The 55,253-nt window shown below is 69.2% G+C and carries 54 protein-coding genes and 3 pseudogenes (1 of these 57 running past the window's edge); 22 read left to right on the top strand and 35 right to left on the bottom strand.

Features of this window, described 5'->3' with window-relative positions; translation table 11 throughout:
* Together addA and trxA are read left to right on the top strand one after the other, a co-directional pair.
* A protein-coding gene (gene addA / locus AC1RNC_RS25380; protein ID WP_492888761.1) for a double-strand break repair helicase AddA crosses the window boundary here: on the top strand, positions 1-1,466 show its final stretch. 2,002 nt of this gene lie to the left of the window's left edge; the window shows 1,466 of its 3,468 coding nt (coding positions 2,003-3,468); its start codon lies beyond the left edge, outside the window; the stop codon is at positions 1,464-1,466.
* A 120-nt stretch (positions 1,467-1,586) separates the two neighbouring features.
* On the top strand, positions 1,587-1,919 hold the full coding sequence (trxA, locus tag AC1RNC_RS25375; RefSeq protein ID WP_477070554.1) for a thioredoxin: 333 nt from the start codon (positions 1,587-1,589) through the stop codon (positions 1,917-1,919).
* A gap of 65 nt (positions 1,920-1,984) precedes the next feature.
* Here trxA and AC1RNC_RS25370 read toward each other — a convergent pair whose 3' ends face one another.
* The 8 genes and pseudogenes from AC1RNC_RS25370 to AC1RNC_RS25335 all read right to left on the bottom strand — a co-directional run bounded on the left by AC1RNC_RS25370 (position 1,985) and on the right by AC1RNC_RS25335 (position 10,376).
* Positions 1,985-2,092 carry a hypothetical protein gene (locus AC1RNC_RS25370; protein ID WP_082009057.1) on the bottom strand — a complete coding sequence of 36 codons (108 nt, stop codon included), beginning with the start codon at positions 2,090-2,092 and terminating at the stop codon, positions 1,985-1,987.
* Between the two features lie 86 nt (positions 2,093-2,178).
* The gene (locus AC1RNC_RS25365; RefSeq protein WP_492888760.1) at positions 2,179-3,495 is read right to left on the bottom strand and encodes a bifunctional folylpolyglutamate synthase/dihydrofolate synthase; all 1,317 of its coding nucleotides are present in this window, start codon (positions 3,493-3,495) and stop codon (positions 2,179-2,181) included.
* 62 nt (positions 3,496-3,557) lie between these two features.
* Positions 3,558-4,481, bottom strand: coding sequence for an acetyl-CoA carboxylase carboxyltransferase subunit beta (locus tag AC1RNC_RS25360; protein WP_125159535.1), 924 nt, complete (start codon positions 4,479-4,481; stop codon positions 3,558-3,560).
* Between the two features lie 12 nt (positions 4,482-4,493).
* Complete coding sequence (gene trpA, locus AC1RNC_RS25355; RefSeq protein WP_492888759.1) at positions 4,494-5,321, bottom strand: tryptophan synthase subunit alpha; 828 nt, start codon at positions 5,319-5,321, stop codon at positions 4,494-4,496.
* A 12-nt stretch (positions 5,322-5,333) separates the two neighbouring features.
* Complete coding sequence (trpB, locus tag AC1RNC_RS25350) at positions 5,334-6,554, bottom strand: tryptophan synthase subunit beta (RefSeq protein WP_492841207.1); 1,221 nt, start codon at positions 6,552-6,554, stop codon at positions 5,334-5,336.
* Between the two features lie 14 nt (positions 6,555-6,568).
* Entirely contained in the window at positions 6,569-7,237 is a 669-nt protein-coding gene (locus AC1RNC_RS25345) for a phosphoribosylanthranilate isomerase (protein WP_492888758.1), read from the bottom strand.
* Between the two features lie 408 nt (positions 7,238-7,645).
* A pseudogene (locus tag AC1RNC_RS25340) lies at positions 7,646-7,795 on the bottom strand (hypothetical protein); the annotation flags it as partial.
* A gap of 295 nt (positions 7,796-8,090) precedes the next feature.
* On the bottom strand, positions 8,091-10,376 hold the full coding sequence (locus tag AC1RNC_RS25335) for an NADP-dependent malic enzyme (RefSeq protein ID WP_492888757.1): 2,286 nt from the start codon (positions 10,374-10,376) through the stop codon (positions 8,091-8,093).
* A gap of 253 nt (positions 10,377-10,629) precedes the next feature.
* Between AC1RNC_RS25335 and dapB the strand changes: the two genes are divergently transcribed.
* The 5 genes from dapB (at position 10,630) to AC1RNC_RS25310 (ending at position 16,225) form a co-directional block, all read left to right on the top strand.
* A complete protein-coding gene (dapB, locus tag AC1RNC_RS25330) occupies positions 10,630-11,403 on the top strand; it encodes a 4-hydroxy-tetrahydrodipicolinate reductase (RefSeq protein ID WP_492888756.1) in 774 nt (257 codons plus the stop codon).
* Positions 11,404-11,457: 54 nt separating this feature from the next.
* Positions 11,458-14,685 (top strand): intermembrane phospholipid transport protein YdbH family protein, encoded by a 3,228-nt coding sequence (locus AC1RNC_RS25325; protein ID WP_492888755.1) that lies wholly within the window; start codon positions 11,458-11,460, stop codon positions 14,683-14,685.
* Between the two features lie 35 nt (positions 14,686-14,720).
* Complete coding sequence (locus tag AC1RNC_RS25320; protein WP_492841216.1) at positions 14,721-14,906, top strand: YnbE family lipoprotein; 186 nt, start codon at positions 14,721-14,723, stop codon at positions 14,904-14,906.
* A gap of 14 nt (positions 14,907-14,920) precedes the next feature.
* A complete protein-coding gene (locus AC1RNC_RS25315) occupies positions 14,921-15,277 on the top strand; it encodes a YdbL family probable chaperone protein (protein ID WP_492888754.1) in 357 nt (118 codons plus the stop codon).
* A gap of 75 nt (positions 15,278-15,352) precedes the next feature.
* Entirely contained in the window at positions 15,353-16,225 is an 873-nt protein-coding gene (locus AC1RNC_RS25310; protein ID WP_492888753.1) for an EamA family transporter, read from the top strand.
* On the opposite strand, the gene cysQ is transcribed toward AC1RNC_RS25310, so the two are convergent.
* Both cysQ and AC1RNC_RS25300 read right to left on the bottom strand, forming a co-directional pair.
* The gene (cysQ, locus tag AC1RNC_RS25305; protein WP_492888752.1) at positions 16,222-17,007 is read right to left on the bottom strand and encodes a 3'(2'),5'-bisphosphate nucleotidase CysQ; all 786 of its coding nucleotides are present in this window, start codon (positions 17,005-17,007) and stop codon (positions 16,222-16,224) included. The genes AC1RNC_RS25310 and cysQ overlap by 4 nt on opposite strands.
* Before the next feature lie 10 nt (positions 17,008-17,017).
* Positions 17,018-17,209, bottom strand: coding sequence for a DUF3553 domain-containing protein (locus AC1RNC_RS25300; RefSeq protein WP_492841224.1), 192 nt, complete (start codon positions 17,207-17,209; stop codon positions 17,018-17,020).
* 64 nt (positions 17,210-17,273) lie between these two features.
* On the opposite strand from AC1RNC_RS25300, the gene chpT reads away from it, so the two are divergent.
* From chpT to AC1RNC_RS25285, 3 genes are all read left to right on the top strand, one after another.
* Positions 17,274-17,963, top strand: coding sequence for a histidine phosphotransferase ChpT (gene chpT, locus AC1RNC_RS25295; RefSeq protein ID WP_492888751.1), 690 nt, complete (start codon positions 17,274-17,276; stop codon positions 17,961-17,963).
* Between the two features lie 108 nt (positions 17,964-18,071).
* Entirely contained in the window at positions 18,072-18,449 is a 378-nt protein-coding gene (locus AC1RNC_RS25290; protein WP_492841228.1) for a response regulator, read from the top strand.
* Positions 18,446-19,279, top strand: a complete 834-nt coding sequence (locus AC1RNC_RS25285) for a CheR family methyltransferase (protein WP_492888750.1) — start codon at positions 18,446-18,448, stop codon at positions 19,277-19,279. The genes AC1RNC_RS25290 and AC1RNC_RS25285 overlap by 4 nt, the downstream gene beginning before the upstream one ends.
* Here the strand turns inward: AC1RNC_RS25285 and AC1RNC_RS25280 are convergent.
* The 5 genes from AC1RNC_RS25280 to nepR all read right to left on the bottom strand — a co-directional run bounded on the left by AC1RNC_RS25280 (position 19,237) and on the right by nepR (position 23,248).
* Positions 19,237-20,370, bottom strand: coding sequence for a hypothetical protein (locus AC1RNC_RS25280; protein ID WP_492888749.1), 1,134 nt, complete (start codon positions 20,368-20,370; stop codon positions 19,237-19,239). The genes AC1RNC_RS25285 and AC1RNC_RS25280 overlap by 43 nt on opposite strands.
* A 165-nt stretch (positions 20,371-20,535) precedes the next feature.
* On the bottom strand, positions 20,536-20,670 hold the full coding sequence (locus AC1RNC_RS25275; RefSeq protein WP_125159551.1) for an entericidin A/B family lipoprotein: 135 nt from the start codon (positions 20,668-20,670) through the stop codon (positions 20,536-20,538).
* A gap of 93 nt (positions 20,671-20,763) precedes the next feature.
* The gene (gene phyK, locus AC1RNC_RS25270) at positions 20,764-22,458 is read right to left on the bottom strand and encodes a sensor histidine kinase PhyK (protein WP_492888748.1); all 1,695 of its coding nucleotides are present in this window, start codon (positions 22,456-22,458) and stop codon (positions 20,764-20,766) included.
* On the bottom strand, positions 22,455-23,060 hold the full coding sequence (locus AC1RNC_RS25265; protein ID WP_492841236.1) for a sigma-70 family RNA polymerase sigma factor: 606 nt from the start codon (positions 23,058-23,060) through the stop codon (positions 22,455-22,457). The genes phyK and AC1RNC_RS25265 overlap by 4 nt, the downstream gene beginning before the upstream one ends.
* A gap of 2 nt (positions 23,061-23,062) precedes the next feature.
* Positions 23,063-23,248 (bottom strand): anti-sigma T factor NepR, encoded by a 186-nt coding sequence (gene nepR / locus AC1RNC_RS25260; RefSeq protein WP_199743613.1) that lies wholly within the window; start codon positions 23,246-23,248, stop codon positions 23,063-23,065.
* Positions 23,249-23,481: 233 nt separating this feature from the next.
* Here nepR and phyR point away from each other — a divergent pair, with 233 nt between their 5' ends.
* Positions 23,482-24,282, top strand: a complete 801-nt coding sequence (gene phyR, locus AC1RNC_RS25255; protein WP_492888747.1) for an anti-anti sigma factor/receiver protein PhyR — start codon at positions 23,482-23,484, stop codon at positions 24,280-24,282.
* Between the two features lie 209 nt (positions 24,283-24,491).
* On the opposite strand, the gene AC1RNC_RS25250 is transcribed toward phyR, so the two are convergent.
* The 4 genes from AC1RNC_RS25250 to AC1RNC_RS25235 all read right to left on the bottom strand — a co-directional run bounded on the left by AC1RNC_RS25250 (position 24,492) and on the right by AC1RNC_RS25235 (position 26,184).
* Positions 24,492-24,755 (bottom strand): hypothetical protein, encoded by a 264-nt coding sequence (locus tag AC1RNC_RS25250; RefSeq protein WP_492888746.1) that lies wholly within the window; start codon positions 24,753-24,755, stop codon positions 24,492-24,494.
* A gap of 14 nt (positions 24,756-24,769) precedes the next feature.
* Positions 24,770-24,958 carry a hypothetical protein gene (locus AC1RNC_RS25245; RefSeq protein ID WP_492841242.1) on the bottom strand — a complete coding sequence of 63 codons (189 nt, stop codon included), beginning with the start codon at positions 24,956-24,958 and terminating at the stop codon, positions 24,770-24,772.
* A 314-nt stretch (positions 24,959-25,272) separates the two neighbouring features.
* Positions 25,273-25,749, bottom strand: coding sequence for an OmpA family protein (locus AC1RNC_RS25240; protein WP_492841244.1), 477 nt, complete (start codon positions 25,747-25,749; stop codon positions 25,273-25,275).
* Positions 25,750-25,839: 90 nt separating this feature from the next.
* Positions 25,840-26,184: a YMGG-like glycine zipper-containing protein gene (locus AC1RNC_RS25235; RefSeq protein ID WP_492888745.1), complete on the bottom strand. Its 345-nt coding sequence runs from the start codon at positions 26,182-26,184 to the stop codon at positions 25,840-25,842.
* Positions 26,185-26,318: 134 nt separating this feature from the next.
* On the opposite strand from AC1RNC_RS25235, the gene AC1RNC_RS25230 reads away from it, so the two are divergent.
* Positions 26,319-27,197: a diacylglycerol/lipid kinase family protein gene (locus AC1RNC_RS25230; protein WP_492888744.1), complete on the top strand. Its 879-nt coding sequence runs from the start codon at positions 26,319-26,321 to the stop codon at positions 27,195-27,197.
* Positions 27,198-27,207: 10 nt separating this feature from the next.
* Positions 27,208-28,017, top strand: coding sequence for a metallophosphoesterase family protein (locus AC1RNC_RS25225; RefSeq protein WP_492888743.1), 810 nt, complete (start codon positions 27,208-27,210; stop codon positions 28,015-28,017).
* 34 nt (positions 28,018-28,051) lie between these two features.
* Here the strand turns inward: AC1RNC_RS25225 and AC1RNC_RS25220 are convergent, their stop codons facing one another.
* From AC1RNC_RS25220 to AC1RNC_RS25205, 4 genes are all read right to left on the bottom strand, one after another.
* On the bottom strand, positions 28,052-28,231 hold the full coding sequence (locus AC1RNC_RS25220) for a DUF1328 domain-containing protein (protein WP_125159561.1): 180 nt from the start codon (positions 28,229-28,231) through the stop codon (positions 28,052-28,054).
* 124 nt (positions 28,232-28,355) lie between these two features.
* Entirely contained in the window at positions 28,356-28,976 is a 621-nt protein-coding gene (locus AC1RNC_RS25215; protein WP_492888742.1) for a superoxide dismutase, read from the bottom strand.
* A gap of 232 nt (positions 28,977-29,208) precedes the next feature.
* Entirely contained in the window at positions 29,209-29,607 is a 399-nt protein-coding gene (locus tag AC1RNC_RS25210) for a DUF883 domain-containing protein (RefSeq protein WP_492841254.1), read from the bottom strand.
* Complete coding sequence (locus AC1RNC_RS25205; protein ID WP_492841256.1) at positions 29,604-29,948, bottom strand: hypothetical protein; 345 nt, start codon at positions 29,946-29,948, stop codon at positions 29,604-29,606. Before AC1RNC_RS25205 ends, AC1RNC_RS25210 begins: the two co-directional genes overlap by 4 nt.
* Positions 29,949-30,148: 200 nt before the next feature.
* Here AC1RNC_RS25205 and AC1RNC_RS25200 point away from each other — a divergent pair, with 200 nt between their 5' ends.
* On the top strand, positions 30,149-31,987 hold the full coding sequence (locus AC1RNC_RS25200) for an HWE histidine kinase domain-containing protein (protein ID WP_492888741.1): 1,839 nt from the start codon (positions 30,149-30,151) through the stop codon (positions 31,985-31,987).
* Here AC1RNC_RS25200 and AC1RNC_RS25195 read toward each other — a convergent pair.
* Positions 31,971-32,086 (bottom strand): annotated as a pseudogene (locus AC1RNC_RS25195) (hypothetical protein); the annotation flags it as partial. The gene AC1RNC_RS25200 and the pseudogene AC1RNC_RS25195 overlap by 17 nt on opposite strands.
* Before the next feature lie 13 nt (positions 32,087-32,099).
* The gene (locus AC1RNC_RS25190) at positions 32,100-33,296 is read right to left on the bottom strand and encodes a CaiB/BaiF CoA transferase family protein (protein WP_492888740.1); all 1,197 of its coding nucleotides are present in this window, start codon (positions 33,294-33,296) and stop codon (positions 32,100-32,102) included.
* Between the two features lie 123 nt (positions 33,297-33,419).
* Between AC1RNC_RS25190 and AC1RNC_RS25185 the strand changes: the two genes are divergently transcribed.
* Positions 33,420-34,046: a DUF4142 domain-containing protein gene (locus tag AC1RNC_RS25185; protein WP_492888739.1), complete on the top strand. Its 627-nt coding sequence runs from the start codon at positions 33,420-33,422 to the stop codon at positions 34,044-34,046.
* Between the two features lie 3 nt (positions 34,047-34,049).
* On the opposite strand, the gene AC1RNC_RS25180 is transcribed toward AC1RNC_RS25185, so the two are convergent.
* From AC1RNC_RS25180 to AC1RNC_RS25170, 3 genes are read right to left on the bottom strand one after another with little or no spacing between them, the layout of a single operon-like run.
* Complete coding sequence (locus AC1RNC_RS25180) at positions 34,050-34,475, bottom strand: PaaI family thioesterase (RefSeq protein ID WP_492888738.1); 426 nt, start codon at positions 34,473-34,475, stop codon at positions 34,050-34,052.
* Positions 34,472-38,056 (bottom strand): ABC transporter permease/M1 family aminopeptidase, encoded by a 3,585-nt coding sequence (locus AC1RNC_RS25175; RefSeq protein ID WP_492888737.1) that lies wholly within the window; start codon positions 38,054-38,056, stop codon positions 34,472-34,474. The genes AC1RNC_RS25180 and AC1RNC_RS25175 overlap by 4 nt, the downstream gene beginning before the upstream one ends.
* A gap of 14 nt (positions 38,057-38,070) precedes the next feature.
* Positions 38,071-38,949, bottom strand: coding sequence for an ABC transporter ATP-binding protein (locus AC1RNC_RS25170; RefSeq protein ID WP_492888736.1), 879 nt, complete (start codon positions 38,947-38,949; stop codon positions 38,071-38,073).
* Between the two features lie 209 nt (positions 38,950-39,158).
* On the opposite strand from AC1RNC_RS25170, the gene AC1RNC_RS25165 reads away from it, so the two are divergent.
* Genes AC1RNC_RS25165 through AC1RNC_RS25155 form a run of 3 tightly spaced genes read left to right on the top strand, consistent with a single transcriptional unit; the run spans position 39,159 to position 41,114 of the window.
* Positions 39,159-39,839: a fumarylacetoacetate hydrolase family protein gene (locus tag AC1RNC_RS25165; RefSeq protein ID WP_492888735.1), complete on the top strand. Its 681-nt coding sequence runs from the start codon at positions 39,159-39,161 to the stop codon at positions 39,837-39,839.
* A gap of 9 nt (positions 39,840-39,848) precedes the next feature.
* On the top strand, positions 39,849-40,481 hold the full coding sequence (gene maiA, locus AC1RNC_RS25160; RefSeq protein WP_492888734.1) for a maleylacetoacetate isomerase: 633 nt from the start codon (positions 39,849-39,851) through the stop codon (positions 40,479-40,481).
* The gene (locus AC1RNC_RS25155; protein WP_125159573.1) at positions 40,482-41,114 is read left to right on the top strand and encodes a carbonic anhydrase; all 633 of its coding nucleotides are present in this window, start codon (positions 40,482-40,484) and stop codon (positions 41,112-41,114) included.
* On the opposite strand, the gene pbpC is transcribed toward AC1RNC_RS25155, so the two are convergent.
* On the bottom strand, positions 41,101-43,173 hold the full coding sequence (gene pbpC / locus AC1RNC_RS25150; RefSeq protein WP_492888733.1) for a penicillin-binding protein 1C: 2,073 nt from the start codon (positions 43,171-43,173) through the stop codon (positions 41,101-41,103). The two genes, AC1RNC_RS25155 and pbpC, sit on opposite strands and share 14 nt — an antisense overlap.
* Between pbpC and AC1RNC_RS25145 the strand changes: the two genes are divergently transcribed.
* Positions 43,147-43,266 carry a hypothetical protein gene (locus tag AC1RNC_RS25145; RefSeq protein ID WP_492888774.1) on the top strand — a complete coding sequence of 40 codons (120 nt, stop codon included), beginning with the start codon at positions 43,147-43,149 and terminating at the stop codon, positions 43,264-43,266. The two genes, pbpC and AC1RNC_RS25145, sit on opposite strands and share 27 nt — an antisense overlap.
* Before the next feature lie 33 nt (positions 43,267-43,299).
* Here the strand turns inward: AC1RNC_RS25145 and AC1RNC_RS25140 are convergent, their stop codons facing one another.
* From AC1RNC_RS25140 to AC1RNC_RS25130, 3 genes are all read right to left on the bottom strand, one after another.
* Positions 43,300-48,366, bottom strand: coding sequence for an alpha-2-macroglobulin family protein (locus AC1RNC_RS25140; RefSeq protein ID WP_492888732.1), 5,067 nt, complete (start codon positions 48,364-48,366; stop codon positions 43,300-43,302).
* A 155-nt stretch (positions 48,367-48,521) separates the two neighbouring features.
* Entirely contained in the window at positions 48,522-49,355 is an 834-nt protein-coding gene (locus tag AC1RNC_RS25135; protein WP_492888731.1) for a carbonic anhydrase, read from the bottom strand.
* Between the two features lie 79 nt (positions 49,356-49,434).
* Complete coding sequence (locus AC1RNC_RS25130) at positions 49,435-49,908, bottom strand: Lrp/AsnC family transcriptional regulator (protein ID WP_492888730.1); 474 nt, start codon at positions 49,906-49,908, stop codon at positions 49,435-49,437.
* A gap of 120 nt (positions 49,909-50,028) precedes the next feature.
* On the opposite strand from AC1RNC_RS25130, the gene ald reads away from it, so the two are divergent.
* Positions 50,029-51,141, top strand: a complete 1,113-nt coding sequence (gene ald, locus AC1RNC_RS25125; protein WP_492888729.1) for an alanine dehydrogenase — start codon at positions 50,029-50,031, stop codon at positions 51,139-51,141.
* Positions 51,142-51,289: 148 nt separating this feature from the next.
* On the opposite strand, the gene AC1RNC_RS25120 is transcribed toward ald, so the two are convergent.
* Complete coding sequence (locus AC1RNC_RS25120) at positions 51,290-51,994, bottom strand: glycosyltransferase family protein (RefSeq protein WP_492841286.1); 705 nt, start codon at positions 51,992-51,994, stop codon at positions 51,290-51,292.
* Between the two features lie 165 nt (positions 51,995-52,159).
* Positions 52,160-53,038 carry a bifunctional regulator KidO gene (locus AC1RNC_RS25115; RefSeq protein ID WP_492888728.1) on the bottom strand — a complete coding sequence of 293 codons (879 nt, stop codon included), beginning with the start codon at positions 53,036-53,038 and terminating at the stop codon, positions 52,160-52,162.
* Here AC1RNC_RS25115 and AC1RNC_RS25110 point away from each other — a divergent pair.
* A pseudogene (locus AC1RNC_RS25110) lies at positions 53,031-54,124 on the top strand (XdhC family protein). The gene AC1RNC_RS25115 and the pseudogene AC1RNC_RS25110 overlap by 8 nt on opposite strands.
* Here the strand turns inward: AC1RNC_RS25110 and AC1RNC_RS25105 are convergent.
* Positions 54,121-54,876 (bottom strand): creatininase family protein, encoded by a 756-nt coding sequence (locus tag AC1RNC_RS25105; RefSeq protein WP_492888727.1) that lies wholly within the window; start codon positions 54,874-54,876, stop codon positions 54,121-54,123. The pseudogene AC1RNC_RS25110 and the gene AC1RNC_RS25105 overlap by 4 nt on opposite strands.
* Positions 54,877-55,094: 218 nt before the next feature.
* On the opposite strand from AC1RNC_RS25105, the gene AC1RNC_RS25100 reads away from it, so the two are divergent.
* Positions 55,095-55,253, top strand: a 159-nt coding sequence (locus AC1RNC_RS25100) for an acetyl-coenzyme A synthetase N-terminal domain-containing protein (protein ID WP_492888773.1), incomplete at its 3' end; no start/stop codon positions are given.

Here is a 55,253-nt window from a genome sequence, read left to right as displayed (position 1 = left end):
CCGACGAGGACGTCTACGCCCTGGCCAAGGGCCGCCGGGCCACCCTGTGGGCCGAACTGCGCCGCCGGGCCGAGGAACGTCCGGAATGGACCACGGCGCGGACCGTGCTGGACTGGGCGCTTACGGAAGGCCGCAAGCGCCAGCCATTCGAGTTCTTCGCCGGCTGGCTGGGCCTAGCCGACGCCAGCGGCCGCTCGCACCGGGCCAAGGTGCTGACCCGTCTGGGCGCCGAGGCCGAAGAGGCGCTCGACGAATTCCTGGCCCAGGTGATGGAGGCCGAACAGCGCGGCGTGCGCGACCTCGAGGCCCTGGTCGCCGACTTCGCGGCGCTGGACATCGTGGTCAAGCGCGAGATGGAAGGCGCCCGGCGCGAGGTCAGGGTGATGACCGCTCACGGCTCCAAGGGCCTGGAGGCGCCGATCGTCTTCCTGCCCGAGACGACCGTGAAGCGCGGGGCCGGGGGTTCGCCGCTGCTGGTGACCGAGGACGGCGGCCTGCTGTGGTGCGCCAGCGGCAAGGGCGACTGCGACGCCTCGGCCAAGGCCCGCAGGCTGCGCGAGGACAAGGAAAGCCAGGAGGCCCTGCGCCTGCTGTACGTGGCCCTGACCCGCGCCCGAGACCGGCTGATCCTGTGCGGCCGCATCGACGCCCGGACCAAGGACGACAAGGTCGGCGGCTGGTACGCCGCCGCCCGCGCCGCCTTCGGGCATGCCGACATCGCCCCGGAGGTGCGGTCAATTGGTGAGAATGAGACAGCCTTCCTGCGCTTCGGTCCCGATCCGGTCAGCGCCCCGCGCGTGGAGGAGACCATCCGCGATTCAGCGTCCACGCCGGCCTGGATCAAGGTCGAAGCCCCGCCCGAGCCCGCCGCAGCCCGCTACGCCGCGCCGTCGCGGATCGAGGACAACGCCCGTGTCCCGGCTCCCTCGCCGCTGGCCAGGGTCTCTGGCCTGGGCCGCTACCGGCGGGGCGAGATTGTCCACAAGCTGCTGCAGCTGCTGCCCGAGGTCGCGCCGGACCAACGCGCCACCGCCGCCCGACGCCTGCTGACCGCCGAACGCGACCTGACCGACGCGCAGCGTGAGGAGATGGCCCAAGCCGCGTTTGGCGTGCTGGATGATTCGCGGTTCGCCGCCGTGTTCGGCCCCGGCTCCCGCGCCGAGGTCGCCCTGGCCGGGACCAGCGCTCACTTGCCGGAAGGCCTCGCCGTCTCGGGCCGCGTCGACCGGCTGGTGGTCGACGAAAGCCGCGTGCTGGTCGTCGATTACAAGACCAATCGCCCCTCGCCCGACCGGATCGAGGACGCCGATCCGGCCTATCTGGCGCAGATGGCCGTCTATGCCGCCGTGCTGCGAGAGGTGTTCCCCGGCAGAACGGTCGAAGCGGCTTTGGTGTGGACGGACGGCCCCAAACTGATGCCGGTTCCAGAAAAGGTGATGGCCCAGGCGCTGGCGCGGCTGACCTAAGGCCGTTGCCGGACGCGCCCCGTCCTCCTACATCTGCTGCAAGCGCTCGGAACGAATCCGAGCACATTGACCTTATCGCGTCCTCCGCGCCGAATGCGTGACGCCAGACTGGAGCAAGCCATGAGCACCGTTGTGGTGACCGACGCCACCTTCGAATCCGACGTCCTGAAAGCCGGCAAGCCCGTGCTGGTGGACTTCTGGGCCGAGTGGTGCGGTCCGTGTAAGCAGATCGCCCCGGCCCTGGAGCAGATCTCGGAAGAACTGGCCGACGTCGTCACCGTCGCCAAGGTCAATATCGAGGACAGCCCGACGACCCCGTCGCGCTACGGCGTCCGCGGCATTCCGACCATGATGCTGTTCCGCGATGGCCAGATGACCTCGATGAAGGTCGGCGCCATGCCCAAGCAGAAGATCCTGGAATGGCTGAACGAAGCCGGCGTTCAACCGGCCTAAGCGGCTTCACGGCTGAATTGAAGACGCCCGCTCCGGTCTCCGGGGCGGGCGTTTTTCGTGTCGACCTACTTCTTGGGCGTCACGATGAACGGCGAGACCGAGACCGGAGGGGCTTTCTTTTCGGCCTTCGGTTTGCGGACTTCCTTGTTCGATTTCTTCTGACCCTTGGCCATCGGCGGTTCCTGCCAGGACGGGTGCGCTCGCCGAGGATGTCCAGCGGGCCGCGCCGCCCTATCGGCGTGGGCTCAGCCTTACGCTTTTAGGTCGGCCAAGTCTCTGGGCTCATCGCCAGGACCTCGCCAGCCAGGTAGAGCGAGCCGCAGATCAGGACGTGGGGCGTCGGCGCCAGCGTGAGGGCCCGGTCCAGGGCGTCCTCGACCGAGTCGCAGGCGCAGGCCCTCAGGCCGGCCAGCTCGGCGGCGGCGGCCGTATCGGCGGCGCTGGCGGCGGCGGCGCCTTCGAAGGTGACGGTGAAGACCTTGGCCGCCACGCCCCGGAAGGGACCGAAGAAGCCGGCGGCGTCCTTGTTGGCCAGGAGGCCCGAGATCAGCGCCACCGGCCGGCCGTCGCGGGCGGCCAGATCGGCGACGGCGCGGGAGACGGCGCGGCCGGCGTGCGGATTGTGGCCGCCGTCCAGCCAGAGGTCGGCCCCGGCGGCCTTGGCGCGCTCGGCCAGCGGGCCGGCGGTCAGGCGCTGGAAGCGGGCCGGCCAGACCGCGCTTGCGATCCCCCGCCCCATGGCGGCTTCGTCGATGCGCGGATCGGCCAGGGCCAGCAGGGCGGCGACGGCCAGGCCGGCATTGGCGAACTGGTGCTCGCCGGGCAGCGAGGGCGCCGGCAGGTCCAGAAGACGGTCCTGCATCTGGACCAGCAGCCGGCCGCGCTCGTTCCAGGCGTCGAAGTCGCGGCCCATCAGGGTCAGTTCGACGCCGGCCAGGGCGGCCGTGGTCTCCAGCACGTCTTCGGCTTCGCCATGCTGGCGGGCCGAGACAGCCGACGCGTCCGGCTTGATGATCCCGGCCTTTTCGACAGCGATCTTGGCGATGGTGTCGCCCAGGAACTCGCGATGGTCGATGTCCACCGGGGCGATGACGCAGACCGCCGGCCTCTGGATGACGTTGGTGGCGTCCAGTATGCCGCCCAGCCCGACCTCGACGATGCACAGATCGGCCGGGACCTCGGCGAAGGCCACGAAGGCGGCGGCCGTGGTGATCTCGAAGAAGGTGATCGGCAGGCCGGCGTTGGCGGCCTCGACACGGTCCAGCACGTCGGCCAGGTGGTCGTCGGTGATCAGGGTTCCGGCCAGGCGGATCCGTTCGGCGAAGCGCACCAGATGCGGCGAGGTGAAGACGTGGACCTTGAGCCCGGCCGCCTCGGCCATGGCCCGGAGATAGGCGACCGTCGAGCCCTTGCCGTTGGTGCCGGCCACGTGGATCACCGGCGGCAGGCGGTCCTGCGGATCGCCCAGCGCCGCGCAAAGCCGCCGCATCCGGTCCAGCGACAGGTCGATCAGCTTGGGATGCAGCGCCTTGAGCCGCTCGAGCGCGGCGTCGTGGGCGCGGAGATGCTCGGCCAAGGCGGCTAGAGCCTGTCCGCGTGGCGGACGCCGAAACCGCTCACAACTTCGGCCGCCACGCTTTAAGCCGCCTTGCGGTTGCGGCCCATCATCAGGGTGCCCAGGATCGAACCGAGCACCTGCGGCAGGTCCTTGCGGTGGGTGACCCGGTCGACCATGCCCTTCTCGACCAGATATTCCGAACGCTGGAAGCCCGGCGGCAGGGTCTCGCGGATGGTCTGCTCGATGACGCGGGGGCCGGCGAAGCCGATCAGGGCGCCCGGCTCGGCCAGGTGGATGTCTCCCAGCATGGCGTAGGAGGCCGTGACGCCGCCGGTGGTCGGGTCGGTAAGGACCACGACATAGGGCAGGGCCGCGTCCTTCAGCTCGTTGATGGCCAGGGTCGTGCGGGCCATCTGCATCAGCGACAGCGCGCCTTCCTGCATCCGCGCGCCGCCGGCGGCGGTGAAGGCGATCATCGGCACTTCACGCTCAAGCGCGGCCTTGGCGGCGGCGATGAAGCCCTCGCCCGCGGCCATGCCTAGCGAACCGCCCATGAAGGCGAAATCCTGGACCAGCACCACGGCGTCGACGCCGGCGACCTTGCCATAGCCGATGGCCATGGCGTCGGGCTCGCCGGTGGCCTTGCGTGCCGCGGCCAAGCGATCCTTGTAGGGCTTGCCGTCCGAGAAATGCAGCGGATCCTCGGCGACCGACGGGGTCGGCAGGGCCTCGTACTGGCCGTCATCGAACGTGAACTTGAAGCGGGCTTCGGGCCCGATCCGCATGTGGCGACCGGCCGGCGTGACCCACAGGGCGGCCTCCAGGTCGGAGCGGAAGATCATCTCGCCCGTGTCGGGGCACTTGACCCAGAGGTTCTCGGGCGTCTCGCGCTTGGCGAACGCGCCGCGCACGCCCGGCGCGATCCGCGACAGCCAGCCGCCTCGGCGGTCCGTCGCCACTTTCTTGTCGCCCTTTTTCGGGTCCTGGGGTTCAGCCATAGCCATAGCCTTAGAGCCTCACTTCGTCCCGACTCGCGCCGAACGCACAGCCTTAGCCAGCTCCGACGCCTTGAGAAGAACCTTCTCGGTCACGTTTTCGTTCAACTGGGCCGCGGACTCGATTTCGTCGACGAGCGCGGAGCCCACCACGGCGGCGTCGGCCACGCGGGCGACGGCGGCGGCCTGCTCGGGCGTGCGGATGCCAAAGCCCACCGCGACCGGCAGGCCCGAGGCCTTGCGCAGCCGCTCGACGGCGGGCGCGACATCGGCGGCGTCGGCCGACTTCACCCCGGTCACGCCGGCGACCGAGACGTAGTAGACGAAGCCCGAGGTGCGGCGGACCACCATCGGCAGACGCGCATCGTCGGTGGTCGGCGCCGCCAGACGGATCAGGGAGATACCTTCGGCCTCCAGCGCATCCGTCAGCGGATCGGCTTCCTCGGGCGGACAATCGACGATGATCAGGCCGTCGACGCCGGCCTTGGCGGCGGCGGCGGCGAAGCTTTCGAAGCCGCGGTTCAGCACCGGGTTCAGATAGCCCATCAGGATGACCGGCGTGTCCTGGTCGCCCTCGCGGAAAGCGCGGACGATGTCCAGCGTCCCGTTCAGCGTCATCTTCTGGGCCAGGGCGCGCTGGCTGGCGCGCTGGATGGTCGGGCCCTCGGCCATCGGGTCCGAGAACGGAAAGCCCAGCTCGATCAGGTCGGCGCCGGCGGCCGGCAGGCCCTTGACGATCTCGAGCGCGGTCGCCGCGTCCGGATCCCCGGCCATGACATAAGCCACGAAAGCGGCGCGGCCCTCGGCCTTCAGCGCCGCGAAGCGACGGTCGATGCGGTCTTTGGTCAAGCGGTCTGTACCCTAGATCGTCCGCCCGAGGGCGTCGGCCACGGTGAAGATGTCCTTGTCGCCCCGGCCCGACAGGCACAGCACGATCACGCCGCCCTCGCCGATCTCCTTGGCCAACTGCGGCAGCTTGGCGATCGCGTGGGCGCTTTCCAGGGCCGGGATGATGCCCTCGAGCTCGGCGCACAGCTGGAAGGCCTTCAGGGCCTCGTCGTCGGTGCAGGTCAGGTACTGGGCCCGGCCGATGTCGTGCAGGAACGAGTGCTCGGGACCGATGCCCGGATAGTCCAGGCCCGCCGAGATCGAGTGAGCGTCCAGGATCTGGCCGTCCTCGTCCTGCAGCAGATAGGTCTTGTTGCCGTGCAATACGCCCGGACGGCCGCCGGTCAGGGACGCGGCGTGCTTGTCGGTCTCCAGGCCGTGGCCCGAGGCCTCGACGCCGTAGATCTTGACACTCTCGTCGGCCAGGAACGGGTGGAACATGCCGATGGCGTTGCTGCCGCCGCCGACGCAGGCGACCACCGCGTCGGGCAGCCGGCCTTCCATTTCCTGGATCTGCTCGCGGGTCTCGGTGCCGATCACCGCCTGGAAATCCCGGACCATGGCTGGATAGGGATGCGGGCCGGCGGCGGTGCCGATCATGTAATAGGTGTCGTCGACATTGGTGACCCAGTCGCGCATCGCCTCGTTCATCGCGTCCTTGAGGGTCGCCGCGCCCGAGGTCACCGGGCGGACTTCCGCGCCCAAGAGGTTCATGCGGAAGACGTTGGGCTTCTGCCGGGCGACGTCGACCGCGCCCATATAGACCACGCAGGGCAGGCCGAAGCGGGCCGTGACGGTGGCGCTGGCCACGCCGTGCTGGCCCGCGCCGGTCTCGGCGATGATTCGGGTCTTGCCCATGCGCTGGGCCAGCAGGATCTGGCCCATGCAGTTGTTGATCTTGTGCGCGCCGGTGTGGTTCAGCTCTTCGCGCTTGAAATAGATCTTCGCGCCACCGAGGTGGCGGGTCAGGCGCTCGGCGAAATAGAGCGGGCTGGGCCGGCCGACATAGTGCGTCAGGTAGCCCTTGAGTTCGTTCTGGAAGCTCGGATCGTTCTTGGCTTCCGTGTAGGCGCGGTCCAGCTCCAGCACGAGCGGCATCAGCGTCTCGGCCACATAGAGGCCGCCGTAGTCGCCGAAGCGGCCCTTGGCGTCAGGATAGGCCGACCAGTCGTTAGGCTTTGCGGGGGCGTTCAAGAGCTCACCAAAGGCTAGACGCGTTTGACGGCGTCGAGGAACGCCGCGATCAGAGCCGGGTCCTTTAGGCCCGGACCGCGCTCCACGCCAGAGGAAACGTCCACCAGCGGGGTTCCGGAGACCCGGATCGCGTCCGCCACGTTCCACGGATCGAGGCCGCCGGCCAGGAAATGCGGGCGAGAAAAGCGCCGATCGGCCAGCAGTCCCCAGTCGAACCGTGCGCCTGTGCCCCCGGGCAGGGCGGAACCTTCCAGCGGCCTGGCGTCGAACATCAGGTGCTCGGCGACGCCGTCGAAGGCCCTGGCCTGGTCGACATCGGCGGAAGACGACACCGAGAAGGCCTTGATCACGCCGACGCCGGCCCGGGCGGCGATCTCGCGGACCCGCGAGGGCGTCTCCTTGCCGTGAACCTGGATCAGGTCGGGGCGCATCGTGGCCATCAGGCGGTCGATCAGGGCGTCGTCGGGATCGACCGTTACGGCGACGGTCTTCACGCCGCGACCGCGCCACATTTCGCTTTTGGCCGGCTCGACCAGCCGCGCGGCGGTCTCGGGCGCGACGTCGCGCGGGCTCTTGTCGAAGAAGACGAAGCCCAGGAACGCCGCCCCCCCGTCGAAGGCGGCCTTCACCGTCTCGGGCGTCGACAGTCCGCAGATCTTGGCCCCAAGGGCGGGAATGCTCATGGTGCGGGGGAGTTACGTGCGGGGCAGGCAGGATGCAAGCCCTGGGCTTCTGAAGACACCCCCTCCCCCATCCAGGGAGAGGGAACGTGATTGATCGACCTCGCGCCGTGGGGCTGCGAGTTTGGGTGGGGAGGCGACGGAGCGGCCGGGCGAACCCGGAGACCGTAGAGTTTGTTTGCGTTTCGGCTCGCTGACCGCTCCGCCAGGCTGTTCTTGCCCGTGAGGATGGGGGGCGTGAGCGTCTTTCAGCTCGGGACCCCACTAGCCCCCGGACGGGCGCGGACCAAGTCGATCGGCTACATCCGTCTCGACCCCGACGATCCACGATAGGCGGCTTGTACGATCACCGCCCTGTCGCTCCGCTGTCGGCTTTGATCCCGGAGACCGCCCGTTCGCCAGCCGATCCGCCTAAAGAGTACGGACGGGGCGACTTTCGAACCTCCAGGAACCGCCAGCGGCCCCGCTCAACCTATCCCCGCCGCCGCGACTCCTTGCGAGAGACCGGTCTGCGAGCAGACCGTTGGGCCGGATCCAAGCGCCCTCCCCCGCGACGGGGATGCATTGAGTATCGCGGCGGATTCAACGCGGATCATTCAGGGGCGCGTAAAATCGACAAGTCATTGATTTCGTGGAGTTCGATGCCGCCAACGCCGGGGATACAGCGCCCTCTATCCCCGTGAACCCTCCCGCGACCGGGGGCGCTGTCGCGTAAGGGCCGGCCGGCGTCGCAAGGGGATGACGCCGGCCGGAGGGCTTACGCGTCGGCTTACTGTTGCCGACGAGAACAAGATGGGTACGCCAGACAGGTCCAAAAGGCCCTGTGACGCCCTGACGCGGAGGCGCCCGGCGAAGCTTAGTCGGCCGCTTCCTCCTCCGGCTGGTCGTAGGCCGCCATCATCGCCATGTTCAGGATCTTGGACACCGAGGCCGACAGCGGGGCGATCTGGATCGACTTGGACAGGCCCAGCAGCACGGGGCCGATCACCGTGGCCCCGCCCAGCGACTGCACCAGCTTGGTCGAGATCGAGGCGGCGTGGATGGCCGGCATGATCAGGATATTGGCGCTGTCGGTCAGGCGCATGAACGGATAGTTGGCCCGCTTTTCAGGATCCAGGGCCAGCTCGGGCGGCATTTCACCCTCATATTCGAAGTCGACGTCCATCTCGTCGAGCATGGCCACGGCCTCGCGCACCTTTTCCGAGCGCAGGCCCATCGGGTTGCCGAAGGTCGAATAGCTCATGAAGGCCACGCGCGGCTTGAAGCCCAGGCGGCGGACGGCGCGAGCGGCCTCGCAGGCGATCTCGACCAGTTCCTCGGCCTCGGGCAGCTCTGTGACGTTGGTGTCGGCCACGAAGATCGTGCGGCCCTTGGCCAGCACTACCGACATGCCCATGATCCGCCCGCCGGGGGCGGGATCGACGACGCGCAGCACCTCTTCCAGGGCCTGGTCGAAGCTGCGGGTGACGCCGGTGACCATGCAGTCGGCCTCGCCCAGGGTGACCATCGAGGCGGCGAAGCTGTTGCGGTCCTGGTTGATCAGGCGCTGGACGTCGCGCTTCAGATAGCCCTGGCGCTGCAGGCGGGCGTAGAGGGCGTCGACATAGTCCGGATTGCGGTCGGACAGGCGGGCGTTGACGATCTCGAGGCCGGCGGTCTCCGGATCCAGGCCCACGAGCTTCATGTTCTCGTGCACCAGGTTCTCGCGGCCGCACAGGATGGCCGCGCCGTAGCCGCCGGTCTGATAGGCATAGGCCGCGCGGATGACGCTGGGGTCCTCGCCCTCGGCGAAGACGATACGCTTGGGATTGGCCAGCACCGCGCCGGAGATCTTCTGCAGGAAGCCGGCGGTCGGGTCGAGGCGCTGGGCCAGGCCGGCGCGATAGGCGTCCATGTCGGCGATCGGCTTGCGGGCGACGCCGGTGTCCATCGCCGCCTGGGCCACGAACGGCGGCACGTACCAGATCAGGCGCGGGTCGAAGGCCGAGGGGATGATGTATTGCGGACCGAACTTCAGCTGGCGGCCGTGATAGGCGGCGGCGACCTCGTCCGGCACGTCCTCGCGCGCCAGCATCGCCAGGGCCTGGGCGCAGGCGATCTTCATCTCGTGGTTCACGCGCTTGGCGCGAACGTCAAGCGCGCCGCGGAAGATGTAGGGAAAGCCCAGGACGTTGTTGACCTGGTTGGGATAGTCGCTGCGGCCCGTGCCCATGATGGCGTCGGGACGCACGGCGTGCACCTCTTCGGGCGTGATCTCCGGATCGGGATTGGCCATGGCGAAGATGACCGGGTTGGGGGCCATCGAAGCGATGATCTCCGGCGTGAAGGCGCCCTTGGCCGACAGACCCAGCAGCACGTCAGCGCCGGCGACGGCCTCGGCCAGGGTGCGCTTGTCGGTCTTGACCGCGTGGGCGCTCTTCCACTGGTTCATGCCCTCGGTGCGGCCCTGGTAGAGCACCCCCTTGGAGTCGACGGCGATGCAGTTTTCGGGACGCACGCCCATGGCCTTGATCAGCTCCAGCGAGGCGATGCCCGCCGCGCCGGGGCCGTTCAGCACGACCTTCACGTCCTCCAGCTTCTTGCCAGTGATGTGGCAGGCGTTGATCAGGCCGGCGGCGCAGATGATCGCCGTGCCGTGCTGGTCGTCGTGGAACACCGGGATGTCGAGCAGCTCCTGCAGCTCGGTCTCGATGCGGAAGCACTCAGGACTCTTGATGTCCTCCAGGTTGATGCCGCCGAAGGTGATGCCGATGTTCTTGACCACCGTGATGATCTCGTCCGGATCCTTGGAGCTGATCTCGATGTCGATGCTGTCGACGTCGCCGAAGCGCTTGAAGAGGACGGACTTGCCTTCCATCACCGGCTTGCTGGCCAGGGCGCCCAGGTCGCCCAGGCCCAGGATCGCGGTGCCGTTGGAGATCACCGCCACCAGGTTGCCCTTGGAAGTGTATTCGTAGGCCAGGTCCGGATCGGCGGCGATGGCGTGGACGGGCACGGCGACGCCGGGCGAATAGGCCAGCGACAGGTCGCGCTGGGTGGCCATCGGCTTGGTCGGCACGATGGCGATCTTGCCGGGGGTCGGATAGCGATGGAAGGCCAGAGCCTCCTCGTCCGTGAAGGTCTTGCGTTCCGCGTCGCTCATCCGGCGTTTCCCATTCCTGCTGCGCAAGTTGAAGAAGGGGCGCGCCGATCGATGCGAACACGCCCTTATGTGGGATCACCGTAGCGAGGGGCGCCGAGCGTCACAACCGGGGAAGGACGCGAAAATCCCAGCAAACGCCTGTTGGACTTGGCCTTGCGTCAACTTCGCTGACGTTCGGGAAGGCCGGGAGAGGTTGACCCGAGGGGGCGGATTGGGCGATTTGCCTCAAGTACATTTTGTACTGGAGCCTGACTTGTCCCAGCCCGTGAAGATCGCGATCGCCGGCGCCAACGGCCGCATGGGCCAGGCCGTGGCCAAGGCGCTGGAGGGCCGCGCCGATGCCGTGGTCGCCGCGCGCTTCGAGCGTCCGGGCGTGGACGCCCCTGATCTCGTCTCGCGAGAGATCGCGCTGTCTCAGGCCCAGGTGGCGATCGACTTCACCCTGCCGGAAGCCTCCGTCGACCTCGCGGAGATCGCCGCCTCGAACAACGGTCCAGCCCTGGTCATCGGTTCGACCGGCTTCTCGGACGCCCAGCTGGCGCGCATCGACGAAGCCAGCAAGACCATCGCCATCGTCCGCTCGGGCAACTATTCGCTGGGCGTCAACATGCTGATGGGTCTGGTGCGCCAGGCCGCCGCCGCCCTGCCCGCCGAGGACTGGGATATCGAGGTCTTCGAGGCCCACCACAAGCGCAAGATCGACGCCCCCTCCGGCACGGCGCTGATGCTGGGCGAGGCCGCCGCCGAAGGGCGCGGCGTGGACCTGGGCCAGGTCGCCGACCGTGGCCGCGACGGCGTCACCGGTCCCCGCAAGGACGGCGCGATCGGCTTCTCGGTCGTGCGCGGCGGCGGCATCATCGGCGAGCACAGCGTGATCTTCGCCGGCGAGTCCGAGAGCCTGACCCTGTCGCACTCGGCCATCGACCGGGGCCTGTTCGCGCGCGGGGCCATCGCCGCCGCCGTCTGGGTGAAGGGAAAGCCGCCCGGCCTCTACGACATGCAGGACGTGCTGGGCTTTTCGAAGTAGGGATCTAAGCTGAGCCGGGGGGCTTTTTCTAGGATCTGGACTGCCAAGGACCTGATGGCCGAGCCCCCGACCGCCCCCGAAACCCGTAAGACGCCCCGGAAGGCCTGGGATCACGCGCGCCTGATCGACCTCGGCCTCGAGGCCCTGTCGCTGTCGATGCTGGTCATGATCGCCACTGGCCTCGTGGTCTGGTCGGGCCGACGCGAAATCAGCCGCGAGCTGGCCGAGGCCTGGCTGCGCGAGCATGGCGTCGAGGCCACCGTCGAGCTGGACGACCTGGACGCCACCGGCTTCACCGGCAAGGTCCGCCTGGGTTCGCGCGACAACCCCGTCTTCGCCGCCGACCGGCTGGAAGTCGCCTACGACCTGTCCGCGCCGTGGAATGGCGAGAAATTCGGCATCCAGACCAAGGCCGTGCGGCTGGTCCGCCCGCGCGTGCTGGCCAGCATCGACGACAAGGGCCAGGTGCGTTTCGGCGCGCTGCAGCCGCTGATCGACGACTTCCTGAAGTCGCCGAAAACACCGAACGTCCCGGGACCGGCCGTGCTGGTCGAGGACGCGCGGCTGGACCTGATCACCCCCGGCGGCCGCGCCCGAATCACCGGCGACGCCAGCCTGGACGACGGCCAACTGCTGCGCTTCGACGGCCGCCTGGCGCCGCTGCGCTATGCGGCGCGAAACCTGGTCCTCGACGCCAAGGGCGCGACGGTCACGGCCCGCAAGCGCGGCGACCGGCTGACCATCGACGTCTCGCTGGCCCTCGACAGCCTGGAGGCCGAGGCCGCCGACCTGGCCGGGACCACCGCCAGGCTCTCCGCCGACCTGCCCTATCCGGACCTGGCCAGGATGACCGCCAGCGGCCCGCTGGAAGCGCGGCTGACCCTGCGCGCCGAGAACGGCCGCTTCGGCGACGCCCAGGGCGAGGCGGTGACCGGCGACCTCTCCTTGACCGGACGCCTGGACGGCGGGCTGGAGAGCTTCGCCTTCCTGGGTCGAGGCCGCGCGGCCCTGCGCGGCGGGCGACTGTCCGCGCCGTCGCTGGACGCCCGCGAGGCCAGCCTCGCCGTCGACCTCGCCCGCATCGCCGGCGGTCGCCAGGACGGCCGGCTGACCCTGCGCGGCGCGACCAGCGCCGAGTTGCGAACGGGCGAGGCCGTGGCCGCCGGGACCGCGCTCCGTGCTCTTCGGGCTCGAGCGACCTCCGACAATCTGGGCCTGGCGGCCGACTCGAGTGGCATGAGCGTCAACGGACCGCTGAAGATCGAGGCCGGCGCCGACCGTCTGGCCGCCGGCGCGCTGGCCCTGGCCTCGGCGCGGCTGAACGCCAGCGGCCGCATCGACCAGGGCGCCAAGGGCCTGTTCCTGACCCTGAACGGCTCGGCGGGCGGCCACAGCGCCATCTCGGGCCCCGACGCCGAGCGCCTGGCGGCCCTGATCCCCAATCCGGACTATGGCAAGCCGCTGAGCCAGGCCCTGCGGACCTTCGACCTGGCCTTGCCCGCCGTCGGGCTGGAGGTCAGCGGCGCGCGGACGAAGCTGACCCTGCCCCGCGAGGCGCGCCTGTCCGCGTCCAACGGCGTCGTGCTGACCGCCGCCGCCCCGAAGGCCCTGCTGATGGACGCGGGCCCGGAGGGGGCGCGTGGCGCCTTGCAGGTCGCGCTCGCGGGCGGCGGCCTGCCAAAGGTGCGGATCACGGCCAGCGACTGGCGCGCCGCGGGCGGGGTGATGACCTCGCCCCTGTCCATCGCCACCGAAGACTTCGACCTGCCGCCGATCCAGGGCGTGACCGGCCAGATCGACGGCCAGGCGCGGATCGCCGGCGGCCGCTTCACCCTGACCACGCCCAAATGCGCGCCGATCACCGCCAAGGCCTACGCCCTCGGCGACGCCCCCGTCACCGCGATCCAGGCGACCCTGTGCCCGGCCAAGGCCCCGCTGGTCACGGCCAGCGCCCAGGGCTGGAGCGCGGCCTTGCGCTTCCAGGACGCCAAGGGCGAACTGGCCCTGGCCCAAGCCAGGCTCCAGGGCGTCAAGGGCGAGGCGACGCTCGGCGGCGTTCACGGGTTCGAGCGCGCCGGCGTTCAGGTCGCCAGCGCCGCCGTCACCGACGCCGCCCCCGAGCGCCGCTTCAACCCCGTCCTCGCCAAGGGTCAGCTGGGCCTGTCGGGCGGCCTGTGGAACGGAACTTTCCAGGCCGCGACGCCGGTCGGCGCGCCGCTGGGCGAGATCCGCCTGCGCCACGTGGTGGCGACCGGCGTCGGCCAGGCCGACATCGACGCCTCGAAACTGGCCTTCGCCAAGGACGGCCTGCAGCCCGCCGACCTGTCGCCGATGGCCGCCTTCGCCACCGACGCGCGCGGCCCGGCCAGCTTCACCGGCGTCTTCGCCTGGAACGCCAAGGGCGCGACCAGTCGCGGCCGCCTGGTCGCCGACAACATCGACTTCACCAGCCCGATCGGCCTGGTCGCCACCCTGGACGGCGCCGTCGACTTCAACAGCCTGGCGCCCCTGACCACCGCCCCCGGCCAGGCGCTGAGAATCGCCAAGATCGACTCCATCGTGCCGCTGACCGCCGTGGAATCCGAGTTCCAGCTGGCCGCCGACAGCCTGAAGCTCTCCAAAGCCACGTTCGAGGCCGCCAAGGGCCGGATCTCGATCGAGTCGATCGACGTGCCCCTGGGCCTGGACAAGACCCTCAGCGGGACCATCGTCATCGAGCATCTCGACCTGGGCGAAGTCATCGCCGCCACGTCCCTGGCCGAGAAGGTCAAGGTCCAGGCCGTGGTCGACGGTCGCCTGCCTTTCACCTTCGGTCCCGAGGGCCTGCGCTTCCATGAGGGGAGGATCACCGCCATCCAGCCCGGCCGGGTCGAGCTGTCGCGCACGGCCCTGACCGGGGTCGCGGCCAGCCCCGCCGACAGCCCGGGCGCGCCGCCACCGGCGCCGGCCCAGGTCAACGCCATCCAGGACTTCGCCTATCAGGCCATGGAGAACCTGGCCTTCGACCAGCTGGAGGCCGGGGTGAACAGCACCGACAAAGGCCGCCTCGGCGTGATCTTCCACATCAAGGGCCGGCACGATCCCAAGATCCCCGAAAAGGCCCGGGTCGGGATCCTGGACCTGCTGCGCGGCCGCGCCTTCGACAAGCGCATCGCGCTGCCGGCCAAGACGCCGGTCGATCTGACCCTCGACACGTCGCTGAACTTCGACGAGCTTCTCAATGCCTGGAAGCTCGCCTTTTCGAAGCCGGCCCAAACCCGTTCAGGCGCGGTTCAACCTTGACCCGCCAAGCTGAATACGAACTGGAGACTTCACGCATGAAGACGCGCGCCCTCTTGCTAACCCTCGCCGCGACGGGAGCGCTCGGCGCGGCCGCCTGCACGCCCACCGTCCGCGTGAAGGTCGACCCGATCAATATCTACGCCAAGCTGGACGCCGACGTGCGCGTGCGGCTGGACAAGGAAGTCCAGTCGCTGATCCAGCAAAACCCCAACCTGTTCTAAGAAGGAGAGCCGACATGATCCGCAAGACGATGACGGTTCTGGCCCTGGGCCTGGCGATGACCGCCGCCGGCGCCAACCTGGCCATGGCCCAATCGGCCGCCGCCAAGGCCGCCGTGGACGCCGCCAAGGCCGCCGGCACGGTCGGCGAGCAAGCCGACGGCTATCTGGGCATCGTGTCCGGCGGCGACGCGTCCCTGCGCGCCTCGGTGGCCGAGATCAACACCGGCCGCGCCGCCGCCTACAAGGACATCGCCGCCAAGACCGGCGTGACCCCGGACGCCGCCGGCCAGGCCACCGCCAAGCAGCTCTACAGCCGCCTGGCGCCCGGCCAATACTGGAAGCCGCTGGATGGCGGCTGGGTGAAGAAGTAAGCGCATGATCTAAACCGTCATCCCGCGCCTTGTGCGCGGGATGACGGGAAGGGTTCGCGGCCCTAAAAGCGGCCGATGTCCGCCGCCCGCCAACGCTTCCTGCCCTATGCGGCCCTGATCGGGGCGATCGTCACGCTGTGCGTCGGCACGTCGCTGGCCAAGGGCCTGTTTCCGGTCGTCGGCGCGCAGGGGACCAGCGCCTATCGGGTCGGCTTCTCGGCCCTGATCCTGGTGCTGGTCTGGCGGCCCTGGAACCATCCGATCTCGCGCGCCGATCTGGGCCGGGTCGCGCTGTACGGCGCGGTGATGGGCGTGCTGAACCTCAGCTTCTACATGGCCATCCGCACCGTGCCGCTGGGCGTGGCCGTGGCCATCGAGTTCATCGGGCCGCTGGCGGTGTCGGTCGCCAGCTCGCGCAAGCTGATCCACTTCGTCTGGATCGGCCTGGCCGTCCTGGGCCTGGCCATGCTGCTGCCGATCGATCCCGGCGCCAAGCCGCTGGATCCCGTCGGGGTCGGCTTCGCCTGCGTCGCGGCGGTGATGTGGGCGCTCTATATCATCCTGGGCAAGCGGACCGGCCACCTGCACGCCGGGCGCTCGGTGGCGCTGGGCATGGCCGCCGCGGCCCTGATCGTCGTGCCGATCGGCGTCGCCTCGGCCGGGACCGCGCTCTTCCAGCCCAGGCTGATCGCGCTGGGCCTGGTGGCGGCGGTGATGTCCAGCGCCATCCCCTATTCGCTGGAGATGATCGCCCTGCGCGCCATCCCCAAGCGCAGCTTCGGCGTGATGCTCAGCCTGGAGCCCGCGGCCGGGGCCCTGGCGGGACTGGTCATCCTGCGCGAACATCTGGCGCCGACCCAGTGGCTGGCCATCGCCGCCATCGTCGCGGCCTCGGCCGGGACGATCATGAAGACGCCCGCCGAACCGATGGTCGAGGACGCCCCTTAGGCCGCCGGCGCCCCGCGCACCACGAACCAGCCGTTGCGGAAGCCCTGGTCGGCCTTGCCGTAGATGAAGGGCGAGCCGTCCGGCTGGGTGAAGGTGCCGCCGGCCGCGACCACCACCGCGTGGGCGGCGGCGGTGTCCCACTCCGAGGTCGGGCCGTGGCGCGGATAGATGTCGGCCGAGCCCTCGGCGATGCGGCACATCTTGATCGAGCTATCCATGGGCGCGCGCAGGTCGAAGCCGTACTGGGCGGCCAGTTCCGCGGCCTTCTCCTCGCGCATGGTGTGGCTGACCAGACCCAGAGCCTCGCCCGTGGGCCAAGGACGCACCCGGACCGGCGTCTCGGCCCCGTCCGGGCCCGCGCGCTTCACCGCGCCCCGCGCCGTCGTGAACCACACCTCGCCCGTGGCCGGGGCGCAGACCGCGCCCGCGACCGGCGCGCCGTTGTCGATCAGGCCGATATTCACCGTGAAGTTGGGGTCGCCGCGCACGAAGGCCTTGGTGCCGTCGACCGGATCGACCAGGAAGAAGCGCGGCCCCACGGCGTCGGGAGTCCCGAACTCGCTGGCGTCCTCCTCGGAGATCACCGGCACGTCCGGATAGAGCTCGGCCAGTCGCCGCAGGATCAGGCGCTCGCCGGCGCGGTCGGCTTCGGTGACCGGGCTCTCGTCGGCCTTCTGGACCACGGCCAGCTCGGTGCGCCAGAACGGCAGGATGACCGCCGCCGCCTCTTCGGTGATCTTGGCCAGGGCGCGGCCCCAATCCGCGAGATTTTCGCTGCTCATTGCTGTCCCCTCACCCCAGTCCTCTGGGGTCGTCGCCGACGAAGACCAGACGCACGCGGTTGGCGTCGATGGTCTGCTTGCCGGCCTCTTCGAAATTGACGGTCACGCGGTGTCCGATCACGGACTGAACCTGCCCCAGGCCCCAGTCGGGCTGGCCGGGATGGCGCACCAAAACGCCGGGCTCTAGAAACGGATCGACCACGGGCTTCGTTTAGAGCGGCGGGCCCCGTTTGCCAAAGCCTCAAATCACGGCAGAGTCCGCCGCCATGACCGACATCGTCCCAGAGACCTCCCTTGCGGCCCCGGCTCCCGCGTCCCCCGAAACGGACGTCCAGGGTCCCGACTTCGCCGCCATGCTGGCCGCGCGCCTGTGCCATGACTTCATCAGCCCGGCCAGCGCCATCGTCTCGGGCCTGGATCTGCTGGACGACCCGGCGGCCCAGGACATGCGCGACGACGCCATGAACCTGATCGCCTCGTCGGCCCGCAAGCTGGCCGACCTGCTGCAGTTCACCCGCGTGGCGTTCGGCGCCTCGGCCTCGGCCGAGAACTTCGACTCGCGCGAGCTGGAAAAGCTGGCCCAGGGCGTGTTCGCCCACGTGCGCCCGACCCTGGACTGGCAGATCGAGCCGCAGGCGATGAACAAGCCGTCGTCGCGCGCCATCCTCAACATCGCCCAGATCGCCGCCAGCGCCCTGCCGGCGGGCGGCGTGGCCACGGTCAAGGGCGTGGCCGCCGACGGACGCTTCTCGATCATCGCCGACTCGGTGGGCCCCCGCGCCCGCCTGCGTCCGGAGGTCCTGGCCGGCCTGAAGGGCGAGCCCCTGGCCGAGGGCCTGGGCGGTCCGTGGGTTCAGGCGGCCTATCTGAACGCCCTGGTCCGCGCGGCCGGCGGCCAGATCGCCGTCGAGATCGGCGAGGAACGCGCCAGCATCGCCGCCTGGGTTCCGGCCTAGACGGCCGCGCCGCTCAATCTTCGCCATAAAAGTTACATTTGCCGCACCCCGATCCGGGTTTAGGCAAACCGCTCCTTAACCAGACCGCTCCCACGATGGCGGCCTGAATTGGAGCATGCCGTGAAGACCTGTCTGGTGGTCGACGACAGCCGGGTGATCCGCAAGGTCGCCCGCCGGGTCCTCGAGGACATCGGCTTCGAGATCGCCGAGGCCGCCGATGGCATGGAGGCCCTGGCGTGGTGCCGCGCGGCCATGCCCGACGCGGTGCTGCTCGACTGGAACATGCCGGTGATGAACGGCATCGACTTCCTGCGCCAGCTGCGCAGCGAGCCCGGCGGCGCCGCGCCCAAGGTCGTCTTCTGCACGGTCGAGAACAGTCCCGATCACATCCGCGCCGCCATCGAGGCCGGGGCGGACGAATACATCATGAAGCCGTTCGACGGCGACATCATCGAGGCGAAGTTCGCCGAGGCGGGCCTGCTGTGACGCCCGAGGACATGGACCTGCTGGCGGCCCTGGGCCGCGCCCGCGCCGGCGTGCGGGTCGAAACGGAAAAGCCTTACCTGGTCGAAAGCCGTCTCTCGCCGCTGGCGAGACGCGAAGGCTACGACTCGATCGAGGCGTTGATCGCGGCCCTGCGGGCCAAGCGCGAGGACCGGCTGATCTGGGCCGTGGTCGAGGCCCTGTGCCGCAGCGACACCACCTTCTTCCGCGGCCGCGAGGCCTTCACCCAGCTGCGCGACGAGGTGCTGCCCGCCCTGTCGCATCGCCGCCCCGACGCTCCGATCCGCATCTGGAGCGCGGCCTGCGCCACCGGCCAGGAAGTCTATTCGCTGGCCATCGCCGCCAACGAGGCCAACGCCCTGGCCACCGGGACGCGTTTCGAGTTCTTCGGCTCCGACCTCTCCGAGCGCTCGCTGGAAAAGGCCCAGGCCGGCATCTACACCCAGTTCGAGGTCCAGCGCGGCCTGCCGATCCGGATGCTGATCAAGTATTTCGAGAACCAGGACGACACCTGGACGATCTCACCGCGCATCCGTCAGATGGTGCGCTGGAAGCGGATCAACCTGCTGTCCGACCTGTCGGTCATGGGCCGCTTCGACGTCATCCTGCTGCGCGGCGTGCTGCGGAACATGGACGGCGCGTTGCGGGCCAAGGTGGTCCAGGCCCTGGTCGCCCTGCTGCCGGCCGACGGCGTGCTGGCCCTGGATCCCGAAGACGACGTCTCGGAATTCGACGACGTGCTGACCGCCGCGCCGGGACGGGTCGGTATCTACCTGCGCGATCCGTCCGTGCGGGTCGCCGCGGCGGCGTAGGCCTTGGCGGGCGCGCGCGTCACCGTCGCCCCACCGACGAGGCCGCCCAGCGCCTCTCCCAGCTTGGTCATTCCGCGCACCGGCGCCGGCGTCACCGCCGCGAAGGCGGGCGCGAGCTTGCGGAACAGGATCGGCGGCGCCTCCGGACCGACGATGGCGCCATGCAGGTCCATCAGATCCACCACCTGACGGGCGGCCTTGCGCCACGCGATCGGCGGGACGATGCCGTGCGGCGCCGGGGCGCGGCAGTCGGAGAAGTCCGGCCTCAGCCCGCAGCCGGCCTCGATCGCCGCCTCCACCTCTCGGGCATAGGCTTGGTCACGGGCCAGGCGATCGACATCGACCACCAGGTCGGCTTCCGGCAGGGCCTTCAGGTACGAGCGCAGCCACACCGCCAGGAAGGCCTGGAACGAAACGCTGGCCGGGGCGCGCTTCAGGCGCCGGCGGACGGCGGCGACGCGCGCGTCCAAGGTCCCGCCTCCCTGGCCCCCGGCGTCGAAGTCGCGGCCCAGCAGGGTCCGCGAAACGTCGCCGCAGCCGGCCATCTCGGACAGCAGAACATAGTGGCAGAGCTCGAAATAGGTCGGCCGCGGTCGCTTGCGCAGCGAATAGAACGACAGCCATTGCTGCACCGGATCGCGGATCAGCGCTACGTGGAAGCCGCCGAACCGGCGCTTCAGCCATCCCGCCCGGCCCAGGGTGCGGCAGCAGGCCAGCACCGGCGTCTCACCCCGGGCCCGGGCGGCGGCGACCAGTTCCTCGACATAGGCCTGCTGGGCCAGGTCGCTGGCTTCGGGTTCGATCCAGAAGCGATCGAGGGCGAAGCCGGGCTCGAAGCGCCGTACGCCGCCCGCGGGGTCGAGGACGACCTCGAATTCCTTCAGATAGGGCTCGGTCCCGCCCGGATGGCGCAGGCCGCTGTTGTCGGGGGTTTCGACATCGATGGTCCGCGCCGTCAGCCTGGCCAGCTGCTCGTGCCAGGGTTCGTAGTAAGCGCGCACGCCCGCGAGCGCCCTGAAGCGATGCCAGACATAGGTGCTGGAGCAACGCCAGCCGCTATGCACGAAGACGGTGTGGGTGTGTAACGACAAGCGCGCCCCTCGACGGGGACGAGTCTGGCTTGGCAATCTTGCAGTCGGATATCGACGAAGCTACCCAAGGTCGCATTCGCGCAATACTGCGACGTTTTATGGCGCGAACGAAAAAGGCCCGCCGGCGGAACCGGCGGGCCTTTCGCTAGATCAGGTCTGAGCGCCTTACTTGACGTCCTTGGCCGTCTCGCTGACGGCCTTGCCGGCCGACGAGACGTCCTTGCCAGCGCCCTCGACGGTGTTGCAGGCGGCGACCGACAGCGACGCGAGGGCGGCGGCGATAATGACGAGCTTACGCATGGTCTTCTCCGATGTTCGCCCCCGAAGGGATGGGGAAGGGGCGCTTGAAACGATTGCCCCTCAAGAACGTCAGCGGCGAAGCTCGGTTCCAGCCTAGGTTAGGGGAATCACCGCCTGCGGGGTCGGGAAGGTCAGGCGTACGGTCAAACCGCGCGGGGTGTGGCTTTCGAACGTCACCTTGCCGCGCAGCTGACGGGCGAAGGCGGTCATCAGGGTGCGGCCGACCCCGCCGCCGACACTGTCGGGCGCGCCCGGACCATCATCGCTGATGGAGAGCTCGGCCTCCTCGCCACGCACGTGGAAGCCGACGCTGAGCATGCCGCCCGCCGGACCGAAGGCGTGCTTCTGGGCGTTGGTGATCGCTTCGACCGCGAACAGGGCGATCGGGGCCAGCCGGTCGGGATCGATGACCAGCGGATCGGCATGGACCTCGGTCCGCACCAAGGGCGAGGTGGACATGTCGTTGGCCAGCAGCTGGGCGGTCAGCTCCTCCAGGAACGGCCGCAGATCGACGCGCTTGAGATCCGGCCCCTGGTAGAGGGCCCGATAGATCTGGGCCAGGGCGGTGATCCGCTGGCGGGTGTCGTTCATCGCCGCCTTGGCCGCGGGATCGGCCAGGGCCCGCTGCTGCATGTTCAGCAGCGAGGTGATGATCTGCAGATTGTTCTTCACCCGGTGATGGATCTCGCGCATCAGCGCGTCCTTCTCGGCCAGGCTGTCCAGCAGCGAGGCGTCGCGGGCGACGATGCCGCCGGCCATGGCGTCGAGGGTCGCCGCCAGCTCGCGGATCTCCGGCGGCGCGCGCTCGGCCTGCAGCGGCCGAACGGTGAAGCGGCCACGCGCATAGATCGCCGCCACGCGCTGCAGGTAGACGATCCAGCGGATCACCTCCCGCTCGGCGACGATCAGCACCGCGCCCAAGGCCAGGAAGAAGGCCAGAAGCGGCAGCAGCAGGCGCGAGATCGGGTTGATCCAGGCCCAGGACACCAGGCCCGGCGTGGGGGCCGACAGCACGACGAAGACATCGTCATTGACCAGCGGCGCGGCCGAGTAGGTGCGCTCGTGGTGGGCCGCGTCCTCGTGGCTCCAGATCGCCGCGCCGCTCTTGGCCGCGCGCTCGCGCCAGCCGCGCGGCGGCGCCGAGAAGGCCGAAGGGTCGGTGGCGGCGAAGATCGCGCCGTTCGAATCGGCCAGCGCCACCTCGGCCCCGTCGGGCATGAAGCGGTTGACCGTGCCGACCTTGAGGTCGCGCAGGTTCAGGACGGCGGCCAGCGCCCCCTCGAACTTGTCGGGCGCGCCAGCGCGAACGGCGGCCAGCACCGCCGGCTCGTTCGCATAGACCGCGCCGGGATCGGAGGCCACGACCATGGTCGCGCCGTCGCGCAGTTCCTGAAACCAGGGCCTCTGGCCCCGCTGGGTGTCGAACGGCGTGGTCGCCGCCGCGCAGGCCACGCGGCCACGCGAGTCGAAACGGATCAGGTTGGCGTAGCCCGGCAGGCGGGCGCGCACGTCGGCCAGGCGCTGGGCGCATTCCAGCCCGACCGAGCCTGGGCCCAGGGTCTGGAGCAGCACCCCGGCCGCCTCGATGCGGGCCCGGGCGTTGGCGGCGCTCTGTCCGGCGGCCAGCTCCAGGCTCTGGCGACGCGAGTCGGCCTCGGCTCGGAAGGCGAAGATCGATTGCGCGCCGCCGATGATCAGCACGGGAAGCAAGGCCACGCACAGCGCGAAGGCCAGGCGGACTCGGATGGAGGTTACGGCCTGCTCGGCGCGGCCGGCGAAAGTCTTCACCGCAGAGAGCTCAACCGCTCCGCGTCGGCGAGGATCGCATGCATGGCGTCACCCGCCGATGCGCCGTCACGATCATAGGCCCCCGCTTCGAGGATGGCCTGCAACGCCCGGCGGGCGCGGCTGACCCGGCTCTTCACGGTGCCCACGGCGCAGCCGCAGATCTCGGCCGCTTCCTCGTAGGCGAAGCCGCCGGCGCCGACCAGGATCAGGGCTTCGCGCTGCTCGGCCGGCAACATGGCCAGACCCAGGCGCAGCTCGTCCAGGGCGACGGGCGCCTCGGGATCGTCGACCGCCACCAGGGTCCGCTCGGCGGCTTCCTGGTCCAGCTGGCTCTGGCGCCAGCTGCGGCGCTTTTCCGAATAGAACTGGTTGCGCAGGATCATGAAGGTCCAGGCCTTCATGTTGGTGCCCAGCTGGAAGCTGGCGCGCGCGTCCCACGCCTTCATCATGGCGTCCTGCGCCAGATCGTCGGCCGCGGTGGGGTCGCCGGTCAGGGTGCGGGCGAAGGCGCGCAGATGCGGAATCAAGGTGACCAGTTCGCGTTTGAACTGGTTGTCACGGACGGGGTCGGGCGGCGAGCGGCCGACTTGCGGTTCGCTCATGCTCAGCGCTCTCCCTTCGGAGGCTCGGCCTTGCGGAGAATCTCGAGGAATTCGTCGGGCACCGCCTCGTTGACGACCTCATCGAACATCTGGCGCAGCTTCACGCCGATGGCCTGCTGGCGCAGACGCGCCTCATCCAGCGCCGCGGCGCTCTTGCGTTTGTCTTCCATGGGTACGTGTTCGATCATGTCCTCGACACCGAACTGCATTTGCATCGGCGTCCGCCCCCTTTGGCCGAATGTCTTTCCGCCAGACGACAACGTGGTTTTCCGTGCCCGGTTCCATAAGCTTGAGCTTAAGATGTCAAAAATCCGCACCGGACGGAACCGCTCAGTTGAGGAGGCGTTATCGACCATCGACGGAACGGCATAGCTTTGCCGTTCGTTAGTTAGTTTTCGAAGACACCGCATCGGGAGGGGTCATGAGTCTTCTTGCTCGGCTGGCGCCGCATCTGCCTTACATCCGCCGCTACGCCCGCGCCCTCACCGGCGATCAGTCGACCGGCGATCATTATGTCCGCGTGGCTCTCGAGGCCCTCGCGGCCGGCGAGCGTTCGCTGGACGACGATCTGTCGCCGCGCGTGGCGCTATATCGCGTCTTCCACGCCATCTGGCTCAGCTCCGGCGCCCAGCTCGAGGCGCGCCGCGACGAAGGCCTGACGGCTGGCGACGACGCCGCCCAGCGCCTGATGCGCATCGCCCCGCGTTCGCGGCAGGCCTTCCTGCTCACCGCGCTCGAGGGCTTCACCCCGTCCGAAGCCGCCCAGATCCTGGACTGCGACTTCGGCGAGGTCGAACGCCTGATCTCCGACGCCCAGGCCGAGATCGACGCCGAACTGGCCACCGACGTCCTGATCATCGAGGACGAGCCAGTCATCGCCGCCGACATCGAGGCGCTGGTCAGGGAACTGGGCCACCAGGTCACCGACATCGCCGCCACCCGGGGCGAGGCCGTCGAGGCCGTGGCCCGCCGCACCCCAGGCCTCGTGCTGGCCGATATCCAGCTGGCCGACGGCTCGTCGGGCATCGACGCCGTCAAGGACATCCTGGGCCGGATGGACGTGCCGGTGATCTTCATCACCGCCTTCCCCGAGCGCCTGCTGACCGGCGAGCGCCCGGAACCGACCTTCCTGATCACCAAGCCCTTCCAGCCGGAAACGGTGAAGGCGGCGATCGGCCAGGCGCTGTTCTTCCACCCGCGGCGGACCGCCAAGGCCGCCTGATCTCAGGGTCGCTCCCGACAAGACCCTTTGAACGGCTCTCCGAAAGGAGGGCCGTTTTTCTTTCGGCCCCAGGCGGGAAGGCCGGAGCTCCTACGGACATGAAGAAAGGGCGGCCTCCTTTCAGAAGGCCGCCTTCGATCGCCAAGGCTAGAGCATTTCCGACGAAGCGGAGACCGATTCGTCGTCGGAAAATGCGTCCAGACAGAACCCTAGGGCGTCTGGCGCGCCGGCGTCTGCTGGGTGTCGTAACGCTGGGCCTCGGCCGGCGTCTTGGCGCCGTTGTTGACCTCGACCTCGGCGAGATCGCGGGCGCGGAAGGTCCAGGCCCCGAACAGGGCCAACGCCGCGAGCACGGTGGAAATGATCAGCACCCAGAACACCTGGCGGCCCCAGCGACCCTGGCGGGCGCGGGTGGCGTTCAGGCGGGGGCCCCGCGGGTCTGGCGCGGCGTCGTGATGGATGTCGGCGGGCATGATGTCATACCTCCTTATGGCGTCCAGATACGGGTGGCGTCCGCGTGGTCGCGGTCGTTGAAGGCCTGCACCATCCCGGCGGAGGCTCCGACCGCCACGATCACGACCAAGGCCATGACGCGCGAGCGCACCCTTCTTTGACGCTGCGTGAGCGTCGAGACGAAAACCGTACCGCCATGCTCGGCCTGATAAGTCCGGATCACGACGTTGCTCCCCTGCCTTGGCGGACCACATGTCCGCCTGGGATTTCAACGTGTTCCGGACACCGCCGTTCCCGCCGCCCGACCCTTTCGGTCGTTCGCGAAAAAAAACGCGCGAGGTCGGAACCGTTCGCGCGAAACGTCGTTTTCATCCTTGCGAAGGCGGCGACGCCCCCCCGACTTGAGGCTGGCGATAGCCAGCCTGCCGCCTTCGCACCCCCCTTTTGTTGATGCGAACTTGGGCGGACCGGGCGACCGGCCCGCCTTTCCTTCGGCTGCGCTCAAGCAAACGGCCTGAGCGGCCCGCCCGTCCTGGCCTATTTGCTCTCCAGGTCGAACAGGATGTCCGCCCGGCGGCGCAGCGGCGCGGATGCGCCCGACGCCGCAACGGCACCGGCGTCCCCCACGGCGGTCGTATCGATCTCGACCTTGCCAAAGCCGGCCTTGGCCAGGGCGGCGGTCACCGTCGCGGCGCGCCGCTGTGACAGGACCAGGTTCGCCCCGGTGGTCCCCACGGCGTCCGCCAGGCCGGTCACCCTCACGGACTTCACGGCGCAGCCTCTCGCCTGGGTCTGGGCGTTGGCCAGCAGCATGCGGGCCTCCTTCGTCAGATCGGCGCTGTCCTGCTCGAAATAGACCGAGGACTGGAAATCGGCGCAGGCGGCCGGCGCGGCGGCCACGGGCTTGCGCAACACCCGCCATGGGCTCTCGGACGTGGCGCAGCCCGCCAGCGCCAGGACCACGCCCGCCACGCTGATGGCCTGCACGGCATAGGTGATCTTCATCGTCTTCATTCGAACCCTCCTCCTCGAACCTGCGAACACAAGAAAGGCGATCGGCTGGGCCGATCGCCTTCCATGGGGCGTCGTCGCGTCTTGTCCAGCTTAGTAGCGGCGCGCGCCATCTTCCCAGTAGTAACGACCGCTGCGGGAGTCGTAATAGTAATAACGGCCCGCCCGCTCGTCATAGTACTGGCGGCGGTTGGTGTCGGTCGCGCCACAGCCGCCGTCTTCGCGGCAGCCCTTGATGGCCCCAGCGGTGCCGCCGATGGCCGCGCCGATCGCGGCCCCCGTGCCGGCGCTGCCGCTGCCCACATTGTTGCCGATCACGGCGCCGGCCAGGGCGCCGATGGCCGCGCCGCCGGCGGCGTTGCGCTCCACATTGCCGGTCGAGGTGCACGCCGCGGCAAGCACACCCACGCCCATCAGGGCGATCATGGTCATCTTCATCCTGGCTCTCCGTTCCAAGCTTCCTGTCCCCTGCCGCTGCTAACGACTCCCAAGCACGACGGTTCCGTTTGGCGGGGAACCACGGTCGAGCTCCGCCCGTTGCGTCGGCGAGTTTGACGAGAAGAGGGGAGCGCGTGAAGCGCATCGAGGTCATCGCCAACACCGCGTCCGGATCCGTCGGCCCGGACGCGCCGCGGATCGCCGAACAGCTGCTGGCGGAATACGGCGTTTCCGGCGTCGTCCACGCGCCGCGACCGGGCGAGCTGATCAACTGCCTGAGGACAGTGATCGACAGCGCGCCGGACGCGGTGCTGGTGATCGCCGGCGACGGCACGGCCCGCGCCGCCGCCGAAATGGCCGGGCCGGACGGTCCCCTGATCGCCCCCCTGCCCGGCGGCACCATGAACATGCTGCCGCACGCTCTCTATGGCGAACGCGACTGGCAGGCGGCGATGAAGGCCTGCCTGGAGAACGGCGAGGCGCGAACCATCTCCGGCGGCGAGGTTGGCGGACGCCTGTTCTTCGTCGCCGCCATCCTGGGCAGCCCGGCCCTGTGGGCCACGGCGCGCGAGGCGGCCCGCGAAGGCCGCTTCAGCGTCGCCATCGCCCGTGCGCGTCGGGCCCTTCGACGCGCCTTTTCCGGCCGCCTGCGCGTCTCGCTGGACGGGCGCCCCGAGATCAAGACCGAGGCCCTGACCCTGATGTGCCCGCTCGTCTCGACCGCCCTGGACGCCGACGAGCGCGCTCTGGAGGCGGCGGCGCTGGATCCGTCCAGCGCCCTGGACGTCTTCCGCCTGGGCTTCAACGCCGCGCGAGGCCAGTGGCGCGAGGACCCGTCGGTCAACGCCGGCCGCTGCCGCACCGGCAAGATCCGGGCTCACGGCCGCATCCCGGCGATCCTGGACGGCGAGCCCGCGCGTTTCGATCCCGAGGTGTCTGTCCGCTTCCGCCCAAAGGCCTTCCGCGCCCTGGTTCCGCCAGATGAGACCCCAAAGGACGAGACGCCAGAGTGAGCCTAGACCGATGAGATTGGTCCAGCTCTCCGACATTCATTTCGGCGGCGAGAACCAGGAGGCCGTCGAGGCCGCGACAGCCTGGATCGCCGAGGCCCGGCCCGACCTGGTGGTGGTGGCCGGCGACCTGACCCTGGACGGCAAGGCCCCCGAGTTCGACGCGGCGGCGGCCTGGCTGAAGCGCCTGCCCGATCCGATGATCGTCGTGCCCGGCAACCACGACACGCCCTTCGTCGGCCTTGGCGAGCTCTTCGAGCGCTTCACCCGCACCTGGCGGCGGTTCAGGGACCGATTCGGGAACGAGGATGGCGCGGCCTGGCGGGCGCCGGGGATCACCGTGACCTCGCTGAACACCGCCCGCGCCGCCCAGGTGCGCTGGAACTGGTCGAAGGGCGCGGTGTCGCGCGGCCAGGTCCGCCGCGTCATCCGCGAACTGGAGGCCGCGCCCGCCGGCGACCTCAGGGTGGTGGTCTGCCACCATCCCCTCATGGAGGTTCTGGGCGGACCGATGACCGCCAAGGTCCGTGGCGGGGTCGACGCGGCCAACCGCTTCGTCCAGGCGGGCGCCGACGTCATCCTGTCGGGCCATATCCATCTGCCGTTCGTCACCGCCGTCCCGTTCGGCGACGGCAAGACCCAGGCGATCGGCTCGGGCACCCTTTCGCACCGAGAGCGGGGCGCGGCGCCAGGCTTCAATGTCATCGAGGTCGAGCCGGGCTGCGTGCGCGTACAGGCCCTGGCCTACGCGCACGGCAAGTTCGAGGTCTGGCGCACCTGGGCCTGCGACCGCAGAAGCCCAAACGAAAACGGCGCGGCCTGAACCGCGCCGTTCCGCCGTTTAGCCTCGGTCCTACCTAGCGTGGCGCGCCGCGTCCGCCTCGGAAGAGGTGGCTGACCAGCGACACCAGGAACAGGATCAGGAAGACGTAGAACAGGATCTTGGCGATCCCGATCGCGGTCCCGGCGATGCCGGTGAAGCCCAGGAGGGCGGCGATCAGGGCGACCACCAGGAAGGTCACGGCCCAGTTCAGCATGGGTCTCTCCGGATGAGCCCGGCCTTTCGAGCCGGGGCGTTGTCTTTAATCAAGGCCATGGCCCCGCTTCGAGAAAACGCACCCGACTCCCGGGCGTTCCGGAAATTAGTCGCCGAGCATGGCCCTATTCCGGAGCCGGATAGGCCCAGCCTTGCGAACCCGACTTGGCCGCAGCGTACTGGCTGTCGGCCAGGGTCCAGTTGATCAGGTTGTCGAAGACCGCTTCCAGGAAGCCCTTCCGCAGGTTCTGGTAGTCCAGATAGTAGGCGTGCTCCCAGACGTCGGCGACCACCAGGGCCGTGAGATCCTGGGTGACCGGGCTTTCGGCGTCGTGGGTCGAGATGACCTTCAGCGCGCCCGAGGCGTCCGAGACCAGCCACACCCAGCCCGAGCCGAAGTGGCCGATGCCTTCGGCGACGAACTTTTCCTTCAGGGCGGCCAGGCCGCCGAAGGTGGAGTCGATGGCGGCGGCCAGATCGGCGCCCGGGGCGGTCTTGGTCGGCGAGAGGCCGTCCCAGAAGAAGGCGTGGTTCCAGGCCTGGGCGGCGTTATTGAACACCTTGCCCGGGCCGGCGCCCTTGATCACGGCTTCCAGCGAGCCCTTGTCGTCGCCGTTCAGCAGGCCGTTCAGCGCGGTCACATAGGCCGCGTGGTGCTTGTCGTGGTGGAAATGGAGGGTGTTGGCGGAGATCGTCGGCTCCAGCGCGTCGTACGCGTAGGGCAGGTCCGGCAGCTTGTACGTCATGTTCACTCCATGGGAAGGCGTTCCAGGGAGGAGGGAACGCGCGGGAAGCATCTAGAGCCCACCAGGACAAAGCGTAAGCGGTTTCACCGCCGCAAGCCGCCAAGGCGCGCTCAAATTTTCGAGATAGATTCCCTTGAAAACTTAGGGTTTCCGGGAATCCGAAGACCAATGCTCCAAGACAAACGCCACCGAACGGATCCGGTGGCGTCGGTCTTGAACAACATTGGCGTGATCAGCGCTGCGGCGGCTTCGGGTCCAGGAACGCCTTGGCCAGCGAGGCGGTCAGGGTCGGGTTCTTCAGGGCGAAGATCCCGGCGGCCAGACCGATGCCGATCGACATCAGCGGCCTGTCGCGCACGATCTCGATGACCTTGCTGGTCATGTCGAAACCCTGCTGCGGGGCCTGTTGGTTGTTATGATGACGACCTTCGACCTTGCGGGCGGCGATCATGCCGGCGATGGCGACGATCAGGGCCGCGACGGCCGCGACGATCGCGGCCGCGCCGGCCGCCGTGACCAGCGGAACCAGCACGGCGTAGATCGCGAAGGCGGCGGACACGACGGCCACCGCGGCGGCGGCGGCGATCGCCGCGGCCGCGGCCAGCGTCATCAGGGTCTTTTCGAAGATCACCGGTTGTTGCTGCGGCCGCCGGAGAGCAGCAGGCCGATCAGCACGCCGACGCCGAGACCGGCGAGGGTGGCGGTGATCGGACGCTCACGGATACGCTCCGAGGCATAGCGCTGGGCGTCCTCGATCTGCTGGCCGGCGGTGTCGGTATAGGTGCGGCTCTGGGCGCGCAGGGTTTCGAAGCCTTCCGAAACCGACTTCTCGACGCGCTTGGCGGCTTCGGTCAGCGAGACGCGGGCGGCGTCGGCGGCGTGGGCGAAGCTGCGCTCGGCGTGTTCGACGGCCTCGAGCGTGGCCGACTTGGCCTTCTCGGCTTCCTTGGCGGCGGCGGGACTGGCGGGCATGATCATCTCCTGTTCGCGACGCGACCGACCTGGGGCGCTGAAGCTGCGCCTCGTCAACGCCTGCTCGACGTCGGGGTTCCACGTTAGCGCAAGGGCCCAAGCTTCACCACTGTGGAATCCCCGGTTGAGCGCGTAAGAGGCCCGAAAAGAAGCGTCCAAAGGCGCTCGCGCTAGACGCGAAGCGGGTCTAAGGTCGAATCATGGAGGACGCCCCCATCGTCAGCGACGAGCGCCAGGAAGCCGCCCGGCTCAACGCCTTGAAGGCCTTGAACATCCTGGACGGCGCGGTCAACGAGCCTCGCTTCCTGCGCCTCGCGCGTCTGGCCGCCCGACTGTTCGATGCGCCCAAGGCCGCCGTCGTCCTGGTCGACGAGGACAGGGTCTGGCGCAAGGCCTTCGTTGGCTATGCCGGCCCCGAAGGCCCCCGCGCCGGCGACCTGGCCGATCAGGTCGTGACCGCCAACGGCCCCGTCGCCCTCGGCGCGCCGATCCGCGACAAGCAGGGTCATGTGCTGGGCGCCCTGGTGGTGGAAGGCCCGGGCGCGAATGGCCCCGCCTCCGACGAGGATCTGCGGGCTCTGGAAGACCTGGCCGACCTGGCCGCGGAAGGCCTGGCCGACCAGCCATGCCTGGCCCGCAGCCTCGAGAGCGAGCGCCTGGACCTGGCCATCTCGGCCGCCAGCCTCGGCGAGTTCGAGTGGGACATCAAACGCGACGTCTTCAAGATCAGCCCCCGCCTGGCCAAGATCTCGAACGTCGAGCCCGGCGAGATCCCGGCCGAGGACGGCGAGGCCCTCTACGTATACGTGCACCCCGACGATCGGGCTTGGCTGAAGGAAACGATCGACGAACAGTTGGCGGAAAGCGATCGCTACGAGGCCGAATATCGCCGGCCCAATGGCCCCGACGGCCGCGAGATCTGGAACCATGGCTCGGGCGTCATCGTGCGCGACGCCAACGGCGAGCCGGCTTATCTGATCGGCGTCGTCCAGGACATCACCGAGCGCAGGGCCGAAGAGGACCAGCGCGAAAACCTGGTCGCCGAGCTGGACCACCGCATCAAGAACCTGCTGGCCGTCGTTCAGTCGGTGGCGGCCCAGTCGGCGCGCAAGTCGGCCTCGCTGGACGTGTTCCTCAAGACCTTCGCCGCGCGGCTGAAGTCGATGAGCTCGGCCCACGACCTCTTGACCGCCGCCCGCTGGCGCGGCGCGACCCTGGCGCGGATCGCCGCCGCCGAACTGGGCGGTCTGGCCCCGACCCAGACCCGCTGGGACGGGCCGGAACTGTTCCTGACGCCGCGCGCGGCCTCGGCCCTGTCGCTGGCGCTGCACGAACTGGCGGTCAATGCGATGCGCTACGGCTCGCTATCGACCGAGAACGGCAAGGTCGAGGTCGTCTGGCGGCGCACGCCCGAGGGCGGCTTCGCCCTCGAATGGCTGGAGACCGGCGGCCCGCCGGCCACCGCGCCAGCCGCCAAGGGCTTCGGCGCCACCCTGATCGAGGACGTCGCCGGCCGCGAACTGGGCGGTTCGGCCAAGATCAACTACCGCTCCAGCGGCGTCACCGCAATGATCCAGGGCGCGGCCGAGGCCCTGGCCGACGCGCCGCCGATCGAGCCGGCCGAGGTCGCTCCCGAGCGTATCGTCGAGACCGTGGTCGCCGCCGACGAGACCGTCCGCCCGGGCGCCATCGCCGGCCTCAAGGTGCTGATCGTCGAGGACTCGCTGCTGCTGGCCCTGGAGCTGGAAGCGGGCCTGGAGGACGCCGGCGTCGTGGTGGTCGGCTGCGCGGCCGAGCTCAGCGAGGCGCTGTCGATGGTCGAGATGGACTTCGACGTCGCGGTGCTGGACGCCGACCTCAACGGCCAGTCGGTCGCGCCGGTGGCCGAGATCCTGCGCACCATGGGCCGGCCGTTCGTCTTCGCCACGGGCTATGCCGACAAGGCCGCGCCGATGGGCTTCGACGCACCGATCGTGCGCAAGCCCTACAACGTGCACCAGATCGCGCGGGCCGTGGCGGGGGTCACGGGGCGGGCTTGATCATCAGCGGGACCGACACCTCGTCCTTCGACAAGCTCAGGATGAGGTTTCTTACTGAACCGCCCCGAAAGTAGTCCTCACCCTGAGCCTGTCGAAGGGCCAGGACCGGCCCTCAGATCACGCCCTGCTTCCGCAGCCCCTGCACCGCCTCCGCGCTCATCCCGGCCACCTGCGTCAACACCGCCTCGGTGTGCTCACCCAGCGTCGGACCGGTCCAGCGCACCCCGCCCGGCGTCTCCGTCAGCTTCGGGAAGGCGTTCTGCATCTTGATCTGGCCGAACACCGGGTGCGGCGTGGTGACGATCGACTCCCGCGCCGAGAACTGCGGATCGGCGATCATGTCGGGCGCGCGGTAGATCCGGCCGGTGGCCAGGCCCGCGGCCTCCAGCTTGCGCAGCAGGTCGTCGATCTCCTGGTCGGCCGTCCAGGCGGCGATGCGGGCGTCGAGTTCGGCTTGGTGCGCGCCACGCGCGGCATGGTCGCGGTAGCGGACATCGTCGGCCAGATCCGGCCGGCCCATCAGGTCGCAGAGCCGCCTGAACAGGGTGTCCTGGTTGGCGCCGATCAAAACCAGCTCGCCGCTCTTGGTCGGATAGACGTTCGATGGCGCGATGCCGGGCAGCACCGCCCCCGAGCGCTCGCGGACATAGCCGGTCAGGTCGTATTCGGTGATCAGGTTCTCCATCACCGTCAGCACGCTCTCATAGATCGCCACGTCGACCACCTGACCCTTGCCGGTGCGCTGGCGGGCGTGCAGGGCCATCATCACGCCGAGCGCGGCGTTCAGGCCCGACAGGCTGTCGCCGATCGAGATCCCGGCGCGCGCGGGCGGCCGGTCGGGCTCGCCGGTGATATGGCGCAAGCCCCCCATGGCCTCGCCGACCAGAGCGTAGCCGGCGCGGCTGGCATAGGGCCCCGTCTGACCAAAGCCCGACACCCGCGCCATGACTAGGCCCGGATTGGTCTTCGCCAGCGCCTCATAGCCCATGCCCCACTTCTCGAGGGTGCCGGGGCGGAAGTTCTCGACCACCACGTCGGCCTTGGTGATCAGGGCGCGCGCTATGGCGCGGCCTTCGTCCGTGCGCAGATCGATGGTGACGGACTTCTTGTTGCGGCCGATCACCGGCCACCAGGGCGACAGGCCCTGGGGCTTGGAGCGCCCCCATTGGCGCATGGGGTCGCCGACCTTGGGATCCTCCAGCTTGATGACCTCGGCGCCGAAGTCGCCCAGCACCTGACCGCAGAACGGCCCGGCGATCAGCGAGCCCATCTCGATCACCCGCAATCCCGCCAGCGGACCCTGCGTCATGCCATTCTCCCCCACCTTCGCCGGAACCGTTCACGGCCCCGTGAGGTTTTGTTGTCCACACGGCGCCGCACGCGTCGCCTGTCCACGAACCTCTAAGAAAAACGCACAGGGAAAGACAGAGCCATGAACCGTCATATCATGTTCGGCGCCGCCGCCATCGCCGCCCTCAGCTTGGCCGCCTGCGGCCAGAAGGCCGAAGAAACCAAGGGCGCCGCCACCCCGGCCGAACAGGCCGCGACCCCGGACGCCAACCCCGCCGCCACCGTCCCGACCCCGGCGGACGAGACCAAGGCCGACGTCTTCGCCATGAAGGCCGCGGACAGCGACATGTTCGAGATCGCCGCCGCCAAGCTGGCCGCCACGCGCTCGACCAATCCTTCGGTGAAGAAGTTCGCCGCCGCGATGGAAAAGGCCCACATGGCCACCAGCGCCGAGCTGAAGTCGGCCATCGCCGCCTCGGGCGCGGCCATCACCCTGCCGACCGTCCTATCGGAAGACGCTCAGGGCAAGATCGACGACCTGACCAAGGCCGACGCCAAGGACTTCGACAAGAAGTACGCCGACGGCCAGGTCGACGCCCACCAGGCGGCCCTGAACCTGCTGCAGCGCTACGCCCAGGATGGCGACACCGCCGCCATCAAGGCCTTCGCCGCCGCCACGGCCCCGAAGGTCCAGGAGCACCTGAACATGGCCGAGGGCCTGAAGAAGGGCTTCGACACCGGCGAGGACGTCGCCAAGGCCCGTCAGTAAGCGCTAGGGAATCGCGTAGGCGACCGTCGCCTTGGCGGCGGCTCGCTCGCGCCCTTCCGTCCACATCAGGACATCGGCCGTCGCGATGCGGCGGCCGAGCTTGAGCAGGGTCCCCTCGGCGTAGAGATCGCCAGGCTGGCAACCCCTCAGAAAATGAATGTTGAGCGAGGTGGTCACCGCCATGGCCACCTCGCCGATGTGCGCCAGGACCAGGGCATAGGCCGCCGTGTCCGCCAGCGTCATCAGGGTCGGTCCCGAGATCACCCCGCCCGGCCGCAGTTGCCGGGTCTGATAAGGCAGCTTCAACAATACCCGTCCCGGCTCGGCCTCCAGCACGGAGGGCATGTGGTCGGGATCCGTCTCCGGAAAGGCGGACCGCAGGAACGCGTTCAGCGCGCCCGCGTCCATCCGGATCTCCGGCCCGCTCATCCGCCGACCTTGACCGTATTGTCGTCGCCGTTGCGGTCGATCACCGTGTTGTACGGATCGACGCCCGCGAACGTCGGCGCCCTGGCGGTCGTGAAGGTGAAGGTCTGGACGCCCGAGTGGATCGGCCGACGCTCATAGACCACCACGTTCTTGGCGTCGAAGCCCTTGTCGCCCGGCTTGGCGGTGAAGAGACCGATGTCCATGGTCTCGTTCAGCGCGGCATTGGTCTCCTTGCCCTTGCCGTCGGCGTACTTCTTCTGGGCGTCGACCGTGATCGTCACGTCGAACCTGCCGTCCGCCCGCTTCTTCACCGACGCGCTCTTGGTCTTCAGATCGTAGAGCGTGATCCTCTCGAACAGGTCGGTGATCAGGGCCTGCTTGTCGGCCGGAGCCTCGGCCCGCAGGGCGGTCAGGAAGTCGGTGGTGATCGGATAGGGCGCGCCCTTGAAGGCGTGGTCGGCGATCAGCTTGCGCAGGGCGCGGTTGACCGTCTCCTCGCCGATCTGGTCCTGCAGCCGGTACATGACCAGCGAGCCCTTGCGGTAATAGACATAGGGCTGGTTCTCGACCTTGTAGAGCGGCTGCTCGTCGATCACGTCGCCGCCGCGTGCGCGCAGATAGCTGTCCAGCTCGAACTTCAGGAACTTGCGGATCTGCGGCTCGCCATAGGTGTGCTTCATGACCATCAGGGCCGAGTACTGGGCGAAGGTCTCCGACAGCATCGCCCCGCCCTGCTGGTCTGCGCCGATCACCTGGTGGGCCCACCACTGGTGGCCGATCTCGTGCGCCCCGACATAGGTGACCATGTCGATCTTGGTCGGGTCGCGATAGTCGGAGATGAAGAACATTCCCTCCGACCACGGAATGGTGTTGGCGAACGACTGGGCGAACTGGGCGTAGTCCGGGAACTCCTGGAAGCGCAGCTGCCGGAACTGATACGGACTGAAGTTGGTCCCCATATAGTCCAGCGACCGCTTCATCGCGGTCTTCATGCGCTCGATGTTCCAGGGGTGCTGGGCGTCGTAATAGACCGCCAGCTTGACGCCCTTGTAGCTCTCCTCGGCGACCTGATAGCGGGCCGACTGGATCGAGACGAACGGCATGATCGGCGCCTCTGTGACGAAGCGGGCGATGCGGCGGCCGTTCCTGACCGTGTCCGAAACCTTGTAGCCCGGCGCGATCGGGGTCTGGTCGGCCTCGGTGGTGACGGTGATGTCCGAGGTGATGAAGTCGGCGTCCTTGCGCAGGCCGTTGAACTGGCGGGACGGAACGTCGCCCAGCTTGGCCATGCGGCGCTCGGGCGGCAGGCCGTACTTGCGGCGCTTGGCGCGGTCCTGCAGCAGGCCGTCGCGGGCCATGCCCAGGATCGGCGCGATCTCCAGGTTGTTGACGAAGGTCCCGTTGTCGACGACCCGGCTTTCCTGGTCGCTGTTGGGGAAGCCCCGCTGCGAGCGCAGGGTGATGAAGCTCATCTTGCGCCGCTCGCCCGGCTGCATCGGCGTGTCGAAGGCGAAAATGCGGTAGTTGAAGCGCTCGAAGGTCTTCTTGGGTCGCGCGCCCTCGATCGACAGGCCCTTGACCGCCAGGTCACGGTCGAAGCGGACGTGGATCTCCCTCAGAGGCGCGCCCGTCTTGTTCTCGATGACGTACGAGCCCTTGGTCTCCAGGCTGGGTTCGTGCGGCTTCAGGTCGACGTCCAGGGTCATGGCGACGATCTTGGGCTGCGGCGTGTTCTCGAACGGCAGCAGGGTCTTTTCGTAGTCGGCCTGCCACTTCTCGTTGTCGATCTTGGTCCGGTAGTCGTTCCAGACATTGGTGTTGACGTAGATGAACGCGCCCAGGCCGACGAAGGCGACCAGGGCGCCGCTGATCAGCAGGCCCGCGACGCCGCGCAGGCGCAGCGGCAGTCGGCGCAGGCGCGGCAACAGGCGGCTCTCGGTCCCGCGCCGCCACAGGCCGTAGGCCAGCACCAGCAGCACCACCGCGAAGGCCGTCCAGTAGGCCCGCAGCCACCAGGCCCCGATCCAGAACTTGCCCAGGCCGTTCATGTCCGAGAACGGCGTGTCGGTGGTCGAGCCGTAGTTGTAGAGCTTGGACTCGAAGCCCAGGTTCACGAAGGTGATCGTGGTGACCAGATAGATCACCATCAGGCCCCAGCCGACGAACTTGTGCGGGCTGATCGCCTGCAGGAACACCGCCAGCACGGCCAGCAGGATCCAGTCCACCGCCTGCGGCAGCACGTACCAGATCAGGTACTTGTCGAGCTCCAGCTTGAAATAGCCGTGGAAGATCTGGCTGAGGATGGCGGCGAGCACGCTGACCAGCAGGGTCGAGACCAGGACGAGGCTGATGGCCAGGGTCTTGGGCGCCACGAAGGCCCAGTCGGGCACGGGGGTGGCGTCGATGATCTCGTGAGTCTTGCGCTCGCGCTCGCGCCAGACCAGCTCGCCGGAATAGTAGATGGCGATGATCATCGGGATCAGGCCGAACGAGCCCAGAAGCGGGCTCAGTAGCACGCGGGTGACCGGATAGATCACCCCGCCATAGCGGCCGGCGTCGGTGGCGAACCACAGGGCGCCCATGGCGTTGGCCAGCCCCAGGAACAGCAGCACGAAATAGGCCGGGCTCTTGAACACCTGGCCCATGTCCAGGCGCGTGCGCACCACAAGTTGGGCCCAGGCCGTGGCGCGGTCGAACTTCGGTTGCGGCAGCGGACCGGCGATCAGGACCGGCGCGGCCTTGTCCTCGGCCTTGCCCTTCTTGACCTTGGCTTGCCCCGAAAGATCGGCCGACTGAAAGCGGAACAGGCTGTAGGCCAGCGTCAGGAAGCCGGCCGACAGCACGACCGCCAGTGCGCGGTTGAACAGCAGCGCCCCGGCCAATGGCGGGATCACGGTGTTGCGCTCGCTGGCGGTCCAGTACTTGGTCGCCAGGCCGTAGGCTGCGGTGCCCATCGGCTCCCAGTAGGCGGCGATCTTCTCGAACTCGGGCTTGTCCAGCGCGATGTTGGCGATGATCCACAGCACCATGAAGGCGACCACGCCGACATAGGTCCACATCATCGAGCGGGTGATCGTGGCCAGGGCGAAGAACAGCGCCGAGGTCAGCAGGATCGACGGCAGGGCCAGGGCGAAATAGGAAAACAGGTAGGCGTGCAGGTCATTCGGGCCCAGGCGCTCGGGGTCGATCCACGGCATGAACGAGCCGATGAAGATCGCCAGCGGCACGGCCAGGAACGAGATCGCCGCCGCCAGGAAGGCCCCGGTGAACCGGCCGTACAGATAGTCGAACTTGCGAATCCGCGTGGAGCGCAGGATCGGCCCGAAGCCCGTCTCGTCGTCGCGCACCACCACATTGGCCACGAAGGCCGTGGTCACGAACATGTAGAAGATCGACAGGATCAGGTGGGTCTGGGCGATCGCGAACGGGGCGTTCTTGTGGATGTTGCCGCCGCCGCCGATGCGGATCTGGTCGATCGTCGCCGCCCCGAAGGTCAGCAGGAAGAAGATAACCGCCACCACCCAGAAGACGGGCGACTTCAGCTGGTAGCGGAGTTCGAAGCCCGCGATCTTGCGAAACATGCCGTCGCTCCCCGTCAGGCCGCCCGCCGGGTGGTCGAGAGGGTGGAGAAGTAGACGTCCTCCAGCCCGCCCTCGACCGGCGTGAAGCCATTGCCGGGATTATCGTCCGACAGGATGTGGATGACCGTGCGGCCGGCTAGCAGGCGCGTGGAGATGACCTTGTACTGGGCCTTGGCGGCCTCCAGCTCGGTCTTGTCGATCAGCTTCTTCCAGATCCGGCCCTTCAGCTGGCCGACCAGGTCCATCGGCGCGCCCTCGCGCACGATGCGGCCGTCGCAGATGATGGCCATGGCCGGGCAGAGATCCGAGACGTCCTCGACGATGTGGGTCGACAGGATCACCACCACGTTCTCGCCGATCTCGGCCAGCAGGTTCAGGAAGCGGTTGCGCTCCTCGGGGTCGAGGCCCGCCGTGGGTTCGTCGACGATGATCAGGCGCGGATCGCCGATCAGGGCCTGGGCGATGCCGAAGCGCTGGCGCATCCCGCCCGAGAAGCCGGCGATGGCCTTCTTGCGCACGTTCCACAGATTGACCTGGTTCAGCAGGTTTTCGACGGTTTCCTTGCGATCCTTGGCGTTGGCGATGCCCTTCAGCACCGCCATATGGTCGAGCATGTCGTAGGCCGAGACCCGCGGATAGACGCCGAAATCCTGCGGCAGGTAGCCCAGCGTCTTGCGTAGTTCCTCGGGGGTTTTCAGCACGTCGATGTCGCCGAAGCGGATATGGCCCGAGGTCGGGGCCTGCAAGGTGGCGATGGTGCGCATCAGGGTCGACTTGCCGGCGCCGTTCGGACCCAGCAGGCCGTACATGCCGCGCGGGATCGTCAGGCTGACCTCGTCCAGGGCCCGCGTGCCGTTGCCGTAGACATGGGTCAGGTTCTCGATGATCAGCATGAACAGCCCCCAGATAAAAAACGCGCCCACTACCCCATGGCCGACATGACTCGACGGCGACGATCGGGGCAAGTGAAAGAACGTTTAAGCCAAGGGTTCAACCGCGGGATTTCTGAACAGCGACCACTTTGCGGCTCTTGGGGTTCGCCGGCGCTGTTTGAACCGCACAGGGGTTTTGGGCGGCGGCTTTTGGGTCTAAACGAAGCGCCATGACGACCTACGCCTTTCCCCCGCACGCCATTCCGACGGTCCCGGTGGAGGGATCGAACGCGGTTTTCCCGGTCCGCCGGATCCTCTGCGTGGGGCGCAACTACGCCGCTCACGCCCGTGAGATGGGCGCCGACACCCGCGATCCGCCGTTCTTCTTCAGCAAGCCCGCCGACGCGGTGGCGCCGCTGAAGGGCCAGATCGCCTATCCGCCGGCGACCAGCGACCTGCATCACGAGATCGAGCTGGTCGTGGCCCTGAAGAGCGGCGGCGCGAACCTGACGCCCGATCAAGCGCTTGAGGCCGTGTTCGGCTTCGCCGTCGGCGTCGACCTGACCCGCCGCGACCTGCAAGGCGCGGCCAAGGCCAAGGGTCATCCCTGGGAGGCCGGCAAGGCCTTCGACGAAAGCGCGCCGATCACCGCCATCCGCGTGATGGACGCCCCGCCGCCCGAGGCCGCCGTCACCCTGTCGGTCAACGGCCAGGAACGCCAGCGTGACGAGGTCGGCGACATGATCTGGAACGTCGGCGAGGTGATCGCCAAGGCCAGCGAATTGTGGACCCTGGCCGCCGGCGACTTGATCTTCACCGGCACCCCCGAAGGCGTCGGCGCCATCGCCCGCGGCGACAAGATCGTCGGCGAGGTCGAGGGCGTCGGCCGCCTTGAATTCACGCTCGTCTAGGAGCTGGAAGTGAAGCTGGTCCTGCACAGCGCCAAGCGCGCCAGCGCGCCCTATCGGGTGCGCATCGGCCTTAACCTCAAGGGCCTTCCCTACGAGCTGCGCCCCGTCGACCTGGTGGCCAACGCCCATCACGAGGCCAGCTATCGCGCGCTCAACGCCCAGGCCCTGGTGCCCACGCTCGAGGTCGATGGCCGGCCGCTGACCCAGAGCCTGGCCATCCTGGAGTGGCTGGACGAGGTCTCGCCCGAGCCCGCCCTGTTGCCGCACACCGCCTATGAACGGGCCATCGTGCGCGGCATGGCCGAGATCATCGCCTGCGACATCCATCCGCTGAACAATCTGCGCGTCCTGCGCCAGCTGACCGCGCTGGAGATCGGCGAGACCGACCGCAACGCCTGGGTCGCCCGCTGGATCAGCGACGGCTTCCGGGCCCTGGAGCCGATGGTCGCCGCGCATTCGGGCGGCTTCGCCTATGGCGACGCGCCGGGCCTCGTCGACTGCCTGCTGGTGCCGCAGGTGTTCAACGCCGGCCGCTTCAACGTCGACCTGTCGCCGTTCCCGGCGATCACCAACGCCGCCGCCCGCGCGGCCAAGCACCCGGCCATCGAAGCCGCCCACCCCGACCACCAACCGGAGCGCTAGATGCTTGAGGACCTGAAAGCCAACAACGCCGCCTGGTCGGAACGCAAGACCCAGGTCGATCCGGACTTCTTCAAGCGCCTGGAAGGTCAGCAGAGCCCGGAATATCTCTGGATCGGCTGCAGCGACAGCCGCGTGCCCGCCAACGAGATCGTCGGCCTGGATCCGGGCGAGCTGTTCGTCCACCGCAACGTCGCCAACCTGGCGCCGCCGCAGGACGCCAACTATCTGTCCGTGCTGCAGTTCGCGGTCGAGGTGCTGAAGGTCAAGCATGTCATGGTCGTCGGCCACTACGGCTGCGGCGGCGTGGCGGCCGCCATCGACGGCCAGCGCCGGGGCCTGGTCGACCACTGGCTGCACCCGATCCGCGAGATCCACGCCGAGCACAAGCACGAACTGGAAGCGATCCCCGAGCAGCGCGCAATGCTCGACCGCCTGACCGAGTTGAACGTCGCCCGCCAGGTCCGCAACGTGGCCGCCGACGTCTTCGTCCAGGACGCCTGGGCGCGCGGCCAGGACCTGTCGGTGCACGGCTGGGTCTATTCGTTGCACGACGGCCTGGTGAACGATCTCAACATCGGCATTAGCAGCCTGGCGGACTACGAGCGGATGATGGCGGACTCTAACCGCCCCTGATCCGCACCCGCGCCTGGGCCTTGCGCCCTTGCGCGTCGACCACCGACAGCTTGTAGAAGCCCGGCGCGGCCGGCCTCCAGATCGCGCGGCCGCTGACCGGATCCAGGTCCAGCGGCCGGCCTTCCACGTACCAGGTCAGGCCCTCGCCCTCGGCGGCCAGCACCAGGCCCCGCGCCTTGGCATTGAAGGCGTCGACCTGCACCGACGCGCCGTCGGGCGGGAAGATCAGGCGCGGGCCTTCGTCGGCGGCGCGCAGTTTCTGCAAGGCCAGCGGCGCCAGCTTCGGCGCGATCGGGCGCGGGGCCGAGGACGGGGTTCCGATGGCGTCGGCGACGTCGAACAGCAGCGGCAGGGCCGCGTCGCGCCCCGTCAGACCCCCGCGCGCGCCGCCGTCGGCCCGGCCCGTCCAGACCAGGATCGCATAGCCGCCGACCACCCCGGCCGCCACCGCGTCGCGGAACCCGTAAGAGGTGCCGGTCTTGAACGCCATCGACGGCCCGCCGCGCGTCAGGGCCGAGGGCGCGCGGCCGCGCGGCGCCGGGGCTTCGCGGAGAATATCGAGCACCTGCCGCGCCGCCTCGGGGCGGACCAGCCGCGTCCCCCCGGAGCGCTCGCGGGCCTTGGCCTCCGCCTCGGTCCAGGCCAGCGGCTTGGCGACGCCGCCATCGCCGAGCGCGGCGTAGAGCATGACCAAGTCCCGCCAGGTGATGCCTTCGCCCCCCAGCGCCAGGGCGAGGCCGGCTTCCTTCAGCTGCGCCTTGGGCCGGGCCAGGTGCGCGCCGGCGGCCTCGATGCGGCCGGCGAAGGCCTCGGGACCCAGCTTTTCCAGGGTGGCGACGGCGGGGACGTTCAGCGAATGGGCCAGGGCCTCGCGCACCGTGACCTTGTCGTGGAACACGCGGTCGAAGTTCTCGGGCTGGTAGTCGGCGAAGCGGGTGGCGTTGTCCTGCAGCTGGGTGTCGGGCGCGACCAGACCGTCGTCCATGGCCATGGCGTAGATAAACGGCTTCAGGGCCGAGCCCGGCGAACGCAGGGCGCGGGTCATGTCGACCCACCCTCCGGCCCGGTCGCGGCCGGCGGAACCGACAGCGGCGCGGACGGCGCGGCCCTTGATCTCGACCACCAGGACGGCGGCGGTGGCGTCCGGACCTTGCGCGCCCGCCACGGCGGCGACCATCGGCTCCAGCCGCGACTGCAGGTCGGCGTCGAGGGTGGAGACCACACTGGCCTGACCCGGCGGCGCGTTGCGGGCCAGCTCGCCGGCCGCGTGCCAGGCCAGGGTCGGGAACGGCGCGCGGCGCGGCAGCGGCTCATTCTCGGCCTCGAAGGCGGCCGCCTCCGTGATCGTGCGGGAACGAATGAGCTTGTCGAGCACCGCGCGCCGGGCGGCCTTGGCGGCCTCGGGCCGACGGTCGGGACGGCGAGCCTCCGGCGACTGCGGCAGGGCGATCAGCAGGGCCTGCTCGCCGTCGGTCAGGCTGGACGGCTCGTGGCCGAAATAGCTCAGACTGGCCGCCCGCGCCCCTTCCAGATTACCGCCATAGGGCGCCAGGGTCAGATACAGCGCCAGGATCTCGCGCTTGGACAGCCGTGACTCCAGCTGAACGGCGCGGACCATCTCGATCAGCTTCGAGCCGAGATTGCGCGGTCGCGGCTCCAGCAGGCGCGCGGTCTGCATGGTCAGGGTCGAGGCGCCGGAGCTGACCCGGCCATGGATCACCGCCGAGCCGATGGCGCGGACCAGCGACAGCGGATCGACGCCCAGATGCCACCAGAACCGCGCGTCCTCGGTGCGGATCAGGCGCTTCTGGAAGGTCGGGTCGGTGCGCGAGAGATCGGCGCGGATCCGCCAGCGGCCATCCTCGACCGGCAGGGCCCGCAGCCAGGCGCCGCGACGATCCAGGGTGACCGGCGAGGAATGTCTGGCGCGGGTCATGTCCGGCGGGAAGACGGCGCTGAGGGCGGCGAGGACGACCTCGGCGGCGAGGACGCCGACGAGGACCTTGGTCAGGCGGGGAACGCGTTTCGCCTCATCCCCCAAAAATCCAAACCTTGTCATCCCGGCCGCAGCGCAGCGGAGAACCGGGCCCCAGGAGCGACCGCGCTGCGTCGGCCCCTGGGTCCCGGGCCGGCCTGCGGCCGCCCGGGATGACAAGGATAGTTACGCATCACCAAAGCTCGGCCCCTACTGCCCCGGCGCGATCGTCGCGCGCGAGGCTTCCGACCGGGCGTTCACCGCCGGGCGGTACATGTCCTTGGCCACGGCGCCGGGCAGGAAGAAGCTCCCCGGCGTCACGGCCCGGGCCACATAGGCCAGGGCGAAGCCCTTGTTCCCTTCCAGGTCCAGCGCGGCGATGAAACGGTCGTCGCGGCTTTCCTGGACGTCGGCGGCGGTCAGTTCGCCGAGGAACTTGAACGGACCGTTCTGGGCGTCGTCGGCGCCCAGCGTGGTCTCGATCTCGAAGCCGGCCGGCAGGGCGTCGTCAACCACCAGGGCGGTCGAGCGGGCCTGCATCGAGCGTCCGGAGACCAGCACGATGATCCGGTCGCCCTGGCGGATGGTCGCCGGATCGATCGCGCCGCCGCCCATCGACAGCAGGCGCTTGGAGACCGACAGACCGTCCGCGTTCGCGCCCGGCGCGGCGACCGGCGTGCCGCGCACGCTGACCGTCCGCCACAGGGCGCCCTTGCCGGCGTTGACGAAGTGGGCGTCGGCCAGCTTGCCGACCGCCCAGCGCGGCGCGCCGCCGGCCGGGGGCAGCGGGTTGGCGCCCGTCGCGGTGATCGAGATCGGACCCGAGGCCTGGATCAGGGCGTTGGCCGCGTGCAGCAGCGCCGCCTGTTCCTGGGTGTTCAGGGCGTCCGGATCCTTGCTGACGTTCTCCAGCCGGCCTTGCAGCTGGCGGGCGACATCCATCATGCCGGACTCGGCGGCGAGCGCCGTCAGCACGGCCGTGTCGCGCAGCGGCGTCTGGTACCAGTCCTGCTCGTCCTTGTAGCCCAGGCTCGACACCGCCTGGCGCATGGCCGAGCGGGCGCGGGCGTTGTCGCCCATGCGGGCCAGGCCGGCCGCCACATAGGCCTTGGCGATCGGCTGGGCCTCGTCCTTCATCTGCACGTCGTGCCACCAGCGCAGGCGGGCGAGATCGCCCTTGCCCGCCTTGGCCATCACATAGAGGGCGTAGGCAGAGGCGCGGCGGCGCATGCGTTCGGTCGCCTTCTTCGAGGCGTCCTCGTTGCTCGCCCACCAGCCCGGATATTCCATGCGATAGGCGACCGACGAGAAGCCCTCGGGACGGCTGACCTGGCGCATGGCGCCGACCGCCTTGTCGATGGCGTTGTCGGGCACGGCGACGCCCTGCGCCTTCGCCTCCAGCAGGAAGTCGACGACATAGGCGCCGAGCCACGGATCAGCCTCGCCGTCGCCGACCCGCCACAGGCCGAAGGCGCCGTCCAGGGTCTGGCGATCCAGCAGCTTGCCCACGGCTCCGGCGAGGGCCGCCGGCGTGCGTTTCAGCTTCGGATCGGTCGAGAAGGTCTGGGCGTAGAGCAGCGGATAGGCGGTCGAGACCAGCTGCTCGGTGCAGCCGTACGGATAGCGCTGCAGCGCCACCGCGATCGCCGAGGGGTCGAAGCCCCGGATCGGCGAGTAGCTGACCTGCAGCGTCACGTCGCCCGCCGCCAGGCCCGACAGCAACTGGTACGAGGGCGTGTAGCTCTCGCCCGGCTTCTGCACTTCGGTGGTGGTGCGCACGATGTCGCCCCAGCCCAGGCGGGTCTGGATCGGATAGTCCTTCTGGGTCGTAAAGCCCGGGCCGGCGACCTTGAAGCCGATCTTGCCGATGCCCGTCACATCGGGCGCCAGGAAGGGGATCTTCTCGGCGATGCGCTGGCCCAGGATCAGCTGGAACACCTTCTTGAAGGCCACCTTCAGCCCGTTGGTCGAGAAGGCCTCGGCCGTATAGGCGCCCGGCTTGCCCTCGACATTGTGCAGCTCCAGCGTGGCGTAGGCCTGGTCGCCCGGGGCCAGGAAGCGCGGCAGGTTCAGGTCGGCCACCACCGGCTGGCGCACGGTCAGCGGCTTGGAGGCCGAGCCGACGGCCGTGTCGGTCCAGGCCACGGCCTGGATGCGCAGCTCGCCGTTGAAGTCGGCGGCCGGCAGCTTGATCACCGCCTTGCCGTCGAGACCGGTCTCCACGATCCCGGACCACAGGGCCACGGTCTTGATCGGCGTGGTGGTCAGACCCTCGCCGCCGACCTCGTCGCCGCCGAAGTTCACATTGGCCGGCGCGCCCAGGTTGGGGTCGAGCAGGCGGCCGTAGTCGTCGCGATAGTTCAGGGTCAGGGCGCGCTTGCCGAAGTACCACTTCACCGGATCGGGACTGTCCTGGTGGGTCAGGCGCAGGATGCCTTCATCCACCGCGGCGATGGTGACCTTAGCCTTCTGCCCAAAGCCCAGGCCGCTCACCTTCACCGGAATCTCGACCGGCGCCTTGCTGTCGATCTTGCTCGGCGTGCCGAGGTCGACCGTCAGCTTGCGGTTCTTGGGATCGATCGGGACATAGACCAGGCCCAGGGCGCGGCGCGGCTTGGGCGAGGCGACCGGGTCGCGCGGCTGGATGACGCTGACCATCACATAGGCCCCGCCGCCCCAGGCTGCCGAGGTCTTCAGGCGCACGGTCGCCCCCTTTTCGCCGACGCTGACGGTCTTGAGATCGATCAGGCGATCGGTGGCGACCGCGATCTGCGCTTCCCCGGCATAGGGCGGCTTCAGCGTGATCTCGACCGTATCGCCCTGGGCGTAGGTCTGGGTTCCGGCGGACACGCGGACCACGTCCGGCGCCTCGCCTTCACGGGCCGGAGCGCCCCAGCCCGCCGAGAAGCGGGTGACGGTCCTGGCGCCGTCCGCGCCCTCGACCTCGAGGCGGTAATCGCCCCAGCCGAGACGGCGGGTGAACTTGGCCGGCGAACCGGCGCCAATATTGACCTGCGCCTTGGCCACGATGGCGTCGCGGCTGCTGCGCCGCCACTGCCAGCGGCCGTTCTGCTGGAACCAGTCATAGTCCCAGCGCTCGGCCACCAGGGTGTAGGTCGCGGTCGCGCCGATGCGCTGGCCGGCGGCGTTGACGGCGATGATATCGAGGCTGACGGGCGGATCGCCCTTGCCGGCCTCGCCCTGGTCGACCTTGACGCCGTAATAGATCGCCTTCGGACGCACCTTCAGCTCCAGCCCCTCGCGGACCGGACGGCCGCCGGGCTCGAACACCGAGGCGGTGACCGAGGCGACCAACGGCTGGGCGGTGTCGCCGGCGTCGGTGGTGGACACCGACAGGATCGCGTGGCCCTCGCCGTCGGTGACGGTCGAGCCGAGATCCAGGTACTTCTCGTCGAACGGCTTCCCCTGGTCGCCCCATTCGAAGCCCTTATAGGCCGGGAACGGGTCGGTATCGGCGCGCAGGCGGGCCTCGCCCTGGGTCTGCAGACCCGCGCCCGGCGCGCCGTAGAGGAAGCGGGCCGAGACGTCGACCTTGCGGGCCTCGCCGGCGCCGAGGGCGACGGAGTCCTGGCCCGTGGCGGTGACCGCCAGGCGCTGCGGCGCGAAGTCCTCGACCGAGAACGACAGGCTGCCGGTCGCCTCCTCGATGCCCTCGATATGCAGCTCGGCGGTCCAGCGGCCGCGCGGGGCCGATCGCGGCAGAGCGATATCGGCCAGCACGGCGCCGGCATTGGCCTGGCCGAACGGATAGCGCTTGAACTCGACGCCCGAGGGCCGCTTGACGATCACCTCGCCCTTGCGATCGGAAACGGCCTTGGCCATCCGGTCGCGGACCATGGCGGTCAGGTGGACGGTCTCGCCGGGCCGATAGATGCCGCGGTCGGCATAGAGGTAGCCGTCGATATCGGCCGCCACGCTGCGTCCGTCGACGCCGCCCTCGGTGCGGCCGCCCACGCCCTGCTTGGACAGGTCGACGGGCGAGCGGTCGAGATCCAGCACGGCCAGGTCGCCTTGCGGGCCATAGGCCATGACCATCTTGGCGCGCTCGGCGCCCTGGCCCTTCAGCAGCGGGCGCAGGAAGCGCACACGGCCGTCGGCGTCGCTCTTGGCCTCGGCCAGCGGCTCGCCGTCGGCGGCGACCAGATTGACGGTCACGCCCGACAGGGTCTTGGCGCTCTTCAGCGAGCGGACCACGACGTCCAGGCTCTCCGAGCCGTCATAGGCCAGCATGGCCATGTCGGTGAACACGATCCAGCGGCGGGCCTGGGCCGGGTTGTTCTCGCTGTCGTCCGGATCGCGGCCCCCCGAGGCGTCGCGCGCCTTGATGACATAGGCGCCGGCCTTCATCTCCTTCAGCACCGCGCCCAGCGGGAAGACGGTGGTGGCCTTCTGGCCGGTCGCGCCGCCGGTGACCTGCACCGTGCCCTTCCAAACCCGGCGGCCGTCGTCGCCCACGGCGTCCTCGCCATAGTCGCCAGCCCAGTCGCCCTCGCCGGTCGGATCCGGGGCGGTGATCGACTTGCGGACCAGATTGCGGTCCGGCACGCGCCAGACCTCGATGGCCAGGGCCTGGACGTTGATCGTCTCGATGCCGACGCCGTCGGACTCCTCGCGCGGCAGGATCACGCCATCGCCGGCGAAGCCCACATACGGAGGCTTCTCGCCGAACGTGAAGTCGACGTCGGCATTGGCGGCGAGCGTCTCGCCGCCCTTGGCGGGCAGGCCCTTGAGCAGGGTGATTCGGTGGTCGGTGAAACCGATGCCGCCCAGGCACAGCTCGTCGCCCTTCACCCGCACCGAGGGCTGGCGGCCGAGGTCCGGCGAGACCAGCACGAAGTCGGCATAGGCCTTCGACGGATCCAGGTCCTTGCTCATGCGGATGCAGGCCAGCGGATCGGGGCCGCTGCTGTCGACGCGGGTCTGCCAGACCGCGAAACCGTCGGGCTTGGGGATGCCGCGACGCGGCGCGTTGGCGCCGCGCGGCTTGCCGAACAGCGACCAGGCCTCGCCCTTGACCGCCGTCGCGCCGGCCGGCTTGCCGCCGCCGAAGAACAGACCGCCCTTGCCGACCGCGAAGCCGCCGCCGAAACCGAGGATCAGCGACCCGGCGACGGCGATCGCCACCGGGCCCCTCAGCGCGGCGGGCCAGCGTTCCGACACGGTTCGACGAAAGCCGTCCCAGCGATCGCGCCAGGCGTTTTGCCGGGGACCTTGGATGTCGGGACCGCCTTCCGGCGGCGTCTCGTCCGTCGACATCCGTTGTCTCCCACTGATTTGCGCTTGGTTCAGGCGAATTGAACCTAAGCGCGATCAGGGGTCAACGGCGGTCGAATGACAGTGTCACGACCAATGCTCAAGCTTGCGGGCGATTGCTCAGCGTCACTCGCCCCGCCAAAGCGGCGACGCCCGCTTTAAGCGTCGAACGCCACCACGCCCGTGGAGAGGTCGTAGCAGGCCGAGACGACCTTCAGCCGCCCCTCCTCGATCCGCTCGGCCAGGACGCCGTCGGCGACCTTCAGGCGGCCGGCGATGTCGCGGACATTGCGGCGGATGGCGGCGTCCTGCAGATCGGCCGGATGGGTTTCGTCGGCCTCGAGCACGGCCGGGATGATCGGCAGCACCATCTCGTACAGCGCCCCGTGCAAGTCGGCGTGCTTCTTGGCGACGTCGACCGCAGCGCCGACCGCGCCGCACTTGGTGTGGCCCAGCACGACGATCAGCGGCGCGCCCAGGTGCTCGACGGCGTAGACGATCGAGCCCAGCCCCTCGCGGCCGACGGTCGAGCCGGCCACGCGGACGACGAACAGCTCGCCCAGATTGCAGTCGAAGATCAGTTCCGGCGCGGCGCGGCTGTCGGCGCAGCCGATCACCACCGCGAACGGCTTCTGGCCCTTGGACAGCTCGGCCACGCGCGCCAGGGTCGGCAGGATCAGATTGGCGCCGCCGCGGGCGAAGATGGCGTTGCCGTGCTTCAGGCGGCCCAGCGCCTCGTCGGGCGCGACCTCCTGTCCGGGCTCGCCGTGCCCGGCCGGGGCGTGAGCGGGCTCGGCCTCCAGCGGCTTGACGCTGGCCATGGCCTTGTCGAGCGCGGCCTTGTCGCTGGCCTGGTGCTTCAGGGCGCTGGAGGTCCGGCGGCCCTTCTTGCTCAGCAGACTGGGATGGGCCGGGCCGTCACCTTCGGCGAAAGCCAGGGCCGGCGCGGCCAGGCCCGCCAGGGCGCCCAGTAGAAGTCGTCTCGAAACCATTTCGTCCCCCGACGCGGTTTGATGTCGGCGAGGAACTTAGCCGGTCGAAGTTAACCGGGATTAACAGCAGTCCGAAACTTCACAGCGGCAGTTCGACGCGCTTAACGACAGTGCGCATGGCGATACTGCTGCTGACACGCACCACGCCGGGGATCCGGGTCAGCTCCTGGGCGTGGACCCGCTCCAGGTCGTCGACGTCGCGGACCACCAGGCGCAGCAGGTAGTCCGAGCCGCCGGTCATCAGGTAGCACTCGGCCACCTCGCGGACATTGGCGATGGCCTTCTCGAAGGCGCTCAGCGCGGCTTCCGCCTGCGACGACAGGGTCACCGTCACGAAGACGCTGAGCGGCAGGCCCACGGCCCGCTCGTCGATCACCGCCGCATAACGCCCGATGACCCCCGCCTCCTCCAGCGCCCGCACGCGACGCAGGCACGCGGACTCGGAAAGATTCACCGCCTCACCCATTTCCACATAGCTGGCGCGGCCCCGCCGTTGCAGCAGGCGGAGAAGCTTCCGGTCGAAGCTGTCGAGGTTGACGGGAGGTTTCTTCACCTGAACATACCCTTCACGCAGGATTCCTGCATACCACGGTTCTAGTTGCATGAAATCCCCAGGGAACCTGCGGGCCGCGAGGCGTAAACCGGCGTCAAATCGCTTTTGGAGGAAAGCACCATGCGCGTAGGCGTCCCTTCCGAGATCAAGCCGGGCGAACACCGGGTGGGCCTGACCCCCACGGCCGTCCGTGAATATGTCGGCCACGGCCACACCGTCCTCGTCCAGTCGGGCGCGGGCCTGGGCGCCGGCTATGCCGACGACGTGTATGTGAAGGCCGGCGCGACCATCGCCCCGGACGCCGCCGCCGTCTTCGCCGGCGCGGACATGATCGTGAAGGTCAAGGAACCGCAGAAGGTCGAGTGGGAAAAGCTCGAGCCACGCCACATCCTCTTCACCTACCTGCACCTGGCGCCCGATCCGGCCCAGACCGAAGGCCTGCTGAAGAGCGGCTGCGCGGCCATCGCCTATGAGACCGTCACCGACGCGCGAGGCGGCCTGCCGCTGCTGGCCCCGATGTCGGAAGTGGCCGGCCGGATCGCCGTGTTCTCGGCGGCCGAGACCCTGCTGAAGCACAATGGCGGCATGGGCCTGCTGCTCTGCGGCGTGCCCGGCGTGCCGCCGGCCCGCGTGGTCGTGCTGGGCGGCGGCGTGGTCGGCAGCAACGCCGCCCGCATGGCCGCCGGCCTGGGCGCCGAGGTCGTGGTGCTGGAACGCTCGATCCCGCGCATGCGCGAACTGGACGACCTGTATCAAGGCCGCATCCTGACCCGCTACTCGACCTTCGCCGCCGTCGAGGACGAAATCCTCAAGGCGGACGTGATCATCGGCGCGGTGCTGACCGCCGGCGCGGCCGCGCCCAAGCTGGTCCGTCGCGAGCACCTGAAGCAGATGAAGCCGGGCTCGGTGCTGGTGGACGTCTCGATCGATCAGGGCGGCTGCTTCGAGACCAGCAAACCGACCACCCACGCCGAGCCGACCTATGTGGTCGACGGCGTCGTCCACTACTGCGTGGCCAACATGCCGGGCGCGGCCCCGCGCACCTCGTCGGAAGCCCTGGGCAACGCCACCCTGCCGTTCGGCCTGGCCCTGGCCGACAAGGGCCTGGACGCCCTGAAGACCAACGTCCATCTGGCGCGCGGCCTCAATGTCCTGAATGGCGAACTGACCCACCCGGCCGTGGCCGAGGCGCTGGGCAAGACCTCGGTCGATCCCTACGGGGCCTGGAAGTAGGCCAAACCCCAACTCCGATCTTCCCGGCGAAGGCCGGGACCCAGATCGTAAGGCTGTGAGGCGCATGCAAGACGCCCGCGATCCTGACCGGATCGCGGGCGCTCTTGCATCTGGGCCCCGGCTTTCGCCGGGGAGAACGGAATTTAGGTCACGCCGCGAAGCGGGCGATGTCCAGGCGGCTCTCGACCATGTCCAGCACGTCGGTCATCCGGAAGTCCGGGTCGACCGGGTGCAGGGCGTCGTAGACCGAGCGCGCGAAGGCCAGGTCGGCGGCGGTCTTGACCCGCCAGTCCAGGCGTGACCAGTCGCGCGGGGCCTTCAGATGGGCCTGGCTCCAGCGCTGGGGCTGCTCGCGGATGGCGGCGGTCGGCGAGATGCGGGCCGTCGGGTCGCGCTCCTCGGCGGCGGCGGCCCGCAGCGCGCCGGCCGTGATCACCTCGACCTCGAGACCGGCCGGGAAGGTGCGATGCACGCGGTTGGACGTGTAGTCGGCGCCGCTGGACAGGGCCATGCGCACGGCGTCGTCGATGATCCCCGGGTCCATGAACGGCGCGTCACCCTTCAGGCGGACCACGTGGCTGACCGCGCTGATCGCCTCGGCGCAGCGAGCGATACTGGCCAGGATGTCGGCGCCGGTTCCGCGATGGACGGTATGGCCGCGCGAGACCAGGAAGCCGGCCAGGGCGTCGTCGACCGTCTCGTTGCTGGTCGCCACGATGATCTTCGACAGGCAGCGGGCGCCGCGCAGGCGCTCCAACTGGCGCACGATCATCGGCTCGCCCCGCAGGGTGGCCATCGACTTGCCCGGCAGTCGGGACGAACCCATGCGGGCCTGAAGCACGGCGAGGATCATGACGCGTCTCCCTTCGTTGGGATCAAGCTAGAGCATACTCATAAAACTCAAGTGAATCAGAAGCTTACACGACCTTAATCGACAAGCTTAATTGTCGCTGAAGAGGCGTGCGAACAGGCGGCCGATCCAGCCGTCGTCACTGTCGCAGCTGATTCCAGGTGTGGATCAGGCGACCCAACGTCGCGGGTCGAGCGCGACGGGATCGTCGATCGCCATCTCGTCCCAGTCGAGGTCCGGCGGCGGGCTCGAGGCGGCGGCGACCACGGCCGACAGCTCGGCGGCCGAGTTGACGCCGACCAGCACGGCCGAGCCTTCCGGACGCGACAGGGCGAAGCCCAGGGCGGCCTGCAGCGGATCCGAGCGGCCCTCGGCGATCATCCGGCGCACGCGCGACAGGCGGCCCGAGGCGCCTTTCAGCTGGGCCGGAACGCGATCGGGCGGCAGGAACAGCAGGCCATTCAGGAAGATCGAGCGCAGGTGGACCTCGACGCCCATGCCGGCGATGCGTTGCAGCGAGCCATCGGCCAGCAGGCGCTGGTCGAGCAGGCTGGCCGGAGCCTGCAGGATATCGGGCTTGAAGCGACGGGCGACGCCGACCGGGTCGTCCGTGGCGTGGGCGGCGATGCCGATCTTGGCGAACAGGCCTTGGTCCTTGAGACGCAGCAGCCGATCCCAGAGGGCCGCGCCGTGCGCGCCGAACAGTTCCGAGGGCGAGTGGACGACGATCGAATCGGCGCGCTCGACGCCGATTCGGCGCAGGGCGGCGCGAGCCTCGGTCTCGACATGGTCGGGCCCGCGGTCAGCGCGGGCCGTGGCCAGGCAGACGCGGAAGGGCACCGGGCGCGGGATCAGGTCGCCCAGCAGGGTCTCGGCGCGGCCGAACAGGCCCGAGGCGTCCAGCACCGACAGGCGGGCGCGGGCGGCGATATTGAGAATGTCGCGCGCTTCGGCTTCGGGCGAGCGACCACGCGGCGCCGACGAGCTACCGCCGTCGAGGCCGAACTGGGCCGCAGCCAAACCGAGTTTTGAGACCGAAATGGACATCGCCATCCGTGCGCGAAAACATCAACAGACCGCGACGGTACGCGCCAAGGTTTGAACATCCGGTTTCTGGAACCTTGCCGAGGGGTTAAAGTCACCCCGATGACGATCGACCGCTCAGACGACGCCAATGCCGACCCATGGCCCATGCACGGCATGGCCGACGACGCCCGTCCCGCCTTGGCGGCGGCGCTTTGCCGAGGGTCGGCGGCCCTGGCCACCATCATCGCCCTGGGCGACGGCGGACCCCGTCCGGTCGGCGCCCAGATGGTGTTCGGCGAAAATATTCTTTCGGGTTTTTTGTCGGGCGGCTGCATCGAGGCCGATGTCGAGGTCCATGCGCGGGCCTGCCTGGCCGACGGCCAACCGCGGCGCCTCGTCTATGGCGAAGGCAGCCCCTGGCCGGACATCCGCCTGCTGTGCGGCGCGCGGATCGAGATCCTGGTCGAGAAGATCGAGCCCGACGACCCGGCCGCCCGGACCTTGCTGGACCTGGCCGAGGCCCGCGCGCCCGCCTTCTGGATCACCGACGGCGCGCGCCGACTGTGCGTCGAGGAGCCGCAGGCCCTATGGTCCGGCGCCTTCGAACGCGCCTACGATCCCCCGCCGCGCCTGGTGGTGCTGGGCGGCGACCCGACCGCGCTGGCGGTGGCGAGCCTGGGCGCGCAGTCGGGTTTCGAGACCCATCTGGTGCGCCCCAAGGGTCCGGCCTCGCCGCCGCCCCTGCCGAACGTCGCCTATCGCCGTGAGGCCGCAGACGAGGCCCTGGCCGCGATCGGCCTCGACGCCTGGACGGCCGTCGCCGTCTGCGGCCACGACCTGGAGATCGACCACGCCGCCTTGATGGCGGCCCTGCCCTCGCCCGCGCCCTATGTCGGCCTGCTGGGCGCGCGGCGGCGACTGCCGGAGCGGATCGCGCGGCTGAGAGCCTCCGGCCTGAGCGATCGCGATCTGGCCAAGCTGCGCGCCCCGATCGGTCTGGACCTGGGCGGCAAGGCCCCGTTCGAGGTCGCGGTGGCGGTGATCGGCGAGATCATGGCCACACGCCACGGCCAACCGGCCTTGGCGCGACGGGCGGTTGAGGCCTAAGCCGGCGCCGTCTCGGCCCCGAACGCGGCGATGTCCTCGAGCAGGGCGTTGGCCGCCATGTCGACCAGTTCGCCGCCCTTTTCGGGCGTGGCCTGGGCCGGGTCGGAACCCATGCGACCGTCGGCGTAGCGGGCGCGGAAGTCCAGGGCTTCGCGGATCGGCCCCGACGGCGCGATCTTCGGCTCATAGGCTGTCGTCTTGATCGTCTCCGGATAGGCCCACTGGGTCACGGCGATCTCGGAGGGGGTCGCGTGCGAACCGTGGCCGACGGGGAATTGACGGTTGGCCAGGGCGTTGACGCCGGCCAGATCCCACCAGTTCTTCAGCTTCAGGGCGAACGGCGCCCGCTCTTTCCGGAAGCTGTACTCGGCGTAGATCTCCGAGAAGGCCGCCTCGATCGAGGCGACGTTGCCGCCGTGGCCGTTCAGGAAATAGATCCGCGTGAAGCCGTGCGCGCCCAGCGACCGCACCCAGTCGCCGATCGCGGCGATGAAGGTCGACGGGCGCAGGAAGATGGTGCCCGGAAAGGCCAGGTGGTGCTGGGCCATGCCGATGTTGAAGGTCGGCGCCACCAGAATCCTGTCGCCCGCCCGCTTGCTGGCCTCGTGGGCGATGATCTCCGGGCACAGCCAGTCGGTGCCGAGAAGACCCGTCGGCCCGTGCTGCTCGTTGGAGCCGATCGGCACCACCACGCTCGTGCTGGTCTTCAGGCGGGTCTCGATCTCGGACCAGGTGGATAGGGCGAGCAGCATGGGCGGAACTCCTGGAGCCTGTCTTAACAGGCTCCAATCCAAAAAGGGGAGAGCGGGGCGGGCGCCGAAACCGGCATCCACTTTCGGCTGCCCCGCTCTACGATACGCCTCTCAATTGGACCTCGCCCCGCTTCGGCGCAAGAAACCGCGGAGGTCTTCTTGCGCCTAGCGCCGCCCTGCGCATAACTCCGCCGCAACGACAAAAGGGAGTAGGCGGCGTGAGCGACGGACAGGTTTTCCCGGTTTCCGAGGAACTGGCGCGGGGCGCCCATATCGACGCGGCCGCCTATGAGGCCGCCGTGGCCCGGGTCAAGACCGATCCGGAAGGCTACTGGCGCGACATCGCCGCCCGGCTGGACTGGATCAAGGCCCCGACC

The organism is Caulobacter sp. GW822-FHT01G02, assembly GCF_058802865.1.
This window is presented reverse-complemented; position numbering and strand designations above follow the sequence as displayed.

Coding starts and splice junctions, on each gene's coding strand:
- trxA (WP_477070554.1), top strand. CDS start 1,587: ATGAGCACCGTTGTGGTGACCGACGCCACCTTCGAATCCGACGTCCTG.
- AC1RNC_RS25235 (WP_492888745.1), bottom strand. CDS start 26,184: ATGAAGATGACCATGATCGCCCTGATGGGCGTGGGTGTGCTTGCCGCG.
- AC1RNC_RS25180 (WP_492888738.1), bottom strand. CDS start 34,475: ATGAGCGGGCCGGAGATCCGGATGGACGCGGGCGCGCTGAACGCGTTC.
- AC1RNC_RS25135 (WP_492888731.1), bottom strand. CDS start 49,355: ATGGTTTCGAGACGACTTCTACTGGGCGCCCTGGCGGGCCTGGCCGCG.
- phyR (WP_492888747.1), top strand. CDS start 23,482: ATGAGTCTTCTTGCTCGGCTGGCGCCGCATCTGCCTTACATCCGCCGC.
- cysQ (WP_492888752.1), bottom strand. CDS start 17,007: ATGAGCAGCGAAAATCTCGCGGATTGGGGCCGCGCCCTGGCCAAGATC.
- AC1RNC_RS25335 (WP_492888757.1), bottom strand. CDS start 10,376: ATGAGCGACGCGGAACGCAAGACCTTCACGGACGAGGAGGCTCTGGCC.
- AC1RNC_RS25165 (WP_492888735.1), top strand. CDS start 39,159: ATGACGACCTACGCCTTTCCCCCGCACGCCATTCCGACGGTCCCGGTG.
- AC1RNC_RS25155 (WP_125159573.1), top strand. CDS start 40,482: ATGCTTGAGGACCTGAAAGCCAACAACGCCGCCTGGTCGGAACGCAAG.
- AC1RNC_RS25265 (WP_492841236.1), bottom strand. CDS start 23,060: ATGAGCGAACCGCAAGTCGGCCGCTCGCCGCCCGACCCCGTCCGTGAC.
- AC1RNC_RS25140 (WP_492888732.1), bottom strand. CDS start 48,366: ATGTCGACGGACGAGACGCCGCCGGAAGGCGGTCCCGACATCCAAGGT.
- AC1RNC_RS25310 (WP_492888753.1), top strand. CDS start 15,353: ATGTCCGCCGCCCGCCAACGCTTCCTGCCCTATGCGGCCCTGATCGGG.
- AC1RNC_RS25170 (WP_492888736.1), bottom strand. CDS start 38,949: ATGCTGATCATCGAGAACCTGACCCATGTCTACGGCAACGGCACGCGG.
- AC1RNC_RS25225 (WP_492888743.1), top strand. CDS start 27,208: ATGAGATTGGTCCAGCTCTCCGACATTCATTTCGGCGGCGAGAACCAG.
- AC1RNC_RS25220 (WP_125159561.1), bottom strand. CDS start 28,231: ATGCTGAACTGGGCCGTGACCTTCCTGGTGGTCGCCCTGATCGCCGCC.
- AC1RNC_RS25120 (WP_492841286.1), bottom strand. CDS start 51,994: ATGATCCTCGCCGTGCTTCAGGCCCGCATGGGTTCGTCCCGACTGCCG.
- AC1RNC_RS25325 (WP_492888755.1), top strand. CDS start 11,458: ATGGCCGAGCCCCCGACCGCCCCCGAAACCCGTAAGACGCCCCGGAAG.
- AC1RNC_RS25175 (WP_492888737.1), bottom strand. CDS start 38,056: ATGTTTCGCAAGATCGCGGGCTTCGAACTCCGCTACCAGCTGAAGTCG.
- AC1RNC_RS25345 (WP_492888758.1), bottom strand. CDS start 7,237: ATGAGCATTCCCGCCCTTGGGGCCAAGATCTGCGGACTGTCGACGCCC.
- AC1RNC_RS25190 (WP_492888740.1), bottom strand. CDS start 33,296: ATGACGCAGGGTCCGCTGGCGGGATTGCGGGTGATCGAGATGGGCTCG.
- chpT (WP_492888751.1), top strand. CDS start 17,274: ATGACCGACATCGTCCCAGAGACCTCCCTTGCGGCCCCGGCTCCCGCG.
- AC1RNC_RS25200 (WP_492888741.1), top strand. CDS start 30,149: ATGGAGGACGCCCCCATCGTCAGCGACGAGCGCCAGGAAGCCGCCCGG.
- AC1RNC_RS25360 (WP_125159535.1), bottom strand. CDS start 4,481: ATGGCTATGGCTGAACCCCAGGACCCGAAAAAGGGCGACAAGAAAGTG.
- ald (WP_492888729.1), top strand. CDS start 50,029: ATGCGCGTAGGCGTCCCTTCCGAGATCAAGCCGGGCGAACACCGGGTG.
- AC1RNC_RS25185 (WP_492888739.1), top strand. CDS start 33,420: ATGAACCGTCATATCATGTTCGGCGCCGCCGCCATCGCCGCCCTCAGC.
- AC1RNC_RS25370 (WP_082009057.1), bottom strand. CDS start 2,092: ATGGCCAAGGGTCAGAAGAAATCGAACAAGGAAGTCCGCAAACCGAAG.
- AC1RNC_RS25240 (WP_492841244.1), bottom strand. CDS start 25,749: ATGAAGACGATGAAGATCACCTATGCCGTGCAGGCCATCAGCGTGGCG.
- pbpC (WP_492888733.1), bottom strand. CDS start 43,173: ATGACAAGGTTTGGATTTTTGGGGGATGAGGCGAAACGCGTTCCCCGC.
- nepR (WP_199743613.1), bottom strand. CDS start 23,248: ATGATCGAACACGTACCCATGGAAGACAAACGCAAGAGCGCCGCGGCG.
- AC1RNC_RS25250 (WP_492888746.1), bottom strand. CDS start 24,755: ATGCCCGCCGACATCCATCACGACGCCGCGCCAGACCCGCGGGGCCCC.
- AC1RNC_RS25105 (WP_492888727.1), bottom strand. CDS start 54,876: ATGCTGCTCGCCCTATCCACCTGGTCCGAGATCGAGACCCGCCTGAAG.
- AC1RNC_RS25115 (WP_492888728.1), bottom strand. CDS start 53,038: ATGTCCATTTCGGTCTCAAAACTCGGTTTGGCTGCGGCCCAGTTCGGC.
- AC1RNC_RS25215 (WP_492888742.1), bottom strand. CDS start 28,976: ATGACGTACAAGCTGCCGGACCTGCCCTACGCGTACGACGCGCTGGAG.
- AC1RNC_RS25320 (WP_492841216.1), top strand. CDS start 14,721: ATGAAGACGCGCGCCCTCTTGCTAACCCTCGCCGCGACGGGAGCGCTC.
- AC1RNC_RS25205 (WP_492841256.1), bottom strand. CDS start 29,948: ATGCCCGCCAGTCCCGCCGCCGCCAAGGAAGCCGAGAAGGCCAAGTCG.
- AC1RNC_RS25275 (WP_125159551.1), bottom strand. CDS start 20,670: ATGCGTAAGCTCGTCATTATCGCCGCCGCCCTCGCGTCGCTGTCGGTC.
- AC1RNC_RS25315 (WP_492888754.1), top strand. CDS start 14,921: ATGATCCGCAAGACGATGACGGTTCTGGCCCTGGGCCTGGCGATGACC.